The organism is Pseudomonas asiatica (genome assembly GCF_009932335.1).
Taxonomy (GTDB): Bacteria; Pseudomonadota; Gammaproteobacteria; order Pseudomonadales; family Pseudomonadaceae; genus Aquipseudomonas; species Aquipseudomonas asiatica.
This window is the reverse complement of record NZ_BLJF01000001.1, coordinates 3626004-3680353: the sequence shown is the minus strand read 5'-3', so window position 1 is coordinate 3680353 and position 54350 is coordinate 3626004. Positions and strand designations below refer to the sequence as shown.

Genomic DNA, 54350 nt, shown 5'->3' with positions numbered 1-54350 from the left:
AAAGTTGAGAAGGTCGAGAAAGTAGAGAAGGTCGAGAAAGTAGAGAAGGTCGAAAAGGTCGAAAGACCCGAGACAGTAGAGAAAGCCGAAAAAGTGGAGCATCCAGAGCGATCCGGGCATTAGGCAACTAGGCTGGGTAAGTGCGATCACCCTTCCCGTCCGGGATACCGAGGTGCAGATGAGACCCACGCTCCCTCTTTTCGCCTGCTTGCTGTCATGCGCCAGCGCGTCGGTCCTGGGCGATACCTTCAGCGCCGCCATAGGTATGGACTATTCAAGTGGCGACTATGGCACGGGTACAACCTCGGAAATCTGGTACATCCCCGTGGTCGGCAAGTATGAAACCGGCCCAATGACCTACAAGGTCACTGTGCCCTGGCTGCGCATCACCAACCCTGAAGTGGGCCCGAATGGTGACCCCTTGCCCGGTGGCTGCCGGGATGTGGAAAGCGGGCTGGGAGACACGGTTGCCAGCGCCGGTTACGCCCTGCTCGACGGCAGTGACGGCGGCCTGATGCTGGACCTGATCGGCAAGGTCAAATTCCCCACTGCCGATGAAGACCAGTGCCTGGGCACCGGTGAATACGACTACACCGGCCAGGTCGACATCGCCAAGGCCTTCGGACCGGTGACCGGTTTCGCGACCTTGGGCTGGAAGAAGTTCGGCGACCCGCCCGACAGTGATTTCGACGACCCGATATTTGCCAGTCTCGGCTTTACCATGCCCGTGGGTGAAGGTACTTCGGCGGGTGCCTCCTACGACTGGCGGCAGAAAGTCGTTTCGACGGGGGCGCAGATCAAGGAACTTACCCTGTTCCTGACACACAAGCTCAACCAGCAGTGGAAAGTGCAACTCTATGCAGTCAAAGGCTTCTCGGATGCCAGCCCGGATGCAGAGGGCGGCCTGATGCTTTTTCACGCGTTCTGACGAAAAAGCCCCTGGCCCGGGAGTTCCTTGTGGGGAATGGCGGGGCAGGGGCTTTTCAGTTTGCTGCTGCGTTAGATGGGTTCAGCCCACATGTCGTATTCGTCGGCATCCACCACGCGGCAACGTACCTTGTCACCCGGCTTGAAGCCGTGGTCGCCATCGATGAACACGCTGCCGTCGATTTCCGGGGCATCGAAGAAGCTGCGGCCAACCGAACCTTGCTCTTCCACTTCATCGATCAACACGTCGATTTCCTTGCCGATACGCAGTTGCAGGCGGGCGGCGCTGATGGCCTGCTGGTGGGCCATGAAGCGGTCCCAGCGGTCCTGCTTGACGTCGTCCGGCACTTCTTCAAGGCCCAGGTCGTTGGCCGGGGCGCCTTCCACCGGCGAGTACTGGAAGCAGCCCACGCGGTCCAGCTGGGCTTCGGTCAGCCAGTCCAGCAGGTACTGGAAGTCTTCCTCGGTCTCGCCCGGGAAGCCGACGATGAAGGTGGAGCGAATCACCAGCTCCGGGCACTGCTCGCGCCAGTTCTTGATACGTGCCAGGGTGCGGTCTTCAAAGGCCGGGCGCTTCATGGCCTTGAGCACTTTCGGGCTGGCGTGCTGGAACGGGATATCCAGGTACGGCAGGATCTTGCCGGCGGCCATCAGCGGGATCACGTCGTCGACGTTCGGGTACGGGTACACGTAGTGCAGACGTACCCAGGCACCCAGGCTGCTCAGGGCTTCGCACAGCTCGAGCATGCGGGTCTTGACCGGGCGGCCGTTCCAGAAGTCGGTCTTGTACTTGACGTCGACGCCGTAGGCGCTGGTGTCCTGGGAAATCACCAGGATCTCCTTGACCCCGGCCTTGACCAGGCGCTCGGCCTCGCTCAGCACTTCGCCGACCGGGCGGCTGACCAGTTTGCCGCGCATCGACGGGATGATGCAGAAACTGCAGCTGTGGTTGCACCCTTCGGAGATCTTCAGGTACGCATAATGGCGCGGGGTCAGCTTGACGCCCTGCGGTGGCACCAGGTCGATCAGCGGGTTGTGGTCCTGGCGTGGTGGCACCACTTCGTGCACGGCGTTGACCACCTGCTCGTACTGCTGCGGGCCGGTGACCGACAGCACGCTCGGGTGTACGTCACGGATGCTGCCTTCCTCGACACCCATGCAGCCGGTGACGATGACCTTGCCGTTTTCCTTGATCGCTTCGCCGATCACTTCCAACGACTCGGCCTTGGCGCTGTCGATGAAGCCGCAGGTGTTGACCACCACTACGTCGGCGTCCTCGTAGGTGGGCACGACTTCATAGCCTTCCATGCGCAGCTGGGTCAGGATGCGCTCGGAATCGACCAGGGCTTTTGGGCAACCCAGGCTTACGAAACCTACCTTGGGGGTGGCGGGCGTGGTGGACATGACTAACCTCGGTATTGAATGCAGGTCGCCCGGCCGGAATCGGGGGCGATCTTGACGGGCGCTTTTGGCGCCTCTGATCAAAAAGTGCGCAATTCTAGCGAGCGCAGGGTCGCTTGACCAGCAGAAATGCGACGAACGCTGCGCTATGCTTCGCGCCATTGCGCCGGGGGTATCAGTATCACCTGGCGCATCGGGAATTTTACTGGCCTTGCAAGGCCGTCTGCGGGAGTGGTCGATGGTTCAGGCAAGCAGTCACGCCGAGGGCGGGCACGAGGGGAAGCAGGGTGCGACGCGGTCGTTGAGCCTGCTCGTGGCGGCGGTCGGGGTGGTTTATGGCGATATCGGCACCAGCCCGTTGTATACCCTCAAGGAGGTCGTCAGCGGCGGGTACGGAGTGCCGGTCAACCATGACGGCGTGCTGGGGATCCTGTCGCTGATCCTGTGGTCGCTGCTATGGGTAGTGTCGTTCAAGTACGTGATGTTCATCCTGCGCGCCGACAACCAGGGCGAGGGCGGCACCATGGCGCTGACCGCGCTGGCGCGGCGGGCCACGGCGGCCTACCCGAGGTTGCGTACGTTGATGGTGGTGTGCGGGTTGATCGGCGCTTCGCTGTTCTATGGCGACAGCATGATCACGCCGGCGGTGTCGGTGCTGTCGGCGGTGGAAGGCATGGGCCTGGCGTTTGATGGTATCGATCACTGGGTTGTACCGATTTCGCTGGTGATCCTGGTGGCGCTGTTCCTGGTGCAGAAGCACGGCACCGAGAAGATCGGCAAGCTGTTCGGCCCGATCATGGTCACCTGGTTCCTGGCGCTGGGCTCGCTGGGCGTGTACGGCATATCGCAGAGCCCGGAAGTGCTCAAGGCTTTCAACCCGGCCTGGGCGGTCAACTTCTTCGTGGTTCACCCCGGGATGGGCGTTGCCATTCTCGGCGCGGTGGTCCTCGCGCTGACCGGTGCCGAGGCGCTGTACGCCGACATGGGCCACTTTGGCCGCAAGCCGATCGCTCGGGCCTGGTTTGCCCTGGTGCTGCCGGCGCTGGTGCTCAACTACTTTGGCCAGGGCGCGTTGCTGCTGCAGGACCCGGATGCAGCACGTAACCCGTTCTACCTGCTGGCGCCGGGCTGGGCACTGCTGCCGATGGTCGGCCTGGCTACCATGGCCACGGTGATCGCTTCGCAGGCGGTGATCTCGGGGGCGTTCTCCCTGACCCGCCAGGCCATTCAGCTGGGCTACATCCCACGCATGCAGATCCAGCACACTTCCAGCGATGAACAAGGGCAGATCTATATCGGTGCGATCAACTGGACACTGATGGTCGGCGTGGTACTGCTGGTGCTCGGTTTCGAGTCATCCGGTGCCCTGGCGGCGGCATACGGGGTGGCTGTGACCGGTACCATGCTGATGACCACCATCCTGGTTTCGGCGGTGATGCTGCTGCTATGGAAGTGGCCACCGGTGCTGGCGGTGCCGATCCTGATGGGTTTCCTGTTGGTGGATGGGCTGTTCTTTGCCGCCAACGTGCCGAAGATCATCCAGGGCGGGGCCTTCCCGGTCCTGGCCGGCGCTGTGCTGTTCCTGTTGATGAGCACCTGGAAGCGTGGCAAGCAGATCCTGATGGAGCGCATCGACGAAGGCGCGCTGCCGCTGCAGCTGTTCATCAGCAGTATCCGCATTCAGCCTCCGCACCGGGTCGAAGGCACGGCGGTGTTCCTCACGGCACGCTCCGATGCGGTGCCCCATGCGCTGTTGCACAACATGCTGCATAACCAGGTGCTGCACAGCCAGGTGGTGCTGTTGACGGTGGTCAGCGAGGACCGGCCACGCGTGCCGGAACAGGAGCGCTTTGAAGTGGAGGCCTATGGCGATGGGTTCTTCCGCGTGTTGCTGCACTTCGGCTTCATGGACGAACCGGACGTGCCGGCGGCGTTGAAGCTGTGCCACCTGGAAGACCTGGACTTCAGCCCGATGCGCACCACCTTCTTCCTCAGCCGCGAGACCGTGATCGCCTCACGGCTGGAGGGGATGTCGCGCTGGCGGGGCAACCTGTTCGCGTTCCTGCTGAAGAATGCCAACGGCAACTTGCGCTTCTTCAACCTGCCGCTGAACCGGGTGATCGAGCTGGGGACCCAGGTCGAGATCTGAGGGGCAACACAGATTTCAAGGCAGTACCCGCTCCCACATGGAGCGCATAGCTTTCAAAGCTTGCGCTGTACCTGTGGGAGCGGGTTTACCCGCGAATGGGCCGCAAGCCTTATCAGTTCTGCTCAGCCACACTCGACTTGCCCTGGCGCGTCTCGATCTCACCGATCAGGCGCTTGGCCAGTGCCGGGTAGTTTTCGTCGAAGTGGTGCCCCCCCGGCAGCTTCAGGCGTTCACCCACCGCAGTCTTGTCGGTGCAACCGCTCTCGTCGGTTTCTTCCACGCCATACACACACACCACCTTGGACGCCGGCAGTTTGGCCATTTCCGGCCCGGTTGGCGCTTCCTGGCCTTCCTTGCCCAGCCAGCCCTCGACTTCGATCTCGAAGCTGCCGCTGCGTGCAAAGGCCAGCAGCATCACCGCGTCGATACGCTGCTGGTCCTCGGCCGGCAGGCGGTTGTAGATCGCCGGCAGGACGTCGGCACCGAACGAATAGCCGGTCAGCACGAAGCGCTTGGTGCCCCACTTCTGTCTGTAGTGCTGCATCAGCTCGGACAGGTCGGCGGCGCTTTGTTCCGGGGTCTTGTGTTGCCAGTAGTAGCGCAGCGTGTCGATGCCGACCACCGGGTAACCAAGCTTGGCCATTTCCCCGGCCACGTCGCGGTCCAGGTCTCGCCAGCCGCCATCACCGGAAAGGAACAGGGTGACCGTGTCGGTGGTCTGCCCGGCTGGCACCTCGACTACCGGAATGGCCAGGGCGTTGCCGTCGTGGCCGACCAGGGCCTGGGTCAGTTGGGCCTTGAGCACTTGTGGCAGGTGGATGTCGTAGTCACTGATGCTGGTTTCGGCATTGGCCTGGTCGCGCACGAAGGCGGCGCTGGCGTCATCCGGGTTGTCGTTCCAGGCGACGTTCCAGTGGCCGTGGGCGGCCGACTTCGGCAGCGCTGTTTGGCAGCCCGGCTGTTCCAGGCTGAAGCCCACGGAAATCGCCCGCGCCTTGTCGTTGTTCTGGCTGGCCAGCCAGCGCCAGGCCTGGGCGGCGCCAGGGCCGATACCGGCAACCAGGGTCGGCTTCTCCGGTAACTGGCCCAAGGCCTGGTCCAGGGCCTGTTGTTGTTTGCTGCAGTCATTGGGCGGCAGGATCACCTGCACCAGTTGCGCTTCGCCAGCCTGGGCCAGGTCCAGCAGCTGCCTGTCGGTCAGCGCCTGGTCCTGGGGTACGCCGATGGCCACCCGGGCCTTGGGGTGCACGGCTGGGGTCACACGGGTGATGCGGGTGTCATTGATGCTCAGTTGTTCCAGGCGTGCCTCGGGAGCCGGGCGCGTCCATAACCAGAATGCCAGCGCGCCTCCCAGGGCAGCCAACAGCAGGGGAACCAGCAGGTACAGCCAAAAGCGTCGGGTCATCAACGTTTCACCAATCCAGTCAGGCCGCCTGCGATCAGGGCGGCGGTGTCGGCCAGTGCCACCAGCGGGTCGAGCCCGGCCGGCACGGCCATGTAACGGGGTTCCCAGTCCGGTTGGAACTTGTCCTTGAAGCGTCGAAGCCCCTGGAAGTTGTACAACTGCTCGCCACGGCGGAACACCATCGAGCCCAGGCGCTGGGTCAAGGGCGCCCCACGCCGTGGCTGCAGGCCGGAAAGCGGCACCATGCCCAGGCTGAAGCGAGCGTAGTCATGGCTTTTGTAGTGCAAGATCAGCCCGATCATCATGAATTCCATGGTCAGCTTCGGGGCCTCGGGGTGCGCACGCATAAGGTCGAGGCTGGCCAGTTCCTTGCCATGGGTTTCCAGCAGGTTGGCGAAAGCCACCGGGCGGCCTTGGAAGCGGATCAGGGCAATGCGAAAATGCTGCAGGTATTCAGGGCTGAAGCGCCCCAGCGAGAAGCCTTTCTCGCGCACGTTCTTGCCGCCAAGCCAGGCGTCGGAAATTTCCTTCAGCTCTGCCAGCGGGGCATGCCCGGGTTCATGGATTTCCAGGCTCAGGCCGTCACGGCCGCCACGGTTCCAGGTGTAGCGCAGGTCCTTCATCTCCTTGCCCTTGGCTTCGAGGTCGAAGCGGCGCAAGTCGACCCGGGCTTCTTCACCCAGCTTCAGCGCGGTCAGGCCGATGTCCATGTAGAACGGCAGGTTCTCGGCGCGCACCTGATAGAACACCGGACGGGCATGGTGCAGGTCGCACAGGTCGCGGAACTGCCAGATCATCTCGGCGCGCTCCTGGGCCGGGCCGATCGGGTCGTACAGGGCCACCAAGCTGCGACCGCGACGGGCGTACATGAGGAAGGCGTTGTTGCCAGGGTGGAACAGCAGCGCCTTGTCACCGGTCAGCGCCAGGCCGCCATCTGGCTGGTCGGATGCCAGCAGAATGCGGTTGGCACGCAGCAGCTCTTCTTCGTCAGGCAAGTGGATCACCGGTGGTGCGGTACGCAGCAGCCAGGTCAGGGCCACGGCCGCCAGCAGCAAGGCGCTGCCCATGGCGGCGCGCAGGCCACGCGGGGCATCGGCATCGAGGGTGAACTGCCACCACAACTGATGGCTGTAGGGAACATCCTGGTAGGCGAACAGCAACAACCAAACCGATGCGCCGACCACACAGGCGCTGGCTACCAGAAACACCGGCGAGAACGGCAACTCGAGCAGGCGGCTGGGACGGTAGAAGGAACGGCGGAACAGAGCGAGCAGGGCGGCAGTGAGGGTCAGCAAGCAGGCCTCTTCCCAATCGAAGCCCTTGAGCAGCGACAGCAGGGCACCGACCAGCAACAGCACGGTGGTCAGCAGCCAGGCGGCGGACAGGCGCCGGCGCAGGCCTTGGGCCAGCAGCAGGCACAGCACGCCGATCAGGCTGGCGCCAAAATGCGAAGCATCGATCAGGCGGTGCGGAACCAGGAAACCCATGTGCTCCAGGCGGGTGTCGATTTCGGGCGTGGCACCGGAGAACAGCAGCACCACCCCGGACAGGAATACCAGGATCGAAAGGATCGGTGCAGCCAGCCCGGAAGCGGCCTTGATAGCCTGTTGCGCGAACAGCAGGCGCCGGGCCTCGTTGGCCAGTAGCAGCGCGCAGGCCAGCAGCAGCGGCAGCACCACGTAGATCAGCCGATACAGCAGCAGTGCCGCTGCCAGCGGCGCCGCGCCAAGTTGGTCGGCAAAAGCCGCCAGTAGTATGGCTTCGAATACCCCGACGCCGCCCGGGACGTGGCTGAGCACACCTGCGGCCAAGGCCAGCAGGTACACCAGGACAAAGGCACCGAACGGCGGTGCTTCGGGCAGCAGCAGATACAGCACGGTGGCGGCAGCGGCGACATCCAGTGCGGTGATCAGCAATTGCAGGGCAGCCAGGCGTGCGCCCGGCAGGCGCAGCGTGCGGCGGCCCAGTTGTACCAGCAGGTTGTTGGCCAGTGGTTGTTCAGCCAGGCGTCGGCGGTACAGGCCGAACATCAGCACGCTGCACACCAGCAACACCGCTATGGCGATACCCGCCAGCAAGCCTGGCGCCAAACCCAGTGCGGCCGAGGCCGCCGGCAGGTCGCTCAAGGTCGCCAAGGCGGCCAGGGGCGGTAGCGCGCAGCCCAGTGACAGGCTGGCAAAAACGGTCATCCGTGCAACTTCACCTGCGCCAACCCCTTGGCGCGCATACAGGCGATAGCGCACCGAACCGCCCGAAAGCATCGACAGGCCGATGGCGTTACCTATGGCAAAAGCGCTGAAGCCGCCCAGCACCAGGCTGCTCGCGGGCAGTTTCACGCCGGCATAGCGGCTGGCCGACCACTCGTAACCAAGCAGGATCACGAAACCGAGCACAGTTGCCAGCAAGGCGCCAAGTAACGACTGGGTAGGCACGCTGAGCATGGCATCGTGCAAGGCATAGATGTCCAACTCGCTCAACAGGTGGCGACAGGCGACCAAGGCCATGGTGAACAACACCAGTGTCACTACCAGGCCGATGGGCTGGCGGTAACGGCTCATGCGCTCCAGCAAGGGCAAACGTTGCGCGGCGCCAGGCAGCGTTGTGGCAAGCGGCACCGGGGATTCGGGGTTGTGCGAAGTCATGGATTGCCCCGGGCATGCAGCGCGAGGTGAGGGAAAAGTGTGGCCAAGTGAAAGTCCCTTAGGAAAAACGTATCCAATGTTACTCCGGCCTCGAGCGCTTTCAGCGGCCTGGCAGGGTTAAAGATAGTTCATCCTGGGCACGACCTCTCAAGCCTGCGGGTTGGCTGGAGGACGGGAGAATCGGGGGCGACGAAAAGCAGGAGGGGAGAAACAACAAACCCCGCGCTGCTGTTACACAGGCGGGGTTTGTTCTGACGAATATGGTTGCGGGAGCCGGATTTGAACCGACGACCTTCGGGTTATGAGCCCGACGAGCTACCAGGCTGCTCCATCCCGCGTCAGTGGGGCGCATTCTACAGTTTTCAGAATGGGTGTCAAGCGCTAGTCGTTGATTTTTTTGAAATTTCTATCAGCGCATTATTTGACGCAAAGAAAAAGGCCACTGCGTGAACAGTGGCCTTTTCTCGAATCTGGTTGCGGGAGCCGGATTTGAACCGACGACCTTCGGGTTATGAGCCCGACGAGCTACCAGGCTGCTCCATCCCGCGCCTGTGAGATCGAATTCTACGGATTTACCCGTGGGTGTCAAGCTTTTTTCTGAAAAAACCTTTCCTGTTCAAACTCTTAGCGTCTGTATATGGCCCGCAGCTCAGGCGCGACGGGGCTTTCAGGCCGATTATCGAGCAATGTCGCGCACAGGCTGCATACCCGAGGGCGCATGCGATACTATCTGTATGAATTTACAGTGCTGACGGTCATCCATGTCCTTGCGCAAGATCATCCACGTCGACTGCGATTGCTTCTATGCCGCGATCGAAATGCGTGACGACCCGCGCCTGGCCGGGCGGCCCATGGCGGTGGGGGGCTCGGCCGACCGCCGTGGGGTGATCGCCACCTGCAACTATGAAGCGCGTGCCTACGGCGTGCGTTCGGCCATGTCGTCGCGGCACGCGCTGAAGCTGTGCCCGGACCTGCTGATCGTCAAGCCGCGCTTCGAGGCCTACCGTGAAGCCTCGCGGGAAATCCACACGATCTTCCGTGACTACACCGAACTGATCGAGCCGCTGTCGCTGGACGAGGCCTACCTGGATGTAAGTGACAGCCAGTGGTACTCGGGCAGCGCCACGCGCATTGCCGAGGATATCCGCCGCCGTGTCGCCCGCACCCTGCATATCACTGTCTCGGCCGGTGTGGCGCCAAACAAGTTCCTGGCCAAGATCGCCAGTGACTGGCGCAAGCCCAATGGCCTGTTCGTGATTACCCCGGGCGAAGTGGAGGCATTCGTCGCCGCCCTGCCGGTGGCCAGGTTGCACGGGGTGGGCAAGGTAACGGCAGACAAGCTGGCGCGGTTGGGTATCGAAACCTGCCTGGAGCTGCGCGAATGGTCGCGTCTGGCGCTGGTGCGCGAGTTCGGCAGCTTTGGCGAGCGTTTGTGGGGGCTGGCACGGGGTGTCGATGAGCGTGCCGTGCACAATGACAGTCGCCGGCAGTCGGTCAGCGTGGAAAACACCTACGACACCGACCTGCCGGACCTGGCCAGTTGCCTGGCACGGCTGCCCGAACTTCTGGAGAGCCTGAACGAGCGTATCGCCCGCATGGACAGCAGTTACCGGCCGGAAAAACCCTTCGTCAAGGTCAAGTTCCATGACTTCAGCCAGACCACCATGGAGCAGGCGGGGGCGGGCAGGGACCTGGAGAGTTATCGCCAGTTGCTGGGTCAGGCGTTTGCCCGTGGTGGCAAGCCGGTGCGCTTGCTTGGGGTAGGCGTGAGGTTGCGCGACTTGCGCGGGGCGCATGAGCAGCTGGAGCTGTTCCCGCCTCAGTAAATGGCCCGCCAATTTAACGCGGTCCCTGTAGGAGCGGCCTTGTGTCGCGATGGGCTGCGAAGCAGCCCCGGCAATTCATGCATCAAGGCTGAAATCATGGGGCTGCTTCGCAGCCCATCGCGACACAAGGCCGCTCCTACAAGGTATTGCGTGATGCGGGTTACTTCGCGCCCGGGTCGGCCACCAACCGGCCAGTGGCCTTGGTCAGCGACTGCAGAAACTCCTGCTGCAACTCCGGATCGTTGCGGGTCAGTTCGATCAGGCTCTGTTCCATTTCACTGGCTTCTTCTTCCAGGCCGAGTTCGGACAAGCGCTTGACCCGGTGAACCCATTGGCCGACATCGTCATCTTCGAGGTCATCGAAGATCAGTTCATGGGCTTCGAGCAGTTTGTTGCGCAGGGTGGCGCTGACCAGCAGGCTGGCATCGCCACGTACCGCGTTGTCCTCATCCAGCACCTGCAGGTGCAGGGTACCGATGTGGTTGAGGTTCTGCTCGGAGAACGGGCTGTCGAGCAGGTTCAGGCGCAGCACGCCGTTCCTGTCGGTGGTCAGCTCGTGGGTCATCTTGCCGGCTTTGACCTCGACCAGGCGTTCGCTCCAGGGCACGCTGGTAGATTCCTCGCGCTTGCCTTTCTGCACTTCGCTGATTCCGGCCAGGTTCTGCTGGGCACGGCCGTTGGACGGCACGTTCATGAACGGGTTGAGCCCGTCCACGCCGTAGCTGAGCCAGTCGTGGGTGATGCTTTCCGGGAGGTTGCCCAGGGCGAAGACATTGACCACGTTGGCACCCACGCCTGCCACCACGGCCACCGCACCCAGCGGGATCTCGTAGATCTCCCGCCAGGGTTGGTAAGGCGTGTAGCGGTCATAGCTGCGGGTGACTTCGAATTCGGTGACTTCGAAGCGCTTCTGCTCATGCACGCGCACACGTCGTTGCGGAAGCTCCATCACCTTCGGCTCGCCGACATCGATCTGCAGGGTGTGCTCGAGCAGTTTGCGCTCGACGCGCTCCTCATGGTCGCTGCGCTGGGACATCTGGTTGGCGCAGCCGCTGACGAGCAGAGCGCCGCACAGTGCGGCGCCCCCCAGGGGAAAGGTACTTCGCTTGAACATGATCACTCGTGCATTGGTTATCAGCGGCGAACGCGGGCCTGCAGGAAGGTCAGCACTTCATTGAGCGGCAACGCCTGGGCGTCCTGCTCGGTGCGGTGCTTGTACTCCAGGTTGCCTTCGGCCAGGCCGCGATCGCTGACGACGATGCGGTGCGGGATGCCGATCAGCTCCATGTCGGCAAACTTGATGCCTGGGCTGGTCTTCTTGTCACGGTCGTCCAGCAGCACTTCGTAACCGGCAGCAGTCAGCTCGGCGTACAGCTTGTCGGTCGCCTCGCGAACCACCTCGGTTTCGTAGCGCAGCGGTACCAGGGCGATCTGGAACGGGGCCAGGGCGTCGTTCCAGATGATGCCCTTTTCGTCGTAGCTCTGCTCGATGGCAGCTGCGACCACGCGGGACACACCGATGCCGTAGCAGCCCATGGACAGGGTTACCGGCTTGCCGTTCTCGCCCAGTACCTGGCACTTCAGCGCCTCGCTGTACTTGGTGCCGAGCTGGAAGATGTGGCCCACTTCGATGCCGCGCTTGATCACCAGGGTACCCTGGCCGTCCGGGCTCGGGTCGCCTTCGACCACGTTACGCAGGTCGGCGACCTGTGGAACCGGCAGGTCACGCTCCCAGTTCACGCCGAAGTAGTGCTTGTCGTCGATGTTGGCGCCAATGCCGAAGTCGCTCATCAGGGCAACCGAGCGGTCAATGACGATTTCCAGCGGCAGGTTCAGCGGGCCGAGCGAGCCGGCGCCGGCACCAATGGCCTCGCGCAGTTCGGCGTCGGTGGCCATGACCAGCGGGTCGGCAACCTGTTCCAGCTTGGCCGCCTTGATTTCGTTGAGCTCATGGTCGCCACGCACGATCAGTGCTACCAGCTTGCCTTCTTCGGCACCGCGCACGATCAGGGTCTTGACGGTCTTCTCGATCGGCAGGCCGAAGTTTTCCACCAGCTGGGCGATGGTCTTGGCGTTTGGCGTGTCGACCAGGCGCAGCTCCTCGGTAGGGGCTGGGCGCACGGTTTCACGCGGGATGGCCTCTGCCTTCTCGATGTTGGCGGCGTAGTCGGAGCTGTCGCTGAAGATCACGTCGTCTTCGCCGGACTCGGCCAGTACGTGGAACTCGTGCGAATAGCTGCCACCGATGGAGCCGGTGTCGGCCTGCACCGGGCGGAAGTCCAGGCCCAGGCGGGTGAACACGTTGCTATACGCCTGGTGCATGCGGTCGTAGGTTTCCTGCAGGGAAGCCTGGTCGGCATGGAACGAGTAGGCGTCCTTCATGATGAACTCGCGACCGCGCATCAGGCCGAAGCGCGGGCGGATCTCGTCACGGAACTTGGTCTGGATCTGGTACATGTTGAGCGGCAGCTGTTTATAGCTGGACAGCTCGTTGCGGGCCAGGTCGGTGATCACTTCCTCGTGGGTCGGGCCGACGCAGAAGTCGCGCTGGTGCCGGTCCTTCAGGCGCAGCAGCTCGGGGCCATACTGTTCCCAGCGGCCGGATTCCTGCCACAGTTCGGCGGGCTGGATGCTGGGCATCAGCACTTCCAGGGCGCCGGCGGCGTTCATTTCCTCACGCACCACGGCCTCGACCTTGCGCATAACCCGCAAGCCCATCGGCAGCCAGGTGTACAGGCCAGAGGCCAGTTTGCGAATCATGCCGGCACGCAGCATGAGCTGATGGCTGATGACCACTGCGTCGGCAGGGGTTTCTTTCTGGGTGGCGAGCAAATATTGACTGGTGCGCATGGTGAGCCGTGTCGATTGCCTAAGACATTGAAATGACCCCGCATTGTACGGGGGCGAAACGAAGGCGTACAGGATGCCCCAGGGCGTGACGCTTGTCAGCCAAGAAAAAGCCCGGCGTGATCGCCGGGCTTTTTCAAGTGCGGGGCACTGCAAGCCAGGCTTACAGGATGCTCAGCGGGTACTCTACGATCAGACGCAGTTCGTCGATCGATGGGGAATCGTAGTAGACGCCATCGGAAGAGCGATAGGTGGCTTGACGCACGCGGAAGCTCAGGTCTTTTGCCGGGCCGCTCTGCAGCACGTACTTGATGTCGACGTCGCGTTCCCATTCCTTGCCGTTGCTGGTGCCGGCGACGTTGGCGTCGGTACCGCGTACATAACGGGTCATGAAGGTCAGGCCCGGGATGCCGTATTCGGCGAAGTTCAGGTCGTAGCGAGCCTGCCAGGACTTCTCGTCTTCGGCGTTGAAGTCGGAACGGGCCACGGAGTTGGCCAGGAAGATGGTGCCGCCACCGTCGATGCCATAGCCGTAGTCGCCGTCGCCGGTGACTTTCTGGTAGGCCAGTGTGAAGGTGTGAGCGCCAATGTTGTAGGCGCCCGACAGGCTGAACGCGCGGTTGTCCAGCTTGTCGCCATCGAATGCGCGGTACTCGGCCGAGCCTTCGCTCTTGGTGTCATAGATGTTGAAGTCGAACACCAGGCCTTGTTTGTCCGAGATCGGCAGAGCCCAGTTGACGTTGGCGTAGTATTTGCGCCAGTAGTCTTCAACCTTCGAGTAGTACAGGCTGGTGCTGAGGTTGTCGGTGAAGGCGTAGGTACCACCTACCACGTTGGCTTCCTTCAGGCCGAAGCTGTCGCGGTTGGTCTGCTCCTGGGCGGTCAGGCTGGTGAAATGACCAGCGTGCAGGGTCAGGCCCTCGATCTCGTTGCTGGTGATCAGGGTGCCCTGGGCGATTTCAGGCAGCAGGCGGCTGTCGTCGGTGGCGAAGACCGGCAGAGCGGTGAACTGGTCACCCACTTTCAGCACGGTGTCGGAGATGCGGAATTTAACCGCGCCGCCGGCCTTGGAGTAGTCATCTTGCGAACGGCCGTCAGAGCCGGTAGGGAACAGGCCGGTACCGGCGCGGCCCTTGCCGCTGTCCAGTTTCAGGCCGAGCATGCCGATGGCATCGACACCCACACCCACGGTGCCCTGGGTGAAGCCGGACTCGAAGGTGCCGAGGAAGCCCAGGCCGGTTTCTTCACGACGGCTCTGGGTGCCGGCTGGGTTGTTACGGAAGTCACGGCTGAAGTACAGCATGCGGGTCTTGACGTTCAGCTTGCTGTCTTCGATGAAACCTTTGGACTCGTCCTGGGAAGAGGCCAATGCCAACTGCGAGGTCCCTGCCGCAACGGCCAGGGCGATCATGCTCCACTTCATCACGCGCATCGTGATTTGCTCCTTTGGTTTTTAGGAAGAGTACCGCTGCGTCCAAGTGTTCTAGTTATATGGGGCAGCTCTTTCTTGTTATGTCGGCGAAAATGTATAGCACGCTGACTGTTCTTGGCGATATGGGTATAAGCATCCTTTTCGGAACTTTTTCTCCATGTCGCTTTTAGGTAGTTCCATGTCGCAAATCACGCCCCGGTTTAAGGGTCGTCAACACCAGCGCTGCTTCTTTCACCGTAAAGAACCTGTAACTACCGATTCCGGTTGGGAAACTCCCTGGTAACCACTGTCGCTGTTGTTATTTGTCGCGTTCACCCGCCGATGCAGATGTCGTGCCGACTTGGCGTGAAAGGAATGCAACAAGCGTGCTCAAAATTCACAACGCTTCATGAAATTTTCACAAAACCTGCTACCGGGGGTCGGAAAGTGCCGTAAACACGGGGCGGGAGCCGCCTGATGCGGTAGCGCAGTCAAGAATCGTTAAAATTTGAAAAGCTGTCATGAAAGTCAATGTGTTACCGCAACTTGTTCATGCCGCGTCACCCGCGGGGTGACAAGTGTGGTGCGAGGGGTATCGGTAGCCTCATTTTGGTGCGAAAAGTAGCGCTGTGTTACCGGGAACGTGCAGGGTATCCTTGCAGGCCTGTTTTCCGCGTGAAGCGGGTTGGTTCTGCCTGAAGGAGATTTGCCGTGTTCGTCCTCGATTCGCGTTTGCAGCAGGATTCGCTGGTGCTGGGGGAGTTTGCGCTGTGCCAGTTGCTGCTGAGCAAGGATGCCAACTATCCATGGTTCATCCTGGTGCCCAAGCGCGCTGGCATCAGCGAAGTGTTCGAGCTCGATGCTGCAGAGCAGCAGCAGTTGTGGCAGGAAACCATCAGCCTGGCCGAAGCGCTGAAAGCCAGCTACAGCGCCGACAAGATGAACGTGGCTACCTTGGGTAATGTGGTCAGCCAGTTGCACATGCACGTGATCGTGCGCCAGCGCGACGACGCCGCCTGGCCGGCACCGGTGTGGGGCAAGTGCCCGGTGGCGGCCTACACCGACGACCAGGTGCAAGCCATCCGCCAGCGCCTGCGCGGGCTGCATCTCGCCGGTTACCAGGAGGCCTGATATGCCGCTTGAATCACGAGTGGTCGAACTGGAAACCCGCCTGGCGTTTCAGGATGACACCATCCAGGCATTGAATGACGTGGTGGTCGAGCAGGGCCGGGTGATCGAGCGGCTGCAGTTGCAGATGGCCGAGCTGATCAAACGCTACGAAGAGATGGTTGGCCAGTATGGCAGCGAAGGGGACGAGGCGCCGCCGCCTCATTATTGATACCTGAACCTGCTACACATATTCCGCTGGATGCACACAAACCTTGTGGGCGCGGCATGCTCGCTCCCACAAGGGATGGTTTCTGCAAACAGGATCAGCGGCGGGTTACCGCGACCACATCCTCGGCCTGCAGGCCCTTGTCGCGGTGCATCACGGAAAACTCCACGCGCTGGCCTTCCACCAGGATGCGGTGGCCTTCGCCACGAATGGCGCGAAAGTGCACGAAGATATCATCGCCCGAGTCGCGGGAGATGAAGCCGAAGCCTTTGGACGTGTTGAACCATTTCACGGTGCCGGTATCACGATTGCCGGCATCCTGCGCCGCGTGCTGGCTGGTGCGTGCCTTGCGGGGGCTGCGGGCAAAGCCCACGGCCAGGTGCACGGCCACGGCCAGCGCTGCGCAGACCAGTGCGGCCAGGTTGCCCATTTCCGGGCGGGCCAGCAGTGTCAGGGTCTGCAGCACCACAGCCACCACCAGCAGGGCGCAGGCCAGATGCTGCAGTTGCTGCCGCGCGCCGCGGTAGTACAGTGGCACGACGGGGGCCAGTACGAGGTTGAGCAGGCCGAGCAGGGCGAGGTAGACCGCGTCGGGTTGTTGCAGGAAGGGTAACGCATCGGTTTTCAGGCTGGGCATGAGCGATAGCAGCAAGGCTGCCACGCCCGTCACCAGATGGACGATTTTGAACATGGGGTTGGCTCACAGTTGATAAGGCCGATCACAGGAAGAGCTGGTAGCACGGTGCGCATGAGGTGTAGAGCGCGAACACGCGGCAGGCCAGCCTATGCACCCGGCAAATGGCAATCCGCACGGGTGGCACCATGCCTATTTAACAGTAAAGCCGCAGGCTACTCAAACCGCTGTCCCCGAGGGGCGATGTGTTGCGCCATGTCACATGCGGTGCAAACCAAGTGTTGCTACAGTGGTCGGCACCCGCTTGGGTCTCACGCCTTATGGAAAGGGGAACTTCATGGCAATTGATATCGGTATCAGTGAAGAAGATCGCAAGTCCATCGTCGATGGGCTGTCCCGCCTGTTGTCGGATACCTATGTGTTGTATCTGAAAACCCATAACTTCCACTGGAACGTCACCGGTCCGTCGTTCCGCACCCTGCACCTGATGTTCGAAGAGCAGTACAACGAACTGGCGCTGGCGGTCGACTCGATTGCCGAGCGCATCCGCGCCCTGGGCTTCCCGGCACCGGGGTCCTATGCATTTTATGCGCGGCACTCCTCGATCAAGGAGGAGGAAGGGGTGCCGCATGCCGACGAGATGATCCGCCAGCTGGTGCAGGGCCAGGAAGCCGTGGTGCGTACCGCGCGCAGCATCTTCCCGGTGGTGGACAAGGTCAGTGACGAGCCGACCGCCGACCTGCTGACCCAGCGCATGCAGGTGCACGAGAAGACCGCCTGGATGCTGCGGGTACTGCTCGACGGCAAGTAGATACCCAGCGCTGTACCGGCCCTTGTAGGAGCGGCCTTGTGTCGCGATGGGCTGCGAAGCAGCCCCACGGTTTGAGCGCATTGCACAAATTTCCGGGGCTGCTTCGCAGCCCATCGCGACACAAGGCCGCTCCTGCAGGTCCTGCGCAATTTTGTGCAGGAAGATTTTGCCGCTGCTTTAAGCTCGCCCAACAGCGCTTCATAGGCCACCTGGTACCTGTGACGAGGAAGTGTGGCGCATGACGCAAGCAAGCAAGCGTGTGGCTGGCCAGGGGCGTTGGCCGGGTAAACAGTGCATCGACCCGTTCAAGGCGGATTTCGACATGTTGCAGACCCAGCCCGTGTCACGCTCGGTGCGGCTCAACGGTTTTTCCACCTGCCTGCGGCTGGAGGCCGTCTACTGGGGTATCCTGGAGCGCATCGCCGCGGCCAACCGCTGCTCGGTCAGTGCGGTCCTGTCCTATGTGGACCGTGAGGTGCACCTGCGACAAGGCGGGGTGCGCAACTTCAGCGGGCTGATCCGGGTGATCTGCGTCGCCTGGCTGCTGGACCCGCCAAGTGTGCGCTGATCGCCTGGCGGGCTGCGCAGTGCTTGTTAACCATATATAATCCCGCTTTTTGCTGCCCCGGCAGCCAGCGTTGTGGTTGACGAGAGACACCCATGCCCCTTTATGACTATCAATGTGCATCCTGCGAGCACCGCATGGAAGTGCTGCAGAAGATCAGCGCCGCGCCGCTGACCGATTGCCCGGCCTGCCAGGCGCCGGCGCTGAAGAAGCTGCTGTCGGTGCCAGGCTTCCGCCTGAGCGGTAACGGTTGGTACGAAACCGACTTCAAGACCGGGGCGAAAAAGAATCTGGCAGGCGGCGACAAGGCCGACTGAGTTGAATGCTGTGACCGGGTCTTGCAATATTAGCCCTCTCCGGGCGGCCAAGGCCTCCACCGAATACACGAATCACGAGAAGCGAAACCACCATCATGATGCGCAGCCATTATTGCGGCCAACTGAACGAGAGCCTGGACGGCCAGGAAGTCACCCTTTGCGGCTGGGTCCATCGTCGCCGCGACCACGGCGGGGTGATCTTCCTCGACATCCGTGACCGCGAAGGCATGGCCCAGGTCGTGTTCGACCCGGATCGCGCCGAAACCTTCGCCGCTGCCGACCGCGTGCGCAGCGAATACGTCGTGCAGATCACCGGCAAGGTCCGCAAGCGCCCTGAAGGTGCGGTGAATGCCAACATGGCTTCCGGTGCCATCGAGATCCTCGGCTACCAGCTGAACGTGCTCAACGAAGCGGAAACCCCACCGTTCCCGCTGAACGAATACTCCGACGTCGGCGAAGAAACCCGCCTGCGCTACCGTTTCATCGACCTGCGTCGCCCGGAAATGGCCGACAAGCTGCGCCTGCGTTCGCGTATCACCAGCAGCATCCGTCGCTTCCTCGACGAAAACGGCTTCCTTGACGTCGAGACGCCGATCCTGACCCGTGCCACCCCGGAAGGCGCGCGTGACTACCTGGTGCCCAGCCGTACTCATGCCGGCAGCTTCTTTGCCCTGCCGCAGTCGCCGCAGCTGTTCAAGCAGTTGCTGATGGTTGCCGGCTTCGATCGCTACTACCAGATCGCCAAGTGCTTCCGTGACGAAGACCTGCGTGCCGACCGCCAGCCGGAATTCACCCAGATCGACATCGAGACCAGCTTCCTCGATGAAAGCGAGATCATGGGCCTGACCGAGAGCATGATCCGCAAGCTGTTCAAGGAAGTGCTGGATCTGGAATTCGGCGAATTCCCGCACATGACCTTTGAAGAGGCCATGCGCCGCTACGGCTCCGACAAGCCGGACCTGCGTATTCCGCTGGAACTGGTCGACGTTGCCGACCAGCTCAAGGACGTCGACTTCAAGGTGTTCGCCGGCCCGGCCAACGATCCGAAGTGCCGCGTTACTGCCCTGCGCCTGCCGGGCGGTGCCAGCATGCCACGCAGCAAGATCGACGAGTACACCAAGTTCGTCGGCATCTACGGTGCCAAGGGCCTGGCCTACATCAAGGTCAACGAGCGTGCCAAGGGCGTCGAAGGCCTGCAGTCGCCGATCGTCAAGAACATCCCCGAGGCCAACCTCAACACCATCCTCGACCGCGTTGGCGCCGTTGACGGTGACATCGTGTTCTTCGGTGCCGACAAGTTCAAGGTGGTCAGCGAAGCCTTGGGCGCGCTGCGTATCCGCCTGGGCCATGACTTCGAGTTGCTGACCTGCGAGTGGGCACCGATGTGGGTGGTCGACTTCCCGATGTTCGAAGAGAACGAGGACGGCAGCTTCACCGCGCTGCACCACCCGTTCACCGCGCCGAAGTGCACCCCGGAAGAGCTCGAGGCCAACCCGGCCGCGGCCCTGTCCCGTGCCTACGACATGGTTCTGAACGGTACCGAGCTGGGTGGCGGTTCGATCCGTATCCACCGTAAAGAGATGCAGCAGGCCGTGTTCCGCCTGCTGGGCATCGAAGCGGCAGAACAGGAAGAGAAGTTCGGCTTCCTGCTCGACGCCCTGAAGTTCGGTGCACCGCCTCACGGTGGTCTGGCCTTCGGCCTGGACCGTCTGGTCATGCTGATGACCGGCGCCCAGTCGATCCGTGAAGTGATCGCCTTCCCGAAAACCCAGAGCGCCGCGTGCGTCATGACCCAGGCTCCTGGCATGGTCGACGCCAAGGCCCTGCGCGAGCTGCACATCCGACTGCGCGAACAGACCAAGGTCGAGTAAGCAGTCCCCGGGCGCATCCACATGGATGCGCCTTTGCGTTTCGGCGCAGGCAATTTCCCGTCCCGCCCCGTACAGGGGCGGGGCTGTTTGTGATTCAAAGGATTCGGAGTCGTTATGGCTGGTCATTCCAAGTGGGCGAACATCAAGCACCGCAAAGAGCGCCAGGATGCCAAAAGAGGCAAGATCTTCACCAAGTGGATCCGTGAGCTGACGGTCGCCGCCAAGCAGGGCGGTGCTGACCCGGCATCCAACCCGCGCCTGCGCCTGGCGCTGGACAAGGCCTTGGGCGCCAACATGAGCCGCGACATCATCGATCGTGCCGTGGCCCGTGGTGCCGGCACCAACGAAAGCGATAACGTCGAAGAGCTCAGCTACGAAGGTTACGGTCCGGGTGGCGTGGCGATCATGGTCGAGGCCATGACCGACAATCGCAACCGTACCGCCGCTGCGGTGCGTCACGCCTTCACCAAGTGTGGTGGCAACCTGGGTACCGACGGTTCGGTGGCCTACCTGTTCGAGCGCAAGGGGCAGATCAGCTTTGCCCCGGGCGTGGAAGAAGACGCGTTGATGGAAGCGGCGATGGAAGCCGATGCCGATGACGTGGTGGCCAACGACGACGGCTCGTTCGACGTGTTCACCTCGTTCAACAGCTTCTACGCCGTGCGCAATGCCCTGGAAGAGGCTGGCTTCAAGGCCGCTGACGCGGAAATCGTCATGCAGCCGACCACCAGCGCCGAACTCGACCAGGACGGTGCCGAGAAAGTACTCAAGCTGATCGACATGCTCGAAGACCTGGATGACGTGCAGAACGTCTACTCCAATGCCCAGATTTCCGACGAGATCATGGAAAACCTCGGCTAAGGTGTCCTGGCTATCCATGCCAGTTCTTCAAGTTTGTCAGCGCCTGTACCGGCCCTTTCACGGGTAAACCCGCTCCCACAGGTACTGCACCACATTCAGAGTCGGTGCAGTACCTGTGGGAGCGGGTTTACCCGTGAAAGGGCCGGTACAGTTTGCAGAGATGCATCAATTTTTTGACAGGCACTATGACTCTGATTCTTGGTATCGACCCCGGCTCGCGCATCACCGGATATGGCGTGGTACGCCAGACCGCCCGTGGTTGCGAATACGTGGCGTCGGGCTGCATTCGCACCGGCAGCGGCGAGCTGCACGAGCGGCTGCAGATCGTCTTTCGTGGCGTGGGTGAAATCATCGCCCAGCACGGCCCGGTAACCATGGGCATCGAGCGAGTGTTCATGGCCCGCAACGCCGACTCGGCGCTCAAGCTCGGCCAGGCCCGTGGTGCGGCCATCGTCGCCGCCGCCGAAGCCGGCCTGGAAATCGCCGAATACAGCGCCACCCAGGTCAAGCAGGCGGTAGCCGGTACCGGAGGGGCCAACAAGGAGCAGGTGATGATGATGGTCATGCACCTGCTGAAACTGACGCAGAAGCCGCAGATCGACGCCTCCGACGCCCTGGCCATCGCCTTGTGCCACGCCCATACCCGCTCCAGCCTGGTGCCGCATGGCCTGGCCACGGCGCGGCGGCGCGGAGGGCGCTTGCGTCTGTAGGCGCTTCATGCGCTGATACATATTTTGTTCGGGTGATGCGTTCACCCGCTGCATTTGCTGATAGGGTTGAGCGGTCTTTGACCGGCTCCCCGAGAGGAAGGATCGGAACGTGATTGGACGTTTGCGCGGCACCCTGGCGGAAAAACAGCCGCCGCACCTGATTATCGACGTCAACGGCGTGGGTTACGAACTGGAAGTTCCCATGACCACGCTGTACCGTCTGCCCAAGGTGGGCGAACCCGTAACCGTGCACACCCACCTGGTGGTGCGCGAGGATGCTCACCTGCTCTACGGTTTTGCCGAAAAGCGTGAGCGCGAGCTGTTCCGCGAGCTCATCCGCCTGAACGGCGTAGGGCCGAAGCTGGCCCTGGCGCTCATGTCCGGGCTGGAAGTGGACGAGCTGGTGCGCTGCGTGCAGGCCCAGGATACTTCGGCCCTGGTGCGCGTGCCCGGTGTCGGCAAGAAGACCGCCGAACGCCTGCTGGTCGAGCTCAAGGACCGCTTCAAGGCTTGGGAAACCTCCCCGGCCATGTTTACCCTGGTCTCCGACGGGCCGCTGCCGGTCGCAAGCGCATCCACAGCCGAAGCCGATGCCGTCAGCGCCCTGGTTTCGCTGGGCTACAAGCCGCAGGAAGCCAGCAAGGCAATCGCCGCGATCAAGGACAAGGCCGGCCTGAGCAGTGAGGAACTGATTCGTCGCAGCCTGAAAGGGATGATTACCAAGTGATCGAAGCCGACCGCCTGATCGCCGCCAGTGGCCGCGACCGTGAAGAAGTCCAGGACCGTGCGATTCGCCCGCTGCGGCTGGACGAGTACATCGGCCAGCCGGTGGTGCGCGAGCAGATGGCGCTGTTCATCCAGGCCGCCCGTGGCCGCAGCGAGTCGCTCGACCACACGCTGATCTTCGGCCCGCCCGGCCTGGGCAAGACCACCCTGGCCAACATCATCGCCCAGGAAATGGGCGTGTCGGTCAAGAGCACTTCGGGGCCTATCCTCGAGCGCCCGGGCGACCTCGCGGCCATGCTGACCAACCTCGAACCGCACGACGTGCTGTTCATCGACGAGATCCACCGGTTGTCACCGGTCGTCGAAGAGGTGCTGTACCCAGCGATGGAGGATTTCCAGCTCGACATCATGATCGGCGAAGGGCCTGCTGCCCGCTCGATCAAGCTGGACCTGCCGCCGTTCACCCTGGTCGGTGCCACCACCCGTGCCGGCATGCTCACCAACCCGCTGCGGGACCGCTTCGGTATCGTCCAGCGCCTGGAGTTCTACAGCGACAAGGACCTGGCCACCATCGTCAGCCGTTCGGCCGGCATCCTCGGCCTGGCCATCGAAGACCAGGGTGCCTACGAGATCGCCCGCCGGGCCCGCGGCACGCCACGTATTGCCAACCGCCTGCTGCGCCGCGTGCGCGACTACGCCGAAGTGCGCGGCAAGGGCCAGATCACCAAGGCCGTGGCCGACATGGCGCTCAACCTGCTGGACGTGGACGAGCGCGGCTTTGACCACTCCGACCGCCGCCTGCTGCTGACCATGATCGAGAAGTTCGACGGTGGCCCGGTCGGCGTGGACAACCTGGCGGCAGCCATCAGTGAAGAGCGCCACACCATCGAGGACGTGCTCGAGCCGTACCTCATCCAGCAAGGCTACATCATGCGCACGCCGCGCGGCCGCGTGGTCACCCGGCATGCCTACCTGCACTTTGGCCTGAACGTGCCCGGGCGCCTGGGGGAGGGTGGTGATTTTTCCGAAACGGGCGATGAGTGACAGATCGAAAACGGCTTTTCGTGGTCCTACCGCTGGCATGCCGAGGGTGCGCTGGCAATAAGACATTAATGAAGAAAAAACAGTTGCCATAGCGGATTGGCAAGCTGAGGAGTAAGCACTAGAGTATGCGCGCGCAAAATGGCCTGGAACCGTTCGCACACCGTTGTCGTGTCTATTACGAAGATACCGATGCCGGTGGCGTGGTGTATTACGTCAATTACCTGAAATTCATGGAGCGCGCGCGTACCGAGCGGCTGCGGCACCTGGGCTTTTCCCAGGCGCAGTTGGCCGAAGACAACCTGCTGTTCGTAGTCCACTCCAGCGAAGCGCGCTATCACGCGCCGGCGCGGCTGGACGACGAGCTGCGGGTCACCGCGCAAGTACTTGAACTCAATCGCGCCAGCCTGCGCTTCGTGCAGCAGGTCTGGCGGGAAAAGGATGAAACGCTGCTCTGTGAAGGGCAGTTCCTGGTGGCCGCCGTGCGCGCCGACACTTTCAAACCCCGAGCCATACCCCCGGAGCTGCGTGACGCCTTTGCGGCGGACGGCTCGGGTACTCAATCGAATGCAGGAGAATAAGCGTGGAAGCTAACGTCGTCGACCATACCTCCATGTGGAGTCTGGTCAGCAATGCCAGCGTGTTGGTACAGCTGGTAATGCTGACCCTGGTGGCCGCCTCGGTCACCTCATGGGTCATGATCTTCCAGCGCAGCACCATGCTGCGCGCCGGTCGTCGTGCGCTGGATGCCTTCGAGGAGCGCTTCTGGTCGGGCATCGACCTGTCCAAGCTGTACCGCCAGGCAGGCAGTAACCCAGACCCGGATTCTGGTGTCGAGCAGGTATTTCGTGCCGGCTTCAAGGAATTCTCGCGCCTGCGCCAGCAGCCAGGTGTTGACCCGGACGCGGTCATGGAGGGCGTTGCCCGTGCCATGCGCGTAGCCATCTCGCGCGAGGAAGAAAAGCTCGAGCAGAGCCTGCCGTTCCTGGCCACCGTCGGTTCGACCAGCCCGTACATCGGCCTGTTCGGTACCGTATGGGGCATCATGAACTCCTTCCGCGGCCTGGCCAGCGCCCAGCAGGCCACCCTGGCCACGGTCGCCCCGGGTATTGCCGAAGCGCTGATCGCCACCGCCATCGGCCTGTTCGCGGCAATTCCGGCGGTCATCGCCTACAACCGCTTCTCGGCGCGCAGCGAAGTGCTGATCGGCCGTTACTACACCTTCGCCGACGAGTTCCAGGCGATCCTGCACCGCAAAGTGCACACCAGCGAAGAGTAATCAGGTAGAAGCCCATGGCCCGAGTTCGCCACAAACGCAAGCCCGTCGCCGAGATGAACGTGGTGCCCTACATCGACGTGATGCTGGTACTGCTGGTCATCTTCATGGTGACGGCGCCCATGCTCAACCAGGGCGTCAAGGTAGACCTGCCCAAGGTTTCCAGTGAAGCCTTGCCGCAGGACAACAACGTCCAGATCCTCACCATCTCCATCAAGGCCGACAAGACCTACTACTGGAACCTCGGCAGCGAAGTCGATACCGACAAGCAGATGGACAAGGCCATGACCTTGCCAGCCATGACCGACGCGGTGACCAAGATCATTGCCGCCGGCCGTGACCAGGGCAAGCAGACCCAGGTGTTCATTCGTGGCGACAAGGCTGTCGACTATGGCGCGGTCATGGGTGCCATGGGCGGGTTGCAGAAGGCCGGTGTCGGTAACGTTGGCCTGATTACCGAGGCGCCCTGATGCAACAGCGAGAGCCATCCGCCTCGGAAAGCTACTTCTGGCCCAGTATCTGGGCCATCGGCCTGCATGTGCTGGTGTTCGCCCTGCTGTTCGTCAGTTTTGCCATGACGCCTGAGCTGCCGCCATCCAAGCCGATCGTCCAGGCTACCCTGTACCAGCTCAAGTCCAAGAGCCAGGCGACCACCCAGACCAATCAGAAGATTGCCGGGGAAGCGAAGAAAACCGCTTCGCGCCAGACCGAAGTCGAGCAGCTGGAACAGAAGAAGGTCGAGCAGGAGGCCGTGAAGGCCGCGGAACAAAAGAAAGCCGACGCTGCTCAAAAGGCCGAGGAGGCCCGCGAGGCCGCCGAAGCCAAGAAAGCCGAGGCAGCTGCCGAGGCCGCCAAGGCCGCCGAGGCCAAGAAGGCCGCCGAAGCCAAGAAGGCCGAAGAGGCGAAGAAGGCTGCCGAGAAGCAGCAGGCCGACATCGCCAAGAAGAAGGCCGAGGAAGAAAAGAAAAAAGCCGAAGAAGAGGCCAAGAAAGAGGCCGCTGAAGAGGCGAAGAAACAAGCCGCCGAGGACGCCAAGAAAAAGGCGGCCGAAGAGGCCAAGAAGAAAGCAGCCGAGGACGCCAAGAAGAAAGCGGTAGCCGAGGAAGCGAAGAAGAAGGCAGCTGAAGAGGCCAAGAAAAAGGCCGCTGCAGATGCCCAGAAGAAAAAGGCACAGGAAGCGGCCCGCAAGGCGGCGGAAGACAAGAAAGCCCAGGCCCTGGCCGAGCTGTTGTCCGACACCACCGAACGGCAGCAGGCGCTGGCCGACGAGCAGGGTGACCAGGTGGCCGGCGACTTCGACGACCTGATCCGCATGCGCGCGGCCGAGGGCTGGGCTCGTCCGCCTTCCGCGCGCAAGGGCATGACGGTGGTCCTGCAGATCAACATGTTGCCGGACGGTACCATCACCAGCGTCAGCGTGGCCCGGTCCAGTGGTGACGGCCCGTACGACAGCTCGGCGGTGGCAGCAGTGAAGAACATCGGTCGTCTGACCGAGATGCAGGGTATGAAGCCGAGCGATTTCAACCAATATCGTTCGTTCAAGATGACATTTACACCTGAGGATCTAGCGTTGTGATTAAACGTCTGAGAGGACTGCTGGTCATGCTGTGCTGCGTGGCAGGCATGGCCGTTGCAGAGGAAAAGAACATCCTGGTCACCAGCGGCAGCGACCGGGCCACGCCCATCGCGGTAGTGCCGTTCGGTCTGCAGGGCGGCAGCGTGCTGCCGGAAGACATGGCCGACATCATCGGCAACGACCTGCGCAACTCCGGCTACTACTCGCCGATTCCGCGGCAGAACATGATCAGCCAGCCGTCGCAGGCCAGCGAAGTGATCTTCCGTGACTGGAAAGCGCTGGGCGCGCAGTACGTGATGGTCGGCAGCATCGTGCCGTCGGGCGGTCGCCTGCAGGTGCAGTACGCACTGTTCAACGTCGCCACCGAGCAGCAAGTGCTGACCGGCAGCGTGGCGGGCAGCGTCGATCAGCTGCGCGACATGGCGCACTACATTTCCGACCAGTCGTTCGAGAAGCTCACCGGCATCAAGGGGGCGTTCTCCACCCGCATGCTGTACGTGACGGCCGAGCGCTTCTCTACCAACAACACCCGCTATACCCTGCAGCGCTCGGACTACGACGGTGCACGTGCGGTCACCCTGCTGCAATCGCGTGAACCGATCCTGTCGCCACGCTTTGCGCCGGATGGCAAGCGTATCGCCTATGTCTCCTTCGAGCAGAAGCGCCCACGCATCTTTGTCCAGCACATCGATACCGGTCGCCGTGAGCAGGTCACCAACTTCGAAGGCCTGAACGGCGCGCCAGCCTGGTCGCCGGACGGCTCGCGCCTGGCGTTCGTGCTGTCGAAGGACGGCAACCCGGACATCTACGTGATGAACGTGGCTTCGCGCCAGATCACCCGCGTCACCGCTGGCCCGGGCATCAACACCGAGCCGTTCTGGGGCAAGGATGGCAACACCCTTTACTTCACCTCCGACCGTGGCGGCAAGCCGCAAATCTACAAGCAGTCGATCGGTGGCGGTGGTGCCGAGCGTGTAACTTTCGTGGGTAACTACAACGCCAACCCGAAACTGTCGGCGGACGAAAAGACCCTGGTGATGATCCATCGCCAGCAGGGCTTCACCAACTTCAAAGTTGCGGCCCAGGATTTGCAACGCGGAAGTGTAAAGATTCTCTCGGAAACGAGTCTTGATGAGTCTCCCACTGTTGCGCCAAACGGCACCATGCTAATCTACGCCACCCGCCAGCAGGGCCGGGGAGTCTTGATGCTCGTGTCGCTTAATGGCCGCGTGAGGCTCCCACTTCCTACCGCTCAAGGCGAAGTCAGAGAACCGTCCTGGTCCCCTTACCTGAACTGATTGCGGCGTAATAATTTTTTGCTTAACACACTGGGGTTTCATTAGGAGTTTCACGATGGAAATGCTGAAGTTTGGTAAATTTGCTGCGCTGGCTCTGGCCATGGCCGTAGCTGTAGGTTGCTCCTCGAAGGGCGGTGACAACGCAGGCGAAGGCGCTGCTGTAGATCCGAACGCTGGCTACGGTGCCAACGCTGGCGCTGTTGACGGTTCCCTGAGCGAAGAAGCCGCCCTGCGCGCAATCACCACCTTCTACTTCGAATACGACAGCTCGGACCTGAAGCCAGAAGCCATGCGCGCCCTGGACGTTCACGCCAAGGACCTGAAAGCCAACGGCAACCGCGTTGTCCTGGAAGGCAACACCGACGAGCGCGGCACCCGCGAGTACAACATGGCTCTGGGTGAGCGTCGTGCCAAGGCCGTTCAGCGTTACCTGGTTCTGCAGGGCGTTTCCCCTGCTCAGCTGGAACTGGTCTCCTACGGTGAAGAGCGTCCGGTTGCCACTGGCAACGACGAGCAGTCCTGGGCTCAGAACCGTCGCGTAGAACTGCGTAAGTAAGTTCTTATGCGTATGTGCCGCCGTGTAGTAACCGTCCTCGCACTCAGCCTGCCGCTCGCGGCCTGGGCTGAGGTCCCTGTAGTTGATGACAACGCAGGCAGCTATCCGCCTGCGGGTTATGGCACGAGCGGCGCCTATGCCGGGTCAGGGGCTTCGGCCCCTGCCTCTGCACAGGGCCAGCTGTTCATGCAGCTGCAACAGATGCAGGATCAGCTTTCCCGCCAGCAAGGCATCATCGAAGAGCTGCAAAACGATGTGTCGCGCATGAAGCAGGAAAACCTGGAGCGTTACCAGGACCTGGACCGTCGCATCAACAGTGGCGCCGCGCCTGCCGCGACCCCTGACAATTCCTCCGGTGGTGGTGCATCCAATGCCGCCCCCGATGCAGCAGCAGGTGCTGCTGCGCAACAACCGGCCGCCAGTAGCGAGCCTGGTGATCCGGCGAAAGAAAAGCTCTACTACGATGCCGCTTTCGACCTGATCAAGCAGAAAGACTTCGACAAGGCCAGCCAGGCGTTCAACGCCTTCCTGCGCAAGTATCCCAACAGCCAGTACGCCGGCAATGCCCAGTACTGGCTGGGTGAAGTGAACCTGGCCAAGGGCGACCTGCCGGCTGCCAGCCAGGCCTTTGCCCAGGTCAGCCAGAAGTATCCGAAGCACAGCAAGGTGCCGGATTCGCTGTACAAGCTGGCCGACGTCGAGCGCCGCATGGGCCACACCGACAAGGTCAAGGGTATCCTGCAGCAGGTCATCACCCAGTACCCCGGCACCTCCGCCGCGCAACTGGCCCAGCGTGACCTGCAGAAGCTCTAAGCAGTACCGCTTGAAAGAAACCCGCGCTTGTCGCGGGTTTTTTCGTTAGAATCAATGCCCTTTTTTCGTAAACACGCTGCTGCGGATAACGCTATGTCGAGTCCGCGACAGTGCCTGACGGAGGCGGGCAGCCTGTTTAGCTGTCACGCCCGTGGCGAGCATGCAAGACACATTACGCATCACCGAAGTCTTTTACTCTTTGCAGGGTGAAACTCGAACGGCTGGGTTGCCCACGGTATTCGTGCGCCTCACCGGTTGCCCCCTGCGCTGCCAGTACTGTGACAGTGCCTATGCCTTCAGTGGCGGCACCGTTCGCACCCTCGATTCGATCCTTGAGCAGGTCGCCGGCTTCAAGCCGCGCTACGTTTGCGTCACCGGCGGCGAGCCATTGGCCCAGCCCAACGCCTTGCCGCTGTTGCAGCGCCTGTGTGACGCCGGTTACGAGGTGTCGCTGGAAACCAGCGGCGCGCTGGATATTGCCGGCACCGACACCCGCGTCAGCCGCGTGGTCGACCTGAAGACCCCAGGCTCCGAAGAGTCGCACCGTAACCGCTACGAGAACATCGAGCAGCTGACCCGCAACGACCAGGTCAAGTTCGTCATCTGTTCCCGTGAGGACTATGACTGGGCGGTCTCCAAGCTGATCCAGTACAACCTGGCCGAGCGTGCCGGCGAGGTGTTGTTCTCGCCCAGCCACCACCAGGTTAACGCCAGCGAGCTGGCGGACTGGATCGTCGCCGACAACCTGCCCGTACGCTTCCAGCTGCAGCTGCACAAGCTGCTGTGGAACGACGAACCCGGACGTTGATTGAGGAGCAAGTACACATGACCGACAAACGCGCAGTAATCCTGCTGTCCGGCGGCCTGGACTCGGCCACCGTGGTCGCCATGGCCAAGGCCGAAGGCTACAGCTGCTACACCATGAGTTTCGACTACGGCCAGCGCCACCGCGCCGAACTGAACGCCGCCGCCCGCGTTGCCCGTGACTTGGGCGTGGTCGAGCACAAGGTGATTGGCCTGAACCTGGACGGCATCGGTGGCTCGGCATTGACCGACAGCAGCATCGACGTGCCGGAAACCCCGGGTGAAGGCATCCCGGTCACCTACGTGCCGGCGCGCAACACTGTGTTCCTGTCCCTGGCCCTGGGCTGGGCAGAGGTGCTGGAAGCCCGTGACATCTTCATTGGTGTAAATGCCGTGGATTACTCCGGCTACCCCGATTGCCGCCCCGAGTTCGTCGAAGCCTTCGAGCGCATGGCCAACCTGGCGACCAAAGCCGGCGTCGAAGGGCAGGGCTTCCGTATCCAGGCGCCCCTGCAGAACCTGAGCAAGGCGCAGATCGTGCAGGCCGGCATGGCTCGCGGTGTGGATTACAGCCTGACCGTTTCCTGCTACCAGGCTGATGATGACGGCCGTGCCTGCGGCAAATGCGACAGCTGCCGCCTGCGTGCCGACGGCTTCAAGGCAGCTGGTGTCGAAGACCCGACGCGGTACTTTTGAAAAAAGTTTGATGGGGTGTTGATTTCCCGTTAGAAATCAGTATTATACGCGCCATCCAACGGGTCGTTAGCTCAGTTGGTAGAGCAGTTGGCTTTTAACCAATTGGTCGTAGGTTCGAATCCTACACGACCCACCATATGCAGTACGTCAAAGCCCGCTACCGGCAACGGTGGCGGGCTTTTTCGTTTTCCGTTGGCCGAGTTTTATTGCTCGGTTTACGCGATTGCTTGTAGGAGCGGCCTTGCGTCGCGATCGGGCTGCGTAGCAGCCCCAGCAATTTGTGCGTTTTTGCTGAAGCCCTGGGGCTGCTGCGCAGCCCGATCGCGGCGCAAGGCCGCTCCTACAGGGGGCTGTGCAGACTCCAGATGTCTTACTCTGCCCACTCCGGATCCCCGGTAAACACCACCGTCAGCCAGCGGTCCGGCCCTTCACCACCCACGGCATCACCGATCTCGTTGCGCCACGCATCCCATTCATCGATGGTTTTCGCGGCCATGGCCTTCGGCACGATGAAATACAGTTCGATCTCCCGCGAGCGCCCGACCTTGGCCACATAGGCGCGGTACGACTGCAACCCATGGCGTGCGACGAAGGCCTTGGCGACTTCATCCACGTGCAGCTTGAGGTCGCCAGGGGTCACCAGGAAAATTTCCGACAGGGCCTGGCGCACCACCGACATCGGCAACGGCACGATCACCAGGCAGACCAGCGCCAGCACCGCCGGGTCGATATACGGCGACACCCACTCCAGCGATGTGCCTTGCACCGCATAGCCAAAGCAGAAGGCGATCAGCAGCGCGGCGGTGATGCTGGCCGACATCACCCAGCCCTTGACGTCCATGCGCACGAAGTCCGAGCCCAGCTTGCGGTTGGCGCGGGCCTCGACAACAGCGATGGTCACGCAGGCGATCACGGTCAGCACCGCGTAGACCATGGCGATGCCGAACTCCAGGTGGCGCCCGCCTTGCAGCAGGCTGCTGACGGCGTTGATCAGCGCATAGATGGCCACTCCGCTGAGCAGGATGCCGTTGAGCGCCAGCACCATCGGCTCCAGGTGCCAGAAGCCCATGGTGAAGCGCTCGCGCAACTTGCGTGACATCTGCACGCTGGTGGTATGCGCGGTAATCAGCCTGACCACCACCAGCGACAGCCCGCTCATGCTGGCATCGACCAGCGAATAGACGCCGTCGAACACGATGGAGAACGAGCCGGAGGCCAGGCCGAAGGCGATGCCGATGACGGCGATGAACAGGGTGACGGCGATCGAGGTGCGTAACAGGCCCTGTTCGCTGCTGATGTCGAAGAAGGTGGGGCGAGTCGGGTTTTGCATAGGTTGTACTCGATAAAATCAATAATGCTGTATTGCCTGTTGGGGCCTCTTCGCGGGCTCGCCCGCTCCCACAGGGTATGGCGCCACCCCGAAGGGCTGGGCATTTCCTGTGGGAGCGGGCATGCCCGCGAAGAAGGCGCACTGGCCCTGACAGGTTAGACGCGGAACTGCTCCATCAGCGCCTGCTGCTGGTTGGCCAGCCGGTTCAGGGCCTGGCTGATCCGCGCTGACTCATCGGCCTGGCCTGCCAGCGATTCGGTCACATCGCGAATGCCAGCCACATTGCGGTTCACCTCTTCGGCTACTGCGCTCTGCTCTTCAGCCGCCGAGGCAATCTGCAGGTTCATGTCGCTGATCACTGCCACTGCCTCGCCAATACGTTGTAGCGCCGGCAGCGCCTGTTCCATCCGCGCGGCGCTGTCCTGGGCCTGGCGCTGGCCTTCCTGCATCGCGCCCACCACATCCTGGGTGCCTTGCTGCAAGCCTTCGATGACCTGGCGAATTTCCTCCACCGACAACTGGGTACGCTGGGCCAGACCACGCACTTCATCTGCCACCACGGCAAAACCACGCCCGGCTTCGCCTGCACGGGCGGCTTCGATGGCGGCGTTGAGCGCCAGCAGGTTGGTTTGCTCGGCAATGGTGCGGATCACTTCCAGCACCGATCCGATCTGCCCGCTGCGGCCTTCCAGCGCGCGCGCCTCGTCCATGGCGGTGTTCATGCCAGCGGCCAGGCGGTCGATGCCCTGCCGGGTGCTGTCGATCAGCTGCAGGCCCTCGCGGCTGGCTTGGTCGGCAGCGCGTGCGGCCTGGGCCGCCTGCGAGGCGTTATGGGCGACATCCAGGGCGGTGGCGCTCATTTCATTGGCGGCGGTGGCCACCTGTTCGATTTCGCGGTGCTGTTGCTGCATGCCGGTGCTGGTCTGGCTGGCGATGGCTGCCGACTGGTCGGCGGTTCCGCGGGCTTCCTGCAGTGAGCCTTTGACCTGGGCTATGACTGGCTGCAGCTTGTCGAGAAAGCGGTTGAACCAACCGGTAAGCTGGCCCAGTTCGTCCTGGCGGGCATACTCCAGGCGGCGGGTAAGGTCGCCTTCGCCGCTGGCGATGTCTTCCAGGCGCGCGGCCACGGCCAGGATTGGCCGGGTCACCCCGCGTGCGGTCAGCCACACCAGCAGCAAACCGACTACCGCAGCGCCCAGACCAACCAGCAGGCTGGTGAGGTTGGCGCTGTGGTTGTGCGCATCCAGGCGCTGGTTGAGGGCGACGGCAGGCGCCTGCAGCACGCTTTCCGGCAGTTCCAGCAATACCTGCCAAGGGGCTGCATCAGGGATTGGCGTGAACGGGTGGGCAACACGCAGCAGGCCGTCGGCTACCGCCTTGTCCATCGGCTCGCCGAGCTTGCTGTCGTCGCGGCTGTTGCCGGCCAGCAAACCGGCCGCGCTGGCGATACTGACCTGGCCCTGGCCGTCGAACAGCTCCCGGCGGCCATCCACGCTCAACTGCTGCAGGTTGGCCAGGCCGATGTCCAGACCGACCACGCCGACCACCTTGCCGTGCTCCAGCAGTGGCAGGGCGATGCTGGTCATCAGTACCTGGCGGCCATTCACCTCGTCTAGATATGGCTCGAGCATGCAGGTTCTGGCGGTGTCCTGCGGGCAGGTCAGCCAGCGGTTCTTCGCCACGCCGTTGCTGCCGATGCTTGCGTCTCCGAGCATCGATTCCGGCATGGCTTCAAGTTCAAGGGTGCCGGGACGGGGTTGTGACCAGTACAGCGAGAAGCGCCCGCTCTCATTGCTGCCCATTGCATCCTGGCCGAGGTACTGGCTGTCCGGGTCCAGGGCGTTGGGCTGGAACACCAGGTACAGGCCGATCACATCCGGGTTGCCGGCCAGGCTGGCACGGGCCTGGCGCGTCAGTTCGGCGCGCAGGTCGTTGCCGCCACGGGCCTTGAGCACCTGCACCAGGCGGGCAAAGCCATTGCCGTACTGGTAGGCGTCCATGAAATAGCGCTGGATGCGCAGGGCCTGGGTTTCGGCATGGGCCTGCAGGCGCAGGCGTGCGCTGCTGTCGAGCATTTCGGTATTGGCCTGGTTGACCAATGCCGCGCTGCGCCGCGCCTGGGCCAGCGATGTGGTTACCAGCAGGGCGACGATGGCCAGCAGGCAGAGGCCGGCGAGCAGGGTGATCTTCCACTGGATGGAGAGGCGACGCAGCGGCATGAGGGCTTTCCTTTTCGAGCAAATGCAACGCCCGCGATCAGGCGCGGGCGTTGTCGGCAGCATGGGTCATTCAGCGATGTAGTTGGGTGGGGAGTCCCTGAAGGCTTTGGTCAGCCAGGCCAGGTACAGCAGGCCGAGCAGTGCCCAGACGCCACCGAACAGCAGCGAGTGTGCGTTCAGGTCCAGCCACAGCGAGACGATGATGCAGAAGCCGATGGTGGGTGCCACCAGGTATGTCAGCTGGTTGGCCAGGCCCTGGCGCTTGCCTTCGCGCAGGTAGCAGTGGTTGATCACCGACAGGTTGACGAAGCTGAACGCGACCAGCGCACCGAAGTTGATGATCGAGGTGGCGGTAACCAGGTCGAAGAAGATCGCCGACAGCGAAATCAGCCCCACCACCGCAATATTCAGCACTGGCGTCTTGTAACGCGAGTGCAGGCGGGCGAACAGGCTGGCCGGGATCACATTGTCGCGGCCCATCACGTACAGCAGGCGCGACACGCTGGTCTGCGAGGCCAGGCCCGAGGCGATGGTGTTGATCACGGTGCAGGCGATGAAGATCGACTGGAACAGCTTGCCGCCGACGTACAGGGCGATTTCCGGCAGTGCTGCTTCCTGGTCGTGGAAACGGGACATGGTCGGGAAGTAGGCCTGGATGAAGTACGACACGGTGATGAACACCAGGCCGCCAATCAGGGCGGTGAGGAAGATCGCGCGAGGGATGGTCTTGCCCGGGTCGCGGGTTTCTTCGGACAGGCAGGTCACCGCGTCGAAGCCGAGGAACGAGAAGCACAGGATGGTCGCACCGGCGGCCAGGGCGCTGAGCTGGGTCTGATTGTCGGCGAACGGCAGCAGGCTCCAGGCGGTACCTAGCCCTTCACCCTGGTCCAGGCCGCGCACGCACAGGTAGATGAACACGGCGATGATCGCCACCTGCACGGCCACGAACAGCAGGTTGAAGTGCGCCACCAGGTTCACGCTGCGCATGTTGATCAGGCTGATCAGGGTTACGAAGCCTGCCACCCACATCCATTCCGGTACTTCCGGGAACATGGCCGAAAGGTACAGCTTGGCCAGCAAGGCGTTGACCATTGGCAGCAGCAGGTAGTCCAGCAACGACGACCAGCCGACCAGAAAGCCGACGTGCGGGTTGATCGCGCGCTGGGTGTAGGTGTAGGCCGAGCCCGACTGCGGGAAGCGCCTTACCAGGGTGCCGTAGCTCACGGCGGTGAACAGGATCCCCGCCAGTGCCAGGATGTAGGCGCTGGGTACGTGGCCGGCAGTTATACCGGAAACGATGCCGAAGGTGTCGAACACGGTCATCGGGGTCAGGTAGGCCAGACCGATGATGATAACGTGCCAGAGACGCAGGGTTTTACGGAGTTGGCCGTTGCCGGAAGCGCTGTGGTCAGGCTGCATGCTGGCATGGCTCCTGCGGCTGGGCGTAAACGGCGGGCACGGTGTACTGCGCATGCGGCAAGGGCGAGCGGGTGGGCTCCATGTTGTTCACCTTTATTGTTGGAGCAGCGGGGGCGCGGGGGAGCGCGCAAAGTGGTGAAAATAAAAACGATGGGTAGCTTAGTGTCAAGTTAAACATGACAAGATGTTGCTGGATTGAAATATTTATCGATTAAAGTGGGGTTTTGTTCGGTTTTTGCGCGTTTTTTTGCGGTTGTGATCAATTTTGGTGTTCGCAAAAATTAACGAATGCCCGTCTCCCTTGGCAGGTCTGTCAGGCGTTTCCCAAAAACCGGATTTCTCGAGCCTGGCCAGCGCCAGGGCTGGGCGGCAGTGGTACTCTTGGCGTCCTGTGTGGCCCTTGGCCGCCTACGAAGCCCATATGGACAGCAATCGGTTCTATTCATGAAGAAATCAGTTGGCATCCTTTCCGGCCTGGCTATCGCCATCGCCGTCGCAACCACCGCTGGCGCCTGGTACACCGGCAAGCAGCTGCCTGCGGAGCTGGACAACGCCCTGGTCCGCAGCAACGCGGAACTCAAGAAGGCCCTGGTGAGTACCGGTGGCAGCATGAGCATCGAACGGGTATCGCTGGAGCAGCATTTCTTCAGCAGTACCGCCCAGTACCGGCTCAAGGCCCGCGATATCAACCTGGGCGAAGGCGAAGTGGTGAGTTTCGACGTTGGCGTGACCGACCAGATCGAGCACGGCCCGTTCCCCTGGTCGCGGGTAAAGGCACTGAAGCTGATGCCGGTGCTGGCAGTCAGCAACAGCACGTTGCAGAAGGACGACGCCACCGCGCCGTGGTTCGCCGCAGCGGGCGAGCAGGCCCCGGTCAGCGCACAGACCAGCCTGGGCTACGACGGCAATGTGGTCAGCCAGGTGCACCTGGCTCCGGTCAAGCTCGACGAAGCGGATGGCAACAGCCTCGACTTCTCGGGCATGCAACTGCAAGTCAGTGGTGATCAGGAAGGCAAGGCTTCGAGCTTCCACGGCCAGGCCGATCGGTTCGTGATGAAACTGGTACGCGATGACCAGCCGCCTGCCACCTTCGAGCTCAATGGGCTGAAGGTCGGCGGCCAACTGGCGGCCACCGCGCACGAGGCCATCTACGTTGGCAACGTCGACCTGGCACTGGCGGAAACCAAGGTCACCCTGGGGCCGAAACAGCAGGTGCTGGTGGTCAAGGGGCTGGAGCAGAACGCCCTGCAAACCCTTGAGGGCCCGGATACCGTGGGTGGCCGCGTGGAGTACAAGGTCGGGGATATCACCTGGGATGGCCGTGCGGTGGGCAAGGCGCAGATGGCGGTGAGCATCACGTCGGTCAACGCGCCGGCGCTACAGGCGTTGTCGACGTGGTACCAGGCGCATCTGCCGGAATTCGAGGCCGCAGCTGCCGCTGGCCAGCCGGTGCCGGAAATCCAGATGGACGATGAGGAGAAGGCAAGGTTCCAGGGCGAGCTGCAGAAACTGCTGGCTGCCAAGCCCCGGGTGGCGGTGGAAAACCTGTCGTTCAGGACTGCTAATGGTGAAAGCCGCTTCGACCTGTCGATGGGCTTCGCCGCCCCGGCCAGCTTCGACCTGCCGCCTGACCAGTTGAGCAAGCAACTGATCACCGAGGTGAAGAGCAAGCTGTCGTTGTCCAAGCCGATGATCGGTGACCTGGCAACCTTGCAGGCACTGCTGGATGGCCAGACCGACGCCCAGGCCATCGCCATGCAATCGAGCCAGGCCGGGGAAATGGTCGGCATGATGGCGCTGCAGAGCGGCATGGCCACCGTGCAGGGCAATGATGTGGTGAGCAGCCTGCACTATGCCGACGGCATGGTCGACTTCAACGGCAAGAAGATGACCGTGGAAGAGTTTGCCATGCTCATGGCGGCGCAGCTGGCGGCCCTGTCGCCGCAGGGCTGATCGGCTAAGCCTGTACCGGCCCTATCGCCGGCAAGCCGGCTCCCACAGGGATTGCACAAATGTTGCTGGCAGTAGTGATCCTGTGGGAGCTGGCTTGCCGGCGATAGGGCCAGCACAGGCAACACAAAAACCACTTTAGAATTCGCTGGATTGTCTGTAGCCTTCGGCCTCCGATAATAATCCGCGCCCGCAGAGGGCCGTGGCGGCCTTTGTGCCGTCCGGCACCCTTAGCCGATCTGTCAGGGCCGGGTGATACACTCGATTTGACGCGCGCACGCGCCTGCAGGTCCAGCGATCATGACCCAGATTTCCGAACGCCTGTTGGTTCAGGCCCACCTCGACGCCAAGCAGCCAAACCCGCTGACAGCCGAGCAGGAGGCCGAATACCGTGCGGCCATCGCTGCCGAGCTCAAGGCCCAGAACGCCGTGCTGGTCGCCCACTATTACTGCGACCCGGTCATCCAGGCGCTGGCCGAAGAAACCGGCGGCTGCGTGTCCGACTCGCTGGAAATGGCCCGTTTCGGCAAGAACCACCCGGCCGAAACCGTGATCGTTGCCGGTGTGCGCTTCATGGGCGAGACGGCGAAAATCCTAACCCCGGAAAAGCGCGTGCTGATGCCCACCCTGGAGGCCACCTGTTCGCTCGATCTGGGCTGCCCGGTGGAAGAGTTCTCGGCCTTCTGTGACCAGCACCCCGAGCGCACCGTGGTGGTTTACGCCAACACTTCCGCAGCCGTGAAGGCCCGTGCCGACTGGGTGGTGACCTCGAGCTGCGCGCTGGAAATCGTCGAAAGCCTGATGGACAACGGCGAAACCATCATCTGGGGCCCGGACCAGCACCTGGGGCGCTACATCCAGAAGCAAACCGGTGCCGACATGCTGCTGTGGGACGGTGCCTGCATCGTTCACGAAGAGTTCAAGTCGCGCCAGTTGGCCGACATGAAGGCGCTGTATCCGGATGCGGCGATTCTGGTGCACCCCGAGTCGCCTGAAGCGGTGATCGAGCTGGCCGACGCGGTGGGCTCCACCAGCCAGCTGATCAAGGCTGCCCAGACCCTGCCGAACAAGACCTTCATCGTCGCCACCGACCGCGGCATCTTCTACAAGATGCAGCAGCTGTGCCCGGACAAGGAGTTCGTCGAAGCCCCCACCGCCGGTAACGGCGCGGCATGCCGCAGTTGCGCGCACTGCCCGTGGATGGCGATGAACACCCTGGAGCGTGTGCTGGATTGCCTGCGTAATGGCACGAACGAGATCTTTGTCGACCCGGCGCTGGTGCCGAAGGCGATCAAGCCGTTGAACCGGATGCTGGACTTTACCCAGGCAGCGCGCCTGAAGTTGTCCGGTAACGCCTGAGATTGCTGGGGCCGCTCTGCGGCCCATTCGCAGCACAAGGCTGCTCCTACAAGAGATCACATTCCCTTGTAGGAGCAGCCTTGTGCTGCGAATGGAGCGCGAAGCGCTCCCTCAATATTCAGCGCCCCATCATTTCCTGAACCATGCGCTGCTGCTCCATGATCTCGCGCTGGCGCTGGTCAATCTGTGCTGCCAGCGGGAAGTTTGCGCCCGACCTGCGCTTGGCGTAATCCAGCTGCTGGATCGCCTGGTCGAAATCGCCCACCAGGGTGAAGTACTCTGCCCGCGCCCGGTGCAAGCCAATGGTATTTCCTGAAAGGCCCCGCACTTCGGCCATGTCGTACCACACGTCCGGGTCATCCGGCCGGCTCTTCACCAGTTCGTTCAGCACCTTTTCCGCCTCGGCGGGCTTGTTCAGTTTCACCAGCAGATCGGCACGCACCTGCTTCAGCGGGTAGTTGCCCGGGTACAGCCCCTGCATGCGTTCAGCACGCTGCTGCGCATCCGCCAGGCGGTTGTTGGTGATGTCCAGGTCGATCTGCGCCAGGTTGTAGGTAATGTCGTTGGGCGCCTTGGCCAGCAGCGGCTTTAGCAGCTCGCGCGCCTCGTTCAGCTGGCCACCTTTGATCTGCGCCAGGGCCAGGCCGTAACGCGCGGCGTCCAGCTTGGGGTCTTCGTCCAGCTGGGCGCGGAAGCGTTTGGCCGCCAGCCCCGGGGTGCCTTCGTAGGTAAGCGCCACCCGGGCACGGATCAACTGGTAGCGCATGCTGTCCTCGACGCCGCCCTTGGGGGCCTGCTCGGCACGGTTGCGGGTGTCGGCGATACGCGACTCGGTTACCGGGTGAGTCAGCAGGAATTCCGGCGGCTTGGCGTCGTAGCGGTACTGCCGGGCCAGGCGCTCGAACATGGTCGGCATGTTGCGTGGGTCGTAGCCGGCCTTTTCCAAGTTCTGGATGCCGATACGGTCGGCTTCCTGTTCGTTCTGCCGCGAGAAGCGCCGCTGTTCCTGGATCGCCGCCGCCTGGGTGCCGGCGATCACACCGATACCGGCATCACCGCCGCCACCGGCCGCCAGCACGATACCGGCCAGCAGCGCCGCCATCATCGGCAGTTGCATGCGCTGCTGGGCCTCGACGCCGCGGGCGAAGTGGCGCTGCGACAAGTGCGCCAGTTCGTGGGCCAGTACCGAGGCGTACTCGCCTTCCGTCTGGGCGTTGAGGAACAGCCCGCCGTTTACCCCGACGATGCCGCCCGGGGCGGCAAAGGCGTTGAGCTCGCGGCTATCGATGAGGATGAATTCCAGGCGGCGGTCCTGCAGCTGGCTGGTTTCGGCCAGGCGATACACGCTGGTCTCGACGTAGTCCTTCAGCTGCGGGTCGTTGAGCTGGTTGACCTGGCCGCGCAGCAGGCTCAGCCAGGCACGGCCGAGCTGGTGCTCCTGTTGCGGCGAGACGATCGCGGAACTGGCATCACCCAGTGATGGCAGGTCGTCAGCATGGCCAGGAAGGGCCAACAGGCAGGCCAGCGTCAGCAGGGTAGGGCGCAGTAGATTCATGCATGAAGCTCGCGTCGGTCAAAGATACCTACTGTAGCGGGCTCACACGTTGGCGACCAGTGGCGCTATCCTAGCCGGCCAAATCCAGATACAGCCTGGCAATGCCTTTGGAGAGCCCCGCAATGAGTGAAACCCTGACCTGTGACGCCGAACTGGACGCCAGCGGGCTGAATTGCCCTTTGCCGCTGCTGAAGGCCAAGATGGAACTCAACCGCCTGGCCAGCGGCGCGGTGCTCAAGGTAATCGCCACCGACGCCGGCTCCCAGCGCGACTTCCGCACTTTTGCCCAGTTGGCCGGTCATACCCTGCTGCGGGAAACGGCCGAGGCCGGTACCTACACTTACTGGCTACGCAAGGCCTGAGTCTTTCCAAGGATCGTCAATGTTCAAAGTGCTTCGCGACTGGATGCAGCGCTACTTCTCCGATGAGGAAGCGGTGGTGCTGGCGGTCCTGTTGTTCCTGGCTTTTACTGCGGTACTCACCCTCGGTGGCATGCTTGCGCCGGTGCTGGCGGGCATGGTGCTGGCGTTTCTGATGCAGGGGCTGGTCAATGCCCTGGAGCGCTTGCGGGTACCCACCCGGTTGGCGGTGATGCTGGTGTTCGCCCTGTTCATGGGCGCGTTGGCGGTGTTCATGCTGGTGCTGGTGCCGCTGCTGTGGCACCAGTTGATCACCCTGTTCAACGAACTGCCGGGCATGCTCGGCAAGTGGCAGTCGCTGTTGTTGCTGTTGCCCGAGCGCTACCCGCACCTGGTGTCGGACGAGCAGGTGCTGCATGCCATCGAGTCGGTGCGCGGGGAAATCGGCAAGTTCGGCCAGTGGGCGCTGACCTTCTCGCTATCGAGCCTGCCGCTACTGGTCAACGCCATGATCTACCTGGTGCTGGTGCCGATCCTGGTGTTTTTCTTTCTCAAGGACCGCGAACTGATCGGCCGTTGGGTCAGCGGCTACCTGCCGCGTCAGCGCAGCCTGCTGAACCGGGTGGGCAGCGAGATGAACCGGCAGATCGCCAACTACATCCGCGGCAAGGGCATCGAGATCCTGATCTGCGGCATTGCCACCTACATCGCCTTCATCAGCCTGGGGCTCAACTACGCCGCGTTGCTGGCGCTGCTGGTGGGGCTGTCGGTGGTGGTGCCTTACGTGGGCGCGGTTGTGGTGACCGTGCCGGTGACGTTGATCGCATTGTTCCAGTGGGGCTGGGGTGACCAGTTCATCTACCTGATGACGGTGTACGCGATCATCCAGGCGCTGGACGGCAACGTGCTGGTGCCGCTGCTGTTCTCCGAGGCGGTGAGCCTGCACCCGGTGGCGATCATCTGCGCGGTGTTGCTGTTTGGCGGGTTGTGGGGGTTCTGGGGGATTTTCTTTGCCATCCCGCTGGCGACCTTGATCAAGGCCGTGCTGGATGCCTGGCCGCGGCAGGAGCCTAGTGTGTCACCGATGCTGTAATTTTGGGGCTGCTTTGCAGCCCATCGCGACACAAGGCCGCTCCTACAGGGATACGCGATTTCCTGAGCGGCCTTGTGTCGCGAAAGGGGCGCAAAGCGCCCCCAACGATCTCAAGCCTTGTTCAGGGCCTGGGCAGCAGCCAGTACTGCATCCACATGCCCGGGCACCTTCACCCCGCGCCATTCGTGGCGCAGCACACCGTCCTTGTCGATCAGGAAGGTGCTGCGGTCAACGCCCATATATTCCTTGCCATACAGCTTCTTCAGCTTGATCACATCGAACAGCTGGCACAGGGCTTCGTCCTTGTCGCTGATCAGCTCGAACGGGAAGCCTTGCTTGGCCTTGAAGTTCTCGTGCGACTTGATGCCATCGCGCGACACGCCGAACACCACGGTGTTGGCTGCGGCAAAGGCATCGTGCTGGTCACGAAAACCCTGGCCCTCGGTGGTGCAGCCCGGGGTACTGTCCTTCGGGTAGAAGTACACCACCACCTGCCGGCCCTTGAGCTCGGCCAGGCTGACGGTTTGCCCGCTGGTGGCCTGGGCCTGGAAGTCGGCAACGGGTTGGTCGAGTGCTACGGCCATGGTCGGTTTCCTTACATTGGGTTCTGTGGACGCCATGGCTCGATCAGCGCATCGAGGTTCAGGGCATCGGCAAAGTCCAGGAACTGGTCACGCAGCCAGCTGATCTGGGTGCCGGCCGGCAGAATCACGGTGAACTGGGCGTTGAGCATGCTGCTGCCGGTCTGCGGTGCCAGGTAGGTATCGCAGGTCATGGCTTCCAGCTCGACGCGGTGGTCGAGGAAGAACTGGCACAGCTCGTTGATGATGTCCGGCCGGTAGGCGGCGCTGACGTAGGCGACGTAGGGCAGGGCCTGCGGGCGCACTTCCTGGTCGGCGCTGCGCACCACGTCCAGGGTCAGGCCGTGCTTCTTGCCCAGGCCCGGCAGCATGGCTTCGAGGCGTGCCAGGGCGTCCCAGCTGCCACCAACCTGCAGTACCAGGGCGCTGGTCTCGCCGTGGCGGCTCAGGCGCGAGGTGACCACCGCGCAGCGGTTCTCGAACGCAGCGCGGCTGAGGACGTTGGCCAGTTCCATGGGGTTCGGGCCCAGGGCACTGATGACAAGGAATTGTTCGCGGACGGTGGGGGTGGACATGCAGCATTCCTAAAGCGATGAGCGGTCGGCACAGGACGGGCGAAAGCCTCCTGTCGGCAGGGCCCGGGGCTCGCATGCGAGGTCGTGGACGCTGGCGGGGAGCAAGGTCGACGGCCCGGCGGGCCGCGCTGCACCGATCAAAGCATCAAGGGTAGCGAAATAAGGCGCCGAGGGGAATGCTCCGCCCGCCTGCTTCGCTTGTGCAAGGCCGATGCCCCCAGTACCATTACCGCTCTCTTTTTCCGGCAGGAGCAGTTACATGATTGCGGGCAGTATGGTGGCATTGGTCACTCCCATGGATGCACAAGGGCGTCTTGACTGGGACAGCCTCGACAAACTTGTAGACTTCCACCTGGAAAACGGCACCCATGCGATCGTCGCTGTCGGCACCACCGGTGAGTCCGCCACGCTGGATGTCGAAGAACACATCCTGGTCATCAAGCACGTGGTTGAGCGCGTCAAGCGCAGCAGCCGCCGCATCCCGGTCATCGCCGGCACCGGTGCCAACTCCACTGCCGAAGCCGTGCACCTGACCCAGAACGCCAAGAGCGCTGGTGCCGACGCCTGCCTGCTGGTGGTTCCGTACTACAACAAGCCGACGCAAGAAGGCCTGTACCAGCACTTCAAGCACATCGCCGAAGCCGTCGACATCCCGCAGATTCTCTACAACGTACCCGGCCGCACCTCCTGCGACATGCAGGCCGATACCGTGATCCGCCTGTCGAAGGTCAAGAACATCATCGGCATCAAGGAAGCCACCGGCGACCTGGTACGCGCCAAGGCCATCCTCGATGGCGTCGACAAAGACTTCATCGTCATGTCCGGCGACGACCCGACCGCCGTCGAGCTGATCCTGATGGGCGGCAAGGGCAACATCTCCGTCACCGCCAACGTCGCCCCGCGCGAAATGGCCGACCTGTGCGAGGCCGCCCTTGAGGGCAATGCCGAGAAGGCCCGCGCAATCAACGAAAAACTCATGCCGCTGCACAAAGACCTGTTCTGCGAGTCCAACCCGATCCCGGTGAAATGGGCGCTCGTCGAAATGGGCCTGATGCACAAAGGCATTCGCCTGCCGCTGACCTGGCTGAGCGAAGGCTGCCACGAAAAAGTCCGTACTGCCTTGCGCCAGTCCGGCGTACTGGTTTAAGAGGAAGTACACCGCATGAAGCGACTGGCTGGTCTTTCCGCCCTTGCCCTGATCATTTCCAGCACCAGTGGGTGTGGCTGGCTGTGGGGCGAGGATGGCTATTTCCGCGACCGCGGCAGCGATTATCTGCAGGCGCGCCCGACTGCGCCGATGCAGCTGCCGCCGGACGCCAGCAACGTCAAGCGCCTTGACCCGCTGCTGCCGATCCCACGCAACGTCGCCGACGACAGCGCCACCGGCGAATTCGAGGTGCCTCGCCCGCAACCGATGACCGGTGGCGCCGCCCAGGTTACCGACTACAGCCTGCAGCGCAGCGGCAGCAGCCGTTGGGTGCTGGCCCAGCATTCGCCGGCCGAGGTATGGCCGGTGGCTCGCCAGTTCTTCGAGGACAATGGCTTCCGCATCGCCGAAGAGCGCCCGCAGACCGGTGAATTCAACACCACCTGGCAGCGTTTCGACGAACTGTCGGCTTCGCTCGGCCAGCGCCTGGCCAGCACTGCCAGCAGCGCTGACAGCGAAGTGCGCGTGCGTGTACGCATGGAGCCTGGCGTGCAGCGCAACACCTCCGAGGTGTATGTGGTCAGCGTCGAGCGCCCGGCTGGCAGCACTGCCGAGCCCGATTTCCCGTCCACCTCCAGCAACACCGGTGCCGATGCCCTGCTGGTCGACGAAATGCTTGCCAGCATGAATCGCAGCGCCGAGAAGGGCGGTTCGGTATCGCTGCTGGCCGCGCGCGATTTCGACGCGCCAAGCCGCGTCAGCCTGAGCGAAGACGGCAGTGGCAACCCGGTGCTGTACCTGGGCGCCGACCTGGACCGCGCCTGGTCCAGCGTGGGTCGTGCCCTGGAGCAGGGTGGCGAGTGGCGTGTCGAGGACATCAACCGCAGCCTTGGCCTGTACTACATCAACCTGTCTGAAAAGCCTGAAGACAAGCAGAACCAGCCTGGCTTCTTCGGCCGCATGTTCGGCAGCGAACCGACCAAGGAAGAGCGTGAAGCCCGTGCCGAGCGCTACCAGGTTCGCCTGAGCAAGGTGGGTGAGAGCGTGCAGGTCACGGTCGAGAAGAACATCAACACCGTGGCCCCGGCCGATGTCGCCCGCCGCGTGCTGAGCGCCATTCAGGACCACCTGGGCTAAGTGCGCTTCGCGGTACTCGGAAGCGGCAGCCAGGGAAACGGCACGCTGATCGCCAGTGGTGACACGTTCATCCTGGTCGATTGCGGGTTCTCCCTGCGCGAGACCGAGCGGCGCCTGGCGCTGCTCGGCGTGTCGGCAGCCCAGCTCAGTGCGGTACTGGTCACCCACGAACATGCCGACCACGTGCATGGGGTCGGCTTGCTGTCACGGCGCTACAATGTACCGGTCTACCTCAGCCAGGGGACCTTGCGCGGCATGCGCAAGCCGGTGGAGGTGGCCGGTTTTCTCGCTTGTGGCCAAAGCCTGCGTATCGGCAGCCTGGAAGTGACCGCGGCGCGGGTCGAGCACGACGCCTACGAGCCGCTGCAGTATGTGGTCAGTGACGGCCAGCGGCGCTTCGGCATGCTGACCGACCTGGGCTCGTACGACGCGCTGCTGCTGGAGCGTTACCAGGGCCTGGATGCGCTGCTGATCGAGGCCAACCACTGCCGCGACCTGCTGGCACGCGGTCACTACCCGGCCTTCCTGAAGCAGCGGGTGGGTGGCATGCAAGGACATTTGAACAATCACCAGGCCGCGCGCCTGGTGCACGAGTTGGGCTGGAGCAACCTGCAACACCTGGTGCTGGCCCACCTCAGCAGCAAGAACAACCTGCCACACTTGGCTCGCCAGTGCTTCGTCGATACCCTTGGGTGCGACCCGGACTGGCTCCAGGTGGCGAATCAGGAACACGGGCTCGACTGGCGCGAAATCGCCTAGCCCAACACCTCAAGCAAGCGGAGCCCAATCATGGAAAAACGCGACGAACTCTACCGCGGCAAGGCCAAATCGGTTTACAAGACCGACGACGCCGACCGCTTGATCCTGCTGTTCCGTAACGACACTTCGGCGTTCGACGGCAAGCGCATCGAACAGCTCGACCGCAAAGGCATGGTGAACAACAAGTTCAACGCCTTCATCATGCAGAAACTGGAAGAAGCCGGCGTGCCGACCCAGTTCGACAAACTGCTGGGCGACAATGAGTGCCTGGTGAAGAAGCTGGACATGATTCCGGTCGAGTGCGTGGTGCGCAACTACGCCGCCGGCAGCCTGGTCAAGCGCTTGGGCGTGGAGGAGGGCATCAAGCTGGAGCCGTCCACCTTCGAACTGTTCCTGAAGAACGACGAGAAGGGCGACCCCTTCATCAACGAATCCCACGTTGTCGCGTTTGGCTGGGGCACTGCCGAGCAGCTGGCCGAAATGAAAAAGCTGTCGCTGAAAGTCAACGAAGTGCTGAGCAAGCTGTTCGATGATGCCGGCCTGCTGCTGGTCGACTTCAAGCTGGAATTCGGCGTATTCCATGGCCAGATCGTGCTGGGCGACGAGTTCAGCCCGGACGGCTGCCGCCTGTGGGACAAAGAGACCCGCAAGAAGATGGACAAGGACCGCTTCCGTCAGGGCCTGGGCGACGTTATCGAAGCCTACGAAGAAGTTGCCAAGCGCCTGGGCGTGCCGCTGTAAGCGGCGCGTTCACGCAAGCGCCTGATACCACGCGATTTTTTTTAAAAAAAGGTTTGCGTTTTAAAAGAACGCTGGTATGATGCGCGGCATTGGAGAGATGCCGGAGTGGTCGAACGGGACGGATTCGAAATCCGTTGTACTGGCAACAGTACCTAGGGTTCAAATCCCTATCTCTCCGCCATATTAAAGGCCCCGAGCGCTGTATAGCACTCGGGGCTTTTTTCGTTTGGGGGAATTTTGGGGGAATGGGGGAGCGTGTAATTCCCCCAAGCGTTCGCTATCATTCCGCCATGGCCTACTACGAAAAGCGCGGTGACAGCTGGCGCGCCCAGATTCGCCGCAAAGGATATCCAACCCTTTCCGCCACCTTTGACACCAAGGCAGAAGCCCAGCGATGGGCGGCCGAGATCGAGGGTGATATGTCGCGTGCGCGCTTCGTCGACATGCGTGAGGCCGAGAGCACCACTCTGGCTGAGGCGCTGGACCGGTACCTATCAGAGGTTACCTCTACCAAGAAGGGCGCCAAGCAGGAACAGGTCCGCATCAAGAAGTGGAAGGAGCACAAGTTGGCCAGCAAGGCCCTCGCGGCGATCCGCTCGAGCGACATGGCCACCTACCGCGATGCTGAGCTCAAGGAAGGCAAGTCGACCGCGACAGTCCGCCTGAACCTGGCAGTGATCAGCCACCTTTACACTGTGGCCACCAAGGAATGGGGCATTGAAGGACTGACCAACCCGTGCCGGGCGATCCGGATGCCCAAGGGCAGCAAGGAGAGGGATCGTCGCCCGACGCCGGCGGAGCTCGCCGCGCTCTACAAGGCGGCCGGCCAGATGAACGCCCAGCTGCCGGTGTTCATTGAGTTGGCGGTGGAGACCGCGATGCGACGGTCTGAGCTGCTGATGCTTCGCCGCGACCAGGTGCGCGGCAAAGTGGCCTACTTGGAAGACACCAAGAACGGCGAGAGGCGCGCGGTGCCACTTTCCTCCCGGGCAATTGCCCTGCTGGATGGCTTGCCCACGCCGATCGGTGGCGGCCGGTACTTCAACCTGGCCCTCAACACGATTAGCAACTATTTCCCCAGGGCCTGCGTGGCCGCTGGGATTGTAGGCTTGCGCCTTCACGACCTGCGCCATGAGGCAACCAGTCGTTTCTTCGAGCGAGGCTTCACGATGATGGAAGTCGCGAGTATCACGGGGCACAAGACCCTGGCGATGCTCAAGCGCTACACGCACCTCAGCCCGCAAGACCTCGCCGAAAAGTTAGGGTGAGGTTATCATGCCGGCTCTTCAAGCAAGATTGATCAAGGAAGCTAAATGAGGCCGCTGCCCGAAGGTTTGCGCAGGATATGTGTCGTTTTAGGCATGTCGCTTTCAATCGGTTGGGTTTTACTTCTGGCAATAGGAACTCACTTTTTCACTAGAGAGTGGCCGATTGCATTTGTCGTGACGATAGCAGTGACCCCCTTCCTATACGTAGCGCCGTTCCTGCTTTCCCATATTGCATGTTGGGTGAAAGAAGGCTTCAACGAGGGGCGAAACAGTAATCAATAGGCCTATCTCATGCGACGCCGCGTAGGGTCGGCGGCGTTTGTCTTTGCCTACCCACCTTGGGCTTCTGGTGGGCGCCGTCCCGAACCTCTCGCAGGAACTTACGCACGTCCTCTTTCAGCCAGCAGTGCCGGTTGCCCATCTTAAAGCTCTTGGGCAGCCACGGCACGCCGCGGCGAATCCCTTCCCTGATTGACGCCTCGGTGCGGCCCAGCAGCTTGGCCAAGCCCTCTACCGTCAACACCTCAGTCTCTTCACTCATACCTTCCTCCCGGCCTGACGCGCCAGATTCTGGTTGTCACGCTGATCTGTCACGTCAGTCGCCTTCAGTTCATTGATTACTGATTCGATGCCGGCCACATAGCTGCCAGGCCGGCCCACCATTGCTCCGGCCAATCGCTCTACTACTACCTCGACCGGCGAGCCCCGAAGCGAGGCGACCAGGTCAACCGCCCAGCGCCTCGCCTCCAGGTACATGAGCCGGTTGATTGGCCCGGTTGCAGGCATTGCTACGCCTGAGGTCCTGATGCCTTGGTCGACGGCCTGCGGAGCTGGTGCCTTTGCGGCCGATCTCGACACGACCGAGTTGATCCGCCCGCGGCCCCGCTTCAGCCCCATCGACTCAATGATCTCCTTCGCTGCCTGGCTGACATCCCGCTTGCTCATGAACGCCCCCGGAAGTGGTCGGCTAGCACCAGGCGCCCGTCCAGGCCGCAGGCGGCAGACAGGTCGAGGACCTGGCCAAAGGTGGTGTCGCGCTGCTGCAGGGCATCCCACAGCAGCAAGAGCAGGCCGGCCTGGCTCATGGCTCCTGCTCCCGAGGCTTTTCCGTCTGCTGCGCCTCGTCACGATCAAGAAGCCGGTCGATCCGGGCGAGGAGTGTGTCGCGATACTCGACGTTGACCAGGTCGTCGTTGATGTAGGCGATCGCCTCCCGCAGCAGTTTGTCGGCTTCCTGTAACTGGGTCTCACGCTCTTCCAGCTTGGCCTGCAGGTCCCCCTCGCTTGCGCCGGCGATTACCGCCAGCCCTCGGCCAGCTGAGACCAGATCACCCAGCTTGGTGAACGGCAGGATGCTCGTGAGTGGCGCTGCTTCGCTGGCGCGCAGCACCAAGGTGATGCGATCAGGCTGCGTCATGGGTTACCCCCTTGCTGTCGGCTGCCTTGGCGAGCGCATCGAGGAGAGCGTTAGCGCGGGCGCGGCCGTCCAACTCGTTGCGGATCGCCGTGATGATCAAGCTGTTCATGCTGCGGTCATCAGCGTCCGCCGCGGCTGCTACCTGGTCGCGCATTCCATCGGGCAGGCGGACCACAAATTTGTCAGCGGTGCGGCTGTCGTATTCAAAGGCCATGAGTCACCTCCTGTCCCTTCTGCGCCTGGATACGCTCGTAGATTTCCTGGCGGTGCACAGCTACGCCTTCGGGCGCTTCGATGCCCAGGCGAACCTGCATTCCGTTGACGCCCAGTACCGTGACGCTGATGTCGTCGTTGATGCGGATGGTTTCGCCAATTTTTCTGGTGAGAATAAGCATGCTCTGGTTCCTTCAGTGAGATTTGGATGCGCGCCTGCGCTGTTCAGTGAGTCGATGACAGACCCGGCATGACTTGAGTCCGCGCTTGGTCACATATGTGTTTGCGGTGTTGCGCTCATGTCCGTGGCGGCAGTGCGTTTTGTTTGCGCCGGTGTCTCTGCCTTTTGCTTTCTTGTCCTGCATGTTTACGATGTGCGAACCGAGGAAGAGATGGGCTGGATTCACGCAAAGAGGGTTGTCGCAGCGATGGCATACACAGGAGCCATGTGCTCCTGGGGCGTCCGGGATCGGTCCGTTGTGCAGTTCGAACGAAAAGCGGTGCGCTGACAGTGCACGGCCCTTTACTGTGATTTTTCCGTAGAGTCGTTCACCATCACCGCGAGTGCCGCCGGTCCAGGTCCAGCAGTCGTTCTCAGTGGTGCGGTTCACCTTCGCCCAGAAGCGCTCGATGGTTTTTTCCGGATAGAGGCTTTCCACAGTTTTCTCCTTTCTCCGGGCAAGCCGGTGGCCCGCCGCGTTTATTGGCTTTCGCAAAAACTGGTTGGGTTAAATCAGGCGGAAGGCGTCACGCCACCGCCAAGGCGCACTCAGCGCGCCGGGTTGCTATACGGGTTTCAATCTTTCGCTCACCGCTGTTGCCGCCACGGCGTATGCGCATTGCATGGTCGTCACCGATCATTCCATGGATGGCCATAAGCAAGGCTAGGGCGGTGGTGGCGGGGCTGATGATCTGGCGCCTGAACGCTTCGAGGACCAGGCCGCGCATGGTCCTGGCGCCCAGCTTGAATCGGGCGTCCTCGATGCGCTTTTCAACGGTCTTTGGGCTGATACCCATCAGGCGTGCAATCTCTTTTTGCGTCAGATCGCTGGCTGCATACAGAGTCGCCTCAAGTTCGCGCGGAGCGAGCCCCATGCCGAGAAAACCGGTCCAGCCGCTGGCGGTGATGGTTTGAGTGGTCATTTAGGCTTGCTCCATGCAAAAAGTCGATGGAGTAAATATAGGGCAACACATAATTGGTGTCTATAGGCATTCACATAAATTTATGCGAAGCCAAAAAAACCGCCATGAAGGCGGTTAGGGATATCGCCGGACGGCTAGAGGAGAAAAGCTGATTTTGGCATTTTTCCGTCCACGACGGTCCCAACGATCTCCCAGGTGTCGTCCATTTTTTTGGCTGGAAAGGCTGGGTTAAGTGGTGTTAGGTAAAAGTCCCCGGCGTCTCGTACAAGCTGTTTGAAGGTTGCCTCGTTGGAGTCAATCATCCTAGCGACTACGTATTGACCTGGTCGTGGCTCAATGTCCGGCGCCACCAGTATCAGCACGCCTTCGGGGAAGGAAATACCTGACTGACTGGTCATCGACGATCCGATCACCTTCAGCCAAAAACCATTTTCACCAGCCCACACGTCCGAGTGATGGCTCGGACATGCCGCGATATTGGCAACACTCATTGCTTCACTTGGGCTCCCTGCCTGTACCCACGATATCTCTGGGTACGAGAAGTACCTGGTTGGAGCCAAAGCAGGGGCAACGTTGGAGTCGAAGCCTGGAGCATCGAAGCCTGGGACATCATCATTCTGGAGCATGGTCCCTATGCCAGCCTCAAGCCAGATTGCAGAAACTCCGCAAGCCCGAGCAATGGTCGAGTTGTATGAAGAGCGCTGAGATCGCCCGCGCTCAAGGTCTGAAATCGACGCTTGGTTGATTCCGGTCATAGCGGCCAGCTCGGCCTGCGTGAGGCGTGCGTGCTTCCGCGCAGCCTTAATGCGGTCTTTGTATTCCATCTCTGGATTATCACCGGCATCCCCATATGCTTGCAAAATGGTATTCCTATAATCTAATGTATGGGCATTCACATATGGAGCATGCCATGCTCGAAATCTATCAGCGCCTTGTGGAGCACTTTGGTGGTCAGGATCTGACAGCTGCTGCCCTCAAGGTCAACCAAAGTACCGTTTCGGGCTGGGTCCGAGGCAAGCACGCGATGTCTGCCGAGACTGCTTTTTTGGCTCAACGTAAAACTTGTGGGGCCTTCTCGGCGATTGAGTTGCGGCCGTCTCTAGCTGAAGTCTCCCCAACCTTGAACGAAACGATACGCCCGACCACTACCGTGCACCAGTCGGGAAATCCCTCTGTTCATCCATCCAGTACCGCGCAGGCCACCCAATGAAGCCGCGTGCATTGCTGGCGTTAGCTGCGCGCCAATCGGCGTTGTCGACCGAGCTATTCGTCCAGGCGGAGTACGACCTGGACGAAGTGTTCGTTGAGCTTTGGGGTAGCGGCGCGCTGATCGGCTACGCCCGCCTAGTGCGGCGGGAAAGCGCCACTGAGTTCAGGGCTGGCCGCCCTGTAGCAACGTTTGAATTAGTGGAATTGCTTTCGGCGCATTCTCCATGCCCAGGTCCACTAGTTTCGTTATCAGCTGTTTTGTGGTCTCGCCGGGAGCTTCGCGCAGAGCTTTCAGAATGCCGCTTTTCTGCTCCTCGGGAAGGTTCGATGCCTGGACTTTCGCTTCAATCAACTGGCGGAGGGTGTCCTCGTGAAGCTTGACCGTTACCGTCCCAAGGATCGCTCCAAGACCGCCATCGTCTTCAAGGAAATCGATACCCCTGGCTGTGATGGTGGCGTGGTGAATCGCCCTGGTGCCACCGAGATACTGACTGTCGAGAAGGGTAACCAGCCCGTGCTCCCTCAGGTAGTAGAGATTGCTCTGGCAATCCTCTTCATTCCCAAGGCTCGTGACCTCGTCCGATTCGTTCGGATAGCAGTCCCTAAGATGCTCCAGCAGCTCGCGCTGCAATGTACGACTTATCTTCATTTGCCGGGCCTCCGTGGCCTTCGTTTCGAGTGGAGTCAGAACGATATCACGGATTGGCCCGGCACCCTTTTGCGGCCTGGGTAAACCCCAGACAGCAAAAAGCCAGCTCGCGAGGCTGGCTCTTTTAACACCGTCCCCGGCAAGGGACTTTTTGAATCTTCGTTCTGTAGGAGGACGAGATGCACCCGAAAAATACCACCGAGGCACCGCCAACGCAAGCGGGCTTGCTCGTGACCATGGCGACAAAATTCAACCAGAACGGCGATGAGTTCTTCTTCTCGACGGTGCCTGGGATCAGCTGCTCTGAGGCGTTCAACTTTGCAAGTGCCAATCTGAACGCAGCAGAAGACCTGCTCGGCCAGCTCGTCCAGGTCAATGCAAGCTGTAACTTGGCTTTTGCGATCCGCGCATTGGTTGGCCAAGCGAGAGCGCTGATCGACTCCGGGATTGGATCTGTCGAGCAGGCCGAAGACTTCGCGCCACAAAACCTTGTATCTCCGGTTCGTGGCGCGGGGGTGTCGGAATGAGCCATCCCATGACCAAGTTTTCTTCCCCCGCCAAGCGCGTAGAGGAGGGGCTTGAGCTGCTGGCGATCCTCGCCGAGGTGCTTGAGCACAACGGCGGCTTCAAGGACAGCGACCCAGGCGAACACCCAGCAATGATCGGCGAACGCGGCGAGGACGGCATCATCCGTTCCATGCGAGTAATCGCCTGGGCGGCTCACCGTGAGTTTTGTCGGATGGCTACGGACTTGGAGATCCCCCAATGAACCAGATTGTCCCGGTGTGGCAGCAAGATGGCTTGCATGGTGAGATCGTCCACGACGTGACGCTCACCGCAGCGGATATCGCGCGTTTCAACGAAGCGCGCGAATCATTCAAGTTGATCAAAGCCTTGTACTGGGCGCATGTCGTGCCCTCGCTCGGCGGATTCGACAATCCTGTAGCCGGCGAACTTGAGCGCCTATTCGAGCGCGTCGTTTTCGACACGCGAAACTTTATGTGGCCTCACCGAAACGCGGCTGCCTTCCATGAAGCGAAGGATGTGGGAGGTGCGGCATGAACCTGATCGCCGCCACCGCACTCACTATGTCTTCTCGCGACATCGCGGACTTGGTTGGATCTCGTCACGACAAGGTGAAGCAGTCGATTGAGCGTCTTGTAGAGCGCCGCGTGATCGTCCAACCCCCAATGGGGGATGAACAGACCGTCGATTCTCTTGGGCGCCCCCGTACCGAATCCGTCTACCACGTCAACAAGCGCGACAGCTTCGTTGTCGTCGCGCAGCTCTCACCCGAGTTTACTGCGGCGCTGGTAGACCGCTGGCAAGAGCTGGAAGCCAAGCTTGCTGGTCGACCAATCGTTCCGCAGAGCCTGCCGGAGGCCCTGCGCCTTGCTGCTGACCTCGCCGAGGAAAAAGCGGTGCTGGCGCTGGAGAACCAGCAGCAGGCCAAGAAGATCGAGGCCTTGGAAAACCTGTTCATGCCAGGCGAGACGGTTCCGCAGTTCGCCAAGCGGCTCAACGGTGTGAATTCCCAGCTGGTGCTGGCATTTCTGGCCGAGCTGAAGTGGATCTACAACACCGAATCTGACCCCGACCATTCGCCCAAGTATCGCGTGTATGCCATGGCGCGAGACAGGCATCTGCTCACTGAGAAACCCTACAAGGTCAGCGGCGAAGGCATGACGGGCTTCATCCGCTATGCCCCGGTGATGCTGGAGAAGGGCG

At 62.0% G+C, this 54350-nt stretch carries 60 protein-coding genes and 4 tRNA genes (2 of these 64 cut by a window edge); 39 read left to right on the top strand and 25 right to left on the bottom strand.

Features of this window, described 5'->3' with window-relative positions; translation table 11 throughout:
- On the top strand, positions 1-123 hold the 3' portion of the coding sequence (locus GYA95_RS17115) for a DUF5666 domain-containing protein (RefSeq protein ID WP_015271486.1). The gene continues 1596 nt to the left of window position 1, outside the view; the window shows 123 of its 1719 coding nt (coding positions 1597-1719); its start codon lies off the left edge, out of view; its stop codon occupies positions 121-123.
- Positions 124-178: 55 nt separating this feature from the next.
- Positions 179-928: a hypothetical protein gene (locus tag GYA95_RS17110; protein ID WP_043935858.1), complete on the top strand. Its 750-nt coding sequence runs from the start codon at positions 179-181 to the stop codon at positions 926-928.
- A gap of 71 nt (positions 929-999) precedes the next feature.
- On the opposite strand, the gene rimO is transcribed toward GYA95_RS17110, so the two are convergent.
- Positions 1000-2331, bottom strand: coding sequence for a 30S ribosomal protein S12 methylthiotransferase RimO (rimO, locus tag GYA95_RS17105; RefSeq protein WP_013973825.1), 1332 nt, complete (start codon positions 2329-2331; stop codon positions 1000-1002).
- Positions 2332-2566: 235 nt separating this feature from the next.
- Here rimO and GYA95_RS17100 point away from each other — a divergent pair, with 235 nt between their 5' ends.
- On the top strand, positions 2567-4477 hold the full coding sequence (locus tag GYA95_RS17100; RefSeq protein ID WP_161551454.1) for a potassium transporter Kup: 1911 nt from the start codon (positions 2567-2569) through the stop codon (positions 4475-4477).
- 112 nt (positions 4478-4589) lie between these two features.
- On the opposite strand, the gene GYA95_RS17095 is transcribed toward GYA95_RS17100, so the two are convergent.
- The 4 genes from GYA95_RS17095 to GYA95_RS17080 all read right to left on the bottom strand — a co-directional run bounded on the left by GYA95_RS17095 (position 4590) and on the right by GYA95_RS17080 (position 9072).
- Entirely contained in the window at positions 4590-5882 is a 1293-nt protein-coding gene (locus tag GYA95_RS17095; RefSeq protein ID WP_015271483.1) for a virulence factor family protein, read from the bottom strand.
- Positions 5882-8524, bottom strand: a complete 2643-nt coding sequence (gene mprF, locus GYA95_RS17090) for a bifunctional lysylphosphatidylglycerol flippase/synthetase MprF (protein WP_015271482.1) — start codon at positions 8522-8524, stop codon at positions 5882-5884. The genes GYA95_RS17095 and mprF overlap by 1 nt, the downstream gene beginning before the upstream one ends.
- 261 nt (positions 8525-8785) lie before the next feature.
- Positions 8786-8862 (bottom strand) — tRNA-Met (locus tag GYA95_RS17085).
- 133 nt (positions 8863-8995) lie between these two features.
- Positions 8996-9072, bottom strand: a tRNA-Met gene (locus tag GYA95_RS17080).
- 219 nt (positions 9073-9291) lie between these two features.
- On the opposite strand from GYA95_RS17080, the gene dinB reads away from it, so the two are divergent.
- On the top strand, positions 9292-10350 hold the full coding sequence (gene dinB, locus GYA95_RS17075; protein WP_161551482.1) for a DNA polymerase IV: 1059 nt from the start codon (positions 9292-9294) through the stop codon (positions 10348-10350).
- Between the two features lie 160 nt (positions 10351-10510).
- On the opposite strand, the gene GYA95_RS17070 is transcribed toward dinB, so the two are convergent.
- The 3 genes from GYA95_RS17070 to GYA95_RS17060 form a co-directional block, all read right to left on the bottom strand.
- Positions 10511-11464: a lipoprotein gene (locus GYA95_RS17070; protein WP_015271480.1), complete on the bottom strand. Its 954-nt coding sequence runs from the start codon at positions 11462-11464 to the stop codon at positions 10511-10513.
- A gap of 20 nt (positions 11465-11484) precedes the next feature.
- The gene (locus tag GYA95_RS17065; protein ID WP_015271479.1) at positions 11485-13200 is read right to left on the bottom strand and encodes a proline--tRNA ligase; all 1716 of its coding nucleotides are present in this window, start codon (positions 13198-13200) and stop codon (positions 11485-11487) included.
- Positions 13201-13360: 160 nt separating this feature from the next.
- Positions 13361-14629, bottom strand: coding sequence for an OprD family porin (locus tag GYA95_RS17060; protein WP_013973818.1), 1269 nt, complete (start codon positions 14627-14629; stop codon positions 13361-13363).
- Positions 14630-15319: 690 nt separating this feature from the next.
- Here GYA95_RS17060 and GYA95_RS17055 point away from each other — a divergent pair.
- Entirely contained in the window at positions 15320-15739 is a 420-nt protein-coding gene (locus GYA95_RS17055) for an HIT family protein (protein WP_015271478.1), read from the top strand.
- A 1-nt stretch (position 15740) separates the two neighbouring features.
- Positions 15741-15947 carry a SlyX family protein gene (locus GYA95_RS17050; RefSeq protein ID WP_015271477.1) on the top strand — a complete coding sequence of 69 codons (207 nt, stop codon included), beginning with the start codon at positions 15741-15743 and terminating at the stop codon, positions 15945-15947.
- Positions 15948-16041: 94 nt separating this feature from the next.
- On the opposite strand, the gene GYA95_RS28180 is transcribed toward GYA95_RS17050, so the two are convergent.
- Positions 16042-16635: a cold-shock protein gene (locus tag GYA95_RS28180; protein WP_015271476.1), complete on the bottom strand. Its 594-nt coding sequence runs from the start codon at positions 16633-16635 to the stop codon at positions 16042-16044.
- Positions 16636-16915: 280 nt separating this feature from the next.
- Between GYA95_RS28180 and GYA95_RS17040 the strand changes: the two genes are divergently transcribed.
- The 18 genes from GYA95_RS17040 to GYA95_RS16955 all read left to right on the top strand — a co-directional run bounded on the left by GYA95_RS17040 (position 16916) and on the right by GYA95_RS16955 (position 30635).
- Positions 16916-17389, top strand: coding sequence for a Dps family protein (locus GYA95_RS17040; RefSeq protein ID WP_013973814.1), 474 nt, complete (start codon positions 16916-16918; stop codon positions 17387-17389).
- A 238-nt stretch (positions 17390-17627) separates the two neighbouring features.
- Entirely contained in the window at positions 17628-17957 is a 330-nt protein-coding gene (locus tag GYA95_RS17035) for a ribbon-helix-helix domain-containing protein (protein ID WP_015271475.1), read from the top strand.
- A 92-nt stretch (positions 17958-18049) separates the two neighbouring features.
- Complete coding sequence (locus GYA95_RS17030; RefSeq protein ID WP_003254776.1) at positions 18050-18271, top strand: FmdB family zinc ribbon protein; 222 nt, start codon at positions 18050-18052, stop codon at positions 18269-18271.
- A gap of 95 nt (positions 18272-18366) precedes the next feature.
- Positions 18367-20142 (top strand): aspartate--tRNA ligase, encoded by a 1776-nt coding sequence (aspS, locus tag GYA95_RS17025; protein ID WP_015271474.1) that lies wholly within the window; start codon positions 18367-18369, stop codon positions 20140-20142.
- Between the two features lie 114 nt (positions 20143-20256).
- Complete coding sequence (locus GYA95_RS17020) at positions 20257-21003, top strand: YebC/PmpR family DNA-binding transcriptional regulator (protein ID WP_013973810.1); 747 nt, start codon at positions 20257-20259, stop codon at positions 21001-21003.
- A gap of 185 nt (positions 21004-21188) precedes the next feature.
- Positions 21189-21713, top strand: coding sequence for a crossover junction endodeoxyribonuclease RuvC (ruvC, locus tag GYA95_RS17015; protein ID WP_004375291.1), 525 nt, complete (start codon positions 21189-21191; stop codon positions 21711-21713).
- A 109-nt stretch (positions 21714-21822) separates the two neighbouring features.
- Positions 21823-22440, top strand: coding sequence for a Holliday junction branch migration protein RuvA (ruvA, locus tag GYA95_RS17010; protein WP_015271473.1), 618 nt, complete (start codon positions 21823-21825; stop codon positions 22438-22440).
- Positions 22437-23483, top strand: a complete 1047-nt coding sequence (gene ruvB, locus GYA95_RS17005) for a Holliday junction branch migration DNA helicase RuvB (protein WP_004375289.1) — start codon at positions 22437-22439, stop codon at positions 23481-23483. Before ruvA ends, ruvB begins: the two co-directional genes overlap by 4 nt.
- Positions 23484-23608: 125 nt before the next feature.
- Positions 23609-24061, top strand: coding sequence for a tol-pal system-associated acyl-CoA thioesterase (gene ybgC / locus GYA95_RS17000; protein ID WP_015271472.1), 453 nt, complete (start codon positions 23609-23611; stop codon positions 24059-24061).
- A gap of 2 nt (positions 24062-24063) precedes the next feature.
- Positions 24064-24759, top strand: a complete 696-nt coding sequence (tolQ, locus tag GYA95_RS16995; protein ID WP_015271471.1) for a protein TolQ — start codon at positions 24064-24066, stop codon at positions 24757-24759.
- Positions 24760-24773: 14 nt separating this feature from the next.
- Complete coding sequence (gene tolR / locus GYA95_RS16990; protein WP_003254760.1) at positions 24774-25226, top strand: protein TolR; 453 nt, start codon at positions 24774-24776, stop codon at positions 25224-25226.
- A complete protein-coding gene (tolA, locus tag GYA95_RS16985; protein ID WP_013973804.1) occupies positions 25226-26332 on the top strand; it encodes a cell envelope integrity protein TolA in 1107 nt (368 codons plus the stop codon). The genes tolR and tolA overlap by 1 nt, the downstream gene beginning before the upstream one ends.
- A 26-nt stretch (positions 26333-26358) precedes the next feature.
- Complete coding sequence (gene tolB / locus GYA95_RS16980) at positions 26359-27630, top strand: Tol-Pal system beta propeller repeat protein TolB (protein WP_043935851.1); 1272 nt, start codon at positions 26359-26361, stop codon at positions 27628-27630.
- Between the two features lie 55 nt (positions 27631-27685).
- A complete protein-coding gene (gene pal, locus GYA95_RS16975) occupies positions 27686-28186 on the top strand; it encodes a peptidoglycan-associated lipoprotein Pal (protein WP_015271469.1) in 501 nt (166 codons plus the stop codon).
- Between the two features lie 6 nt (positions 28187-28192).
- On the top strand, positions 28193-28999 hold the full coding sequence (gene ybgF / locus GYA95_RS16970) for a tol-pal system protein YbgF (protein ID WP_004375252.1): 807 nt from the start codon (positions 28193-28195) through the stop codon (positions 28997-28999).
- A gap of 160 nt (positions 29000-29159) precedes the next feature.
- Complete coding sequence (queE, locus tag GYA95_RS16965; RefSeq protein WP_015271468.1) at positions 29160-29807, top strand: 7-carboxy-7-deazaguanine synthase QueE; 648 nt, start codon at positions 29160-29162, stop codon at positions 29805-29807.
- Between the two features lie 17 nt (positions 29808-29824).
- Complete coding sequence (gene queC, locus GYA95_RS16960; RefSeq protein WP_015271467.1) at positions 29825-30499, top strand: 7-cyano-7-deazaguanine synthase QueC; 675 nt, start codon at positions 29825-29827, stop codon at positions 30497-30499.
- A 60-nt stretch (positions 30500-30559) separates the two neighbouring features.
- Positions 30560-30635, top strand: a tRNA-Lys gene (locus GYA95_RS16955).
- A gap of 234 nt (positions 30636-30869) precedes the next feature.
- Here GYA95_RS16955 and GYA95_RS16950 read toward each other — a convergent pair.
- The 3 genes from GYA95_RS16950 to GYA95_RS16940 form a co-directional block, all read right to left on the bottom strand.
- Positions 30870-31829 carry a cation diffusion facilitator family transporter gene (locus tag GYA95_RS16950; protein WP_015271466.1) on the bottom strand — a complete coding sequence of 320 codons (960 nt, stop codon included), beginning with the start codon at positions 31827-31829 and terminating at the stop codon, positions 30870-30872.
- Positions 31830-31984: 155 nt separating this feature from the next.
- Positions 31985-34048 (bottom strand): methyl-accepting chemotaxis protein McpU, encoded by a 2064-nt coding sequence (gene mcpU / locus GYA95_RS28500; protein WP_015271465.1) that lies wholly within the window; start codon positions 34046-34048, stop codon positions 31985-31987.
- Positions 34049-34114: 66 nt separating this feature from the next.
- Positions 34115-35467: an APC family permease gene (locus GYA95_RS16940; protein ID WP_015271464.1), complete on the bottom strand. Its 1353-nt coding sequence runs from the start codon at positions 35465-35467 to the stop codon at positions 34115-34117.
- A 444-nt stretch (positions 35468-35911) separates the two neighbouring features.
- Between GYA95_RS16940 and GYA95_RS16935 the strand changes: the two genes are divergently transcribed.
- Positions 35912-37420, top strand: a complete 1509-nt coding sequence (locus GYA95_RS16935; RefSeq protein WP_015271463.1) for a YdgA family protein — start codon at positions 35912-35914, stop codon at positions 37418-37420.
- Positions 37421-37717: 297 nt separating this feature from the next.
- Positions 37718-38776, top strand: a complete 1059-nt coding sequence (nadA, locus tag GYA95_RS16930; RefSeq protein ID WP_003254747.1) for a quinolinate synthase NadA — start codon at positions 37718-37720, stop codon at positions 38774-38776.
- Between the two features lie 118 nt (positions 38777-38894).
- Here the strand turns inward: nadA and GYA95_RS16925 are convergent, their stop codons facing one another.
- Positions 38895-40331 carry a M48 family metalloprotease gene (locus GYA95_RS16925; protein ID WP_015271462.1) on the bottom strand — a complete coding sequence of 479 codons (1437 nt, stop codon included), beginning with the start codon at positions 40329-40331 and terminating at the stop codon, positions 38895-38897.
- Between the two features lie 122 nt (positions 40332-40453).
- On the opposite strand from GYA95_RS16925, the gene GYA95_RS16920 reads away from it, so the two are divergent.
- Positions 40454-40693 carry a sulfurtransferase TusA family protein gene (locus GYA95_RS16920; RefSeq protein ID WP_004375233.1) on the top strand — a complete coding sequence of 80 codons (240 nt, stop codon included), beginning with the start codon at positions 40454-40456 and terminating at the stop codon, positions 40691-40693.
- A gap of 19 nt (positions 40694-40712) precedes the next feature.
- Positions 40713-41783, top strand: a complete 1071-nt coding sequence (locus GYA95_RS16915) for an AI-2E family transporter (protein ID WP_015271461.1) — start codon at positions 40713-40715, stop codon at positions 41781-41783.
- Between the two features lie 110 nt (positions 41784-41893).
- On the opposite strand, the gene GYA95_RS16910 is transcribed toward GYA95_RS16915, so the two are convergent.
- Together GYA95_RS16910 and GYA95_RS16905 are read right to left on the bottom strand one after the other, a co-directional pair.
- Positions 41894-42367: a peroxiredoxin gene (locus tag GYA95_RS16910; RefSeq protein WP_004375231.1), complete on the bottom strand. Its 474-nt coding sequence runs from the start codon at positions 42365-42367 to the stop codon at positions 41894-41896.
- Positions 42368-42378: 11 nt separating this feature from the next.
- The gene (locus GYA95_RS16905) at positions 42379-42939 is read right to left on the bottom strand and encodes a glycine cleavage system transcriptional repressor (RefSeq protein WP_013973793.1); all 561 of its coding nucleotides are present in this window, start codon (positions 42937-42939) and stop codon (positions 42379-42381) included.
- Between the two features lie 259 nt (positions 42940-43198).
- Between GYA95_RS16905 and dapA the strand changes: the two genes are divergently transcribed.
- The 6 genes from dapA (at position 43199) to GYA95_RS16875 (ending at position 47991) form a co-directional block, all read left to right on the top strand.
- On the top strand, positions 43199-44086 hold the full coding sequence (gene dapA, locus GYA95_RS16900) for a 4-hydroxy-tetrahydrodipicolinate synthase (protein WP_015271460.1): 888 nt from the start codon (positions 43199-43201) through the stop codon (positions 44084-44086).
- Between the two features lie 15 nt (positions 44087-44101).
- The gene (bamC, locus tag GYA95_RS16895; protein ID WP_004375223.1) at positions 44102-45223 is read left to right on the top strand and encodes an outer membrane protein assembly factor BamC; all 1122 of its coding nucleotides are present in this window, start codon (positions 44102-44104) and stop codon (positions 45221-45223) included.
- Entirely contained in the window at positions 45224-45982 is a 759-nt protein-coding gene (locus GYA95_RS16890) for an MBL fold metallo-hydrolase (protein WP_015271459.1), read from the top strand.
- Positions 45983-46012: 30 nt separating this feature from the next.
- Positions 46013-46723: a phosphoribosylaminoimidazolesuccinocarboxamide synthase gene (purC, locus tag GYA95_RS16885; protein WP_004375217.1), complete on the top strand. Its 711-nt coding sequence runs from the start codon at positions 46013-46015 to the stop codon at positions 46721-46723.
- 91 nt (positions 46724-46814) lie between these two features.
- Positions 46815-46904, top strand: a tRNA-Ser gene (locus GYA95_RS16880).
- 109 nt (positions 46905-47013) lie between these two features.
- Positions 47014-47991, top strand: a complete 978-nt coding sequence (locus GYA95_RS16875) for an integrase (RefSeq protein WP_161551453.1) — start codon at positions 47014-47016, stop codon at positions 47989-47991.
- A 289-nt stretch (positions 47992-48280) separates the two neighbouring features.
- Here GYA95_RS16875 and GYA95_RS16870 read toward each other — a convergent pair whose 3' ends face one another.
- The 9 genes from GYA95_RS16870 to GYA95_RS16835 all read right to left on the bottom strand — a co-directional run bounded on the left by GYA95_RS16870 (position 48281) and on the right by GYA95_RS16835 (position 51588).
- Complete coding sequence (locus GYA95_RS16870; RefSeq protein WP_161551452.1) at positions 48281-48532, bottom strand: helix-turn-helix transcriptional regulator; 252 nt, start codon at positions 48530-48532, stop codon at positions 48281-48283.
- Positions 48529-48936, bottom strand: coding sequence for a hypothetical protein (locus GYA95_RS16865; protein WP_161551451.1), 408 nt, complete (start codon positions 48934-48936; stop codon positions 48529-48531). The genes GYA95_RS16870 and GYA95_RS16865 overlap by 4 nt, the downstream gene beginning before the upstream one ends.
- Positions 48933-49076: a hypothetical protein gene (locus tag GYA95_RS27690; protein ID WP_170304003.1), complete on the bottom strand. Its 144-nt coding sequence runs from the start codon at positions 49074-49076 to the stop codon at positions 48933-48935. The genes GYA95_RS16865 and GYA95_RS27690 overlap by 4 nt, the downstream gene beginning before the upstream one ends.
- Positions 49073-49408 (bottom strand): hypothetical protein, encoded by a 336-nt coding sequence (locus GYA95_RS16860; RefSeq protein ID WP_161551450.1) that lies wholly within the window; start codon positions 49406-49408, stop codon positions 49073-49075. The genes GYA95_RS27690 and GYA95_RS16860 overlap by 4 nt, the downstream gene beginning before the upstream one ends.
- A complete protein-coding gene (locus GYA95_RS16855) occupies positions 49395-49622 on the bottom strand; it encodes an Arc family DNA-binding protein (protein ID WP_102084448.1) in 228 nt (75 codons plus the stop codon). The genes GYA95_RS16860 and GYA95_RS16855 overlap by 14 nt, the downstream gene beginning before the upstream one ends.
- The gene (gene csrA / locus GYA95_RS16850; RefSeq protein WP_161551449.1) at positions 49612-49803 is read right to left on the bottom strand and encodes a carbon storage regulator CsrA; all 192 of its coding nucleotides are present in this window, start codon (positions 49801-49803) and stop codon (positions 49612-49614) included. Before csrA ends, GYA95_RS16855 begins: the two co-directional genes overlap by 11 nt.
- A 12-nt stretch (positions 49804-49815) precedes the next feature.
- Positions 49816-50280 carry an HNH endonuclease signature motif containing protein gene (locus GYA95_RS16845; RefSeq protein WP_202982208.1) on the bottom strand — a complete coding sequence of 155 codons (465 nt, stop codon included), beginning with the start codon at positions 50278-50280 and terminating at the stop codon, positions 49816-49818.
- 88 nt (positions 50281-50368) lie between these two features.
- Positions 50369-50764: a response regulator transcription factor gene (locus GYA95_RS16840; protein WP_161551448.1), complete on the bottom strand. Its 396-nt coding sequence runs from the start codon at positions 50762-50764 to the stop codon at positions 50369-50371.
- Positions 50765-50898: 134 nt separating this feature from the next.
- Positions 50899-51588, bottom strand: a complete 690-nt coding sequence (locus GYA95_RS16835; protein ID WP_012313222.1) for a LexA family protein — start codon at positions 51586-51588, stop codon at positions 50899-50901.
- A gap of 86 nt (positions 51589-51674) precedes the next feature.
- Between GYA95_RS16835 and GYA95_RS28345 the strand changes: the two genes are divergently transcribed.
- The gene (locus GYA95_RS28345; protein WP_042111230.1) at positions 51675-51974 is read left to right on the top strand and encodes a helix-turn-helix domain-containing protein; all 300 of its coding nucleotides are present in this window, start codon (positions 51675-51677) and stop codon (positions 51972-51974) included.
- Between the two features lie 162 nt (positions 51975-52136).
- Here the strand turns inward: GYA95_RS28345 and GYA95_RS16825 are convergent, their stop codons facing one another.
- On the bottom strand, positions 52137-52622 hold the full coding sequence (locus GYA95_RS16825; RefSeq protein WP_012313224.1) for a hypothetical protein: 486 nt from the start codon (positions 52620-52622) through the stop codon (positions 52137-52139).
- A gap of 179 nt (positions 52623-52801) precedes the next feature.
- Here GYA95_RS16825 and GYA95_RS16820 point away from each other — a divergent pair, with 179 nt between their 5' ends.
- The 4 genes in view from GYA95_RS16820 to GYA95_RS16805 are tightly spaced (at most 8 nt apart) and all read left to right on the top strand, a layout consistent with a single transcriptional unit that may run on beyond the window.
- Positions 52802-53149 carry a hypothetical protein gene (locus tag GYA95_RS16820; protein WP_161551447.1) on the top strand — a complete coding sequence of 116 codons (348 nt, stop codon included), beginning with the start codon at positions 52802-52804 and terminating at the stop codon, positions 53147-53149.
- Positions 53150-53157: 8 nt separating this feature from the next.
- Complete coding sequence (locus tag GYA95_RS16815) at positions 53158-53391, top strand: hypothetical protein (RefSeq protein ID WP_019438275.1); 234 nt, start codon at positions 53158-53160, stop codon at positions 53389-53391.
- On the top strand, positions 53388-53684 hold the full coding sequence (locus tag GYA95_RS16810) for a hypothetical protein (protein ID WP_161551446.1): 297 nt from the start codon (positions 53388-53390) through the stop codon (positions 53682-53684). Before GYA95_RS16815 ends, GYA95_RS16810 begins: the two co-directional genes overlap by 4 nt.
- Positions 53681-54350 carry the 5' portion of a Rha family transcriptional regulator gene (locus GYA95_RS16805; protein WP_161551445.1) on the top strand. 104 nt of this gene lie beyond the right edge of the window, so the window shows 670 of its 774 coding nt (coding positions 1-670); its start codon is at positions 53681-53683; its stop codon lies off the right edge, out of view. The genes GYA95_RS16810 and GYA95_RS16805 overlap by 4 nt, the downstream gene beginning before the upstream one ends.

Bases quoted from the DNA above. Each gene is read 5' to 3' on its own strand.
- GYA95_RS17070 (WP_015271480.1), bottom strand. From the start codon at position 11,464: ATGTTCAAGCGAAGTACCTTTCCCCTGGGGGGCGCCGCACTGTGCGGC.
- GYA95_RS16855 (WP_102084448.1), bottom strand. From the start codon at position 49,622: ATGGCCTTTGAATACGACAGCCGCACCGCTGACAAATTTGTGGTCCGC.
- GYA95_RS27690 (WP_170304003.1), bottom strand. From the start codon at position 49,076: ATGAGCCAGGCCGGCCTGCTCTTGCTGCTGTGGGATGCCCTGCAGCAG.
- GYA95_RS16870 (WP_161551452.1), bottom strand. From the start codon at position 48,532: ATGAGTGAAGAGACTGAGGTGTTGACGGTAGAGGGCTTGGCCAAGCTG.
- GYA95_RS28345 (WP_042111230.1), top strand. From the start codon at position 51,675: ATGCTCGAAATCTATCAGCGCCTTGTGGAGCACTTTGGTGGTCAGGAT.
- rimO (WP_013973825.1), bottom strand. From the start codon at position 2,331: ATGTCCACCACGCCCGCCACCCCCAAGGTAGGTTTCGTAAGCCTGGGT.
- GYA95_RS16810 (WP_161551446.1), top strand. From the start codon at position 53,388: ATGAACCAGATTGTCCCGGTGTGGCAGCAAGATGGCTTGCATGGTGAG.
- GYA95_RS17095 (WP_015271483.1), bottom strand. From the start codon at position 5,882: ATGACCCGACGCTTTTGGCTGTACCTGCTGGTTCCCCTGCTGTTGGCT.
- ybgF (WP_004375252.1), top strand. From the start codon at position 28,193: ATGCGTATGTGCCGCCGTGTAGTAACCGTCCTCGCACTCAGCCTGCCG.
- GYA95_RS17065 (WP_015271479.1), bottom strand. From the start codon at position 13,200: ATGCGCACCAGTCAATATTTGCTCGCCACCCAGAAAGAAACCCCTGCC.
- GYA95_RS17050 (WP_015271477.1), top strand. From the start codon at position 15,741: ATGCCGCTTGAATCACGAGTGGTCGAACTGGAAACCCGCCTGGCGTTT.
- mprF (WP_015271482.1), bottom strand. From the start codon at position 8,524: ATGACTTCGCACAACCCCGAATCCCCGGTGCCGCTTGCCACAACGCTG.
- nadA (WP_003254747.1), top strand. From the start codon at position 37,718: ATGACCCAGATTTCCGAACGCCTGTTGGTTCAGGCCCACCTCGACGCC.
- GYA95_RS16865 (WP_161551451.1), bottom strand. From the start codon at position 48,936: ATGAGCAAGCGGGATGTCAGCCAGGCAGCGAAGGAGATCATTGAGTCG.
- GYA95_RS17100 (WP_161551454.1), top strand. From the start codon at position 2,567: ATGGTTCAGGCAAGCAGTCACGCCGAGGGCGGGCACGAGGGGAAGCAG.
- GYA95_RS16910 (WP_004375231.1), bottom strand. From the start codon at position 42,367: ATGGCCGTAGCACTCGACCAACCCGTTGCCGACTTCCAGGCCCAGGCC.
- GYA95_RS16950 (WP_015271466.1), bottom strand. From the start codon at position 31,829: ATGCAAAACCCGACTCGCCCCACCTTCTTCGACATCAGCAGCGAACAG.
- GYA95_RS16840 (WP_161551448.1), bottom strand. From the start codon at position 50,764: ATGACCACTCAAACCATCACCGCCAGCGGCTGGACCGGTTTTCTCGGC.
- ybgC (WP_015271472.1), top strand. From the start codon at position 23,609: ATGCGCGCGCAAAATGGCCTGGAACCGTTCGCACACCGTTGTCGTGTC.
- mcpU (WP_015271465.1), bottom strand. From the start codon at position 34,048: ATGCCGCTGCGTCGCCTCTCCATCCAGTGGAAGATCACCCTGCTCGCC.
- GYA95_RS17110 (WP_043935858.1), top strand. From the start codon at position 179: ATGAGACCCACGCTCCCTCTTTTCGCCTGCTTGCTGTCATGCGCCAGC.
- GYA95_RS16935 (WP_015271463.1), top strand. From the start codon at position 35,912: ATGAAGAAATCAGTTGGCATCCTTTCCGGCCTGGCTATCGCCATCGCC.
- GYA95_RS16825 (WP_012313224.1), bottom strand. From the start codon at position 52,622: ATGAAGATAAGTCGTACATTGCAGCGCGAGCTGCTGGAGCATCTTAGG.
- GYA95_RS17020 (WP_013973810.1), top strand. From the start codon at position 20,257: ATGGCTGGTCATTCCAAGTGGGCGAACATCAAGCACCGCAAAGAGCGC.
- dapA (WP_015271460.1), top strand. From the start codon at position 43,199: ATGATTGCGGGCAGTATGGTGGCATTGGTCACTCCCATGGATGCACAA.
- GYA95_RS16905 (WP_013973793.1), bottom strand. From the start codon at position 42,939: ATGTCCACCCCCACCGTCCGCGAACAATTCCTTGTCATCAGTGCCCTG.
- GYA95_RS16915 (WP_015271461.1), top strand. From the start codon at position 40,713: ATGTTCAAAGTGCTTCGCGACTGGATGCAGCGCTACTTCTCCGATGAG.
- GYA95_RS17060 (WP_013973818.1), bottom strand. From the start codon at position 14,629: ATGCGCGTGATGAAGTGGAGCATGATCGCCCTGGCCGTTGCGGCAGGG.
- ruvC (WP_004375291.1), top strand. From the start codon at position 21,189: ATGACTCTGATTCTTGGTATCGACCCCGGCTCGCGCATCACCGGATAT.
- GYA95_RS16925 (WP_015271462.1), bottom strand. From the start codon at position 40,331: ATGAATCTACTGCGCCCTACCCTGCTGACGCTGGCCTGCCTGTTGGCC.
- tolR (WP_003254760.1), top strand. From the start codon at position 24,774: ATGGCCCGAGTTCGCCACAAACGCAAGCCCGTCGCCGAGATGAACGTG.
- GYA95_RS16940 (WP_015271464.1), bottom strand. From the start codon at position 35,467: ATGCAGCCTGACCACAGCGCTTCCGGCAACGGCCAACTCCGTAAAACC.
- GYA95_RS17040 (WP_013973814.1), top strand. From the start codon at position 16,916: ATGGCAATTGATATCGGTATCAGTGAAGAAGATCGCAAGTCCATCGTC.
- queE (WP_015271468.1), top strand. From the start codon at position 29,160: ATGCAAGACACATTACGCATCACCGAAGTCTTTTACTCTTTGCAGGGT.
- GYA95_RS16820 (WP_161551447.1), top strand. From the start codon at position 52,802: ATGCACCCGAAAAATACCACCGAGGCACCGCCAACGCAAGCGGGCTTG.
- tolB (WP_043935851.1), top strand. From the start codon at position 26,359: ATGCTGTGCTGCGTGGCAGGCATGGCCGTTGCAGAGGAAAAGAACATC.
- GYA95_RS17030 (WP_003254776.1), top strand. From the start codon at position 18,050: ATGCCCCTTTATGACTATCAATGTGCATCCTGCGAGCACCGCATGGAA.
- aspS (WP_015271474.1), top strand. From the start codon at position 18,367: ATGATGCGCAGCCATTATTGCGGCCAACTGAACGAGAGCCTGGACGGC.
- csrA (WP_161551449.1), bottom strand. From the start codon at position 49,803: ATGCTTATTCTCACCAGAAAAATTGGCGAAACCATCCGCATCAACGAC.
- tolA (WP_013973804.1), top strand. From the start codon at position 25,226: ATGCAACAGCGAGAGCCATCCGCCTCGGAAAGCTACTTCTGGCCCAGT.
- GYA95_RS16835 (WP_012313222.1), bottom strand. From the start codon at position 51,588: ATGGAATACAAAGACCGCATTAAGGCTGCGCGGAAGCACGCACGCCTC.
- GYA95_RS16875 (WP_161551453.1), top strand. From the start codon at position 47,014: ATGGCCTACTACGAAAAGCGCGGTGACAGCTGGCGCGCCCAGATTCGC.
- GYA95_RS16860 (WP_161551450.1), bottom strand. From the start codon at position 49,408: ATGACGCAGCCTGATCGCATCACCTTGGTGCTGCGCGCCAGCGAAGCA.
- GYA95_RS28180 (WP_015271476.1), bottom strand. From the start codon at position 16,635: ATGTTCAAAATCGTCCATCTGGTGACGGGCGTGGCAGCCTTGCTGCTA.
- GYA95_RS16920 (WP_004375233.1), top strand. From the start codon at position 40,454: ATGAGTGAAACCCTGACCTGTGACGCCGAACTGGACGCCAGCGGGCTG.
- bamC (WP_004375223.1), top strand. From the start codon at position 44,102: ATGAAGCGACTGGCTGGTCTTTCCGCCCTTGCCCTGATCATTTCCAGC.
- GYA95_RS17035 (WP_015271475.1), top strand. From the start codon at position 17,628: ATGACGCAAGCAAGCAAGCGTGTGGCTGGCCAGGGGCGTTGGCCGGGT.
- purC (WP_004375217.1), top strand. From the start codon at position 46,013: ATGGAAAAACGCGACGAACTCTACCGCGGCAAGGCCAAATCGGTTTAC.
- queC (WP_015271467.1), top strand. From the start codon at position 29,825: ATGACCGACAAACGCGCAGTAATCCTGCTGTCCGGCGGCCTGGACTCG.
- GYA95_RS16815 (WP_019438275.1), top strand. From the start codon at position 53,158: ATGACCAAGTTTTCTTCCCCCGCCAAGCGCGTAGAGGAGGGGCTTGAG.
- pal (WP_015271469.1), top strand. From the start codon at position 27,686: ATGGAAATGCTGAAGTTTGGTAAATTTGCTGCGCTGGCTCTGGCCATG.